A 57,671-nucleotide genomic window follows, 5' to 3' on the forward strand; every position below is an offset into this window, starting at 1 on the left:
GTCGTCATCGTTTTGTAGTTTCGTCACCACAAAAATAGGACATACTGGTTCTTGCCTTTTTTTATGAGAAAGCCCTGTTTACTTATCAGGCAGGTTCAATGATAATTTACAAAATAGTAAACCTTTTATTCAGTTAATAGCTAACCAACTAAAAGTGGCAGGAATTCATTATTCTCTGGATTATCAAGAGGAGAATGAGAATTGTGAACCTACTACTCCTGAATATACTATTTCAAATAAAGATTAAAGGCTTCTATACCTATTAACGTTCACGGAACGCGAGCGTTAATAGGTTTTTTATGTACAGATTTAGTATAACAAGGAGGTACTAATTGTAATTGAAGATTTAATGAAATTTACAAACGGTTATTTAGGATTAGTATGGGAGGTGCCACTAGGATCCGATTTGGGGTATGGGTACGTACGTTTTACGGCTTTAGAACATCATTTTGGCACTTACGCCCGTATTTTGAACCATCGGTCTGCTACTAAAATAAAGCATTTTGATGAATCTATCTTCGCCCAATTTGATGAGTTAGTCGCTCCTTTTTTGGGTTATGGCGGCCCTCCTAAGCGCGGGGACAGTAAATGGAAAGCTATTGGCTATCTTCCCATGAAAGACGAGGATTATCAAGTGCCAGACATGAAAGGTGGTCGTACAAACGGAGATTCTCCTTACTCAGTAGAATGGGGAGTTATTCGGGGGACGTCAACCGGAGACTACTTGAAAAAGAATGAATCTGGAGATCCACTCCTTTTAAATTTTCAACAAGTAAAACATCTAGGTTTTTACGGCCATTTGAATCTAAAATTTGCTACAGTTCGCGTAATACTAGAATGGATGAAAATTTTAGGAATGGATTATATGGACTACCAAAATCAAGACGTACCTGACGATATTTTAAATGATCAGAAATACATTGTTTCAGTATCAACTCCTTATTCCGAAGTCCCTAAGGGACTACGAGGCAGAGTAATAATATAACAGGGCTTTCCAATAGAGATTAAGTAACTGTAGGTCAGGCGTATATTGCCCAAAAAATGTTGTGTTTGCTCCCCCCGTTATAGCGCAGATTCATGAACTGTTTACTAATGTAAAGTAATTTTATCAATGGACTTGTTAAGTAGTAATCAATCTTTACTTTTTGAAGTAATTGAATTTCATAATTCTAAAGTGTCATTAGAGGAGAAAATCATATCATTCAATAATGATAATAAGAAAAAAATCCATATAAAACAGAAGAAAAGGCAACAGTTTTACGATATTTATTTAGTAAATCTTGAAATTAACTCTCGATTCATAATCGATGCTTCCGGAGATGATTTCTCTTTTGATGGCTTATATTTCATATTCAAGTTAGGGTTAGAATATGGAACATCTATCCAGCTTAGAAATAATGATAAACAGACCGATCTCTATAAAGTTGATTATATACTCTCAAAATATATACATGATCAAGAGTGTTTTTTTTGGGCAATGGTCTATACTGAATATTGTGAATCAACTATAAGATTTTATAATTTGAAATTTGGAACAAATTTCAAATTAATTATGCAAGATACGTTTGATGGAACAGAGTTCTCCTTTATTAGTTTTAAGGATTTGAGTTTTTCAGAAGTATTTCGTTTGGGACAATTTTTTGGCTTTCATATTCAGTTTGATGCAAATAAAGAACCGTTTTGGGTTGATTTTCGATCAAACATGAATTTTAATAAAGAATAATTTTTTATCTCGTTTCTGCATACTACGCTCAGCAAGTAACTTCTGCACTACGTTGATGATTCTTCCGGATTAATATAGTCACTCGGCGTCATGCCGTACTGCTTTTTAAACTCTTTGCTGAAGTATTTCCGGTCACTGAAGCCGACGGCATAGGCGACTTCGTAGATCGTAAGCTGCTTTTGCCGGAGCAGCTGGGTCGCTTTCTGTAACCGGATCGATTTCACAAAATCATTGACCGAGAGATCGGTGAGGGCCTTTATTTTCCTGTAGAGCACGGTGCGGCTCATGCCGACCTCATTGGCCAGCATGTCTACGTCGAATACCGGGTTGTCGAGGTTTTGCTCGACTACGTGCATCACTCTCTTCAGGAATTGTTCATCGACCGTGCTGATGGGCAGTTCCTGCGGCAGCAGGGTAACTTCACGGCTGAAGCGTTGCCGCATTTTCTCGCGGGTAGCCAGCAGATTGCGCACATGCAGGCCAAGTACCTGCAAACTGAATGGCTTGGTCAGATACACATCGGCACCCATCGCCAGCCCGTTTACCTGATTGGCTACGGCGCTTTTGGCCGTCAGCAGAATAACCGGAATGTGGCTGGTGCGTTCATCGGCTTTCAGCTTGTTGCAGAGCGTAAACCCGTCCATCTCCGGCATCATCACATCGCTGATAATCAGGTCGGGGATCAGCTCGATGGCGGTTTCCCAGCCCGCCAGCCCGTTTCCGGCTTCAACGACCTGGTAGGCCGGCGCGAGCGCATCGGTAACAAACGCACGGACTGCCTGATTGTCTTCGACGTATAAAATTGTGTAGTGCTTCGGCGTGAGGGCTTCTGTGCCGGTATCGGTCAGCAGTGCGTCGAAGTCCACGGGCTCGGTCGCCTGACCGGTAACATGCTCCTGTACCGGCGACTGATCGGGCCCGTCGGATTGTGGCGCCGGCGGGGTGTCGGGCATAACCGGAAACTGACCCGCGAGATGGGCCATGCCGGTTTTAAGGGTTACCGTAAAACAGGTCCGGTTTTGGTGCGGATCCGGGGCCAGGTAGCTTTCAACGGCAAGCTGCCCCCTGTGGAGGTCAATAATGGTTTTGGATAGGGCCAGCCCGATGCCGTAGCCCGTATTCTGAATACCATGATCGTCGACCTGAAAAAAGTTTTCGAACAGTTTGTCCAGAAATTCAGGCGCAATACCGCGCCCATTGTCGATAACCTGAATCTGCACCTGCTCATGATCCGCCAATACGACCAGTTCAATAGCTCCGTTGTCGGGTGTAAATTTATAGGCGTTCGACAGCAAGTTGAAAAATACCTTTTCCAGCTGTTCGCGGTCGGCGTAGACCTTGACCGACTCCTCGCTGTAGCGGAAGGTGGCAGTGATGTTTTTGGACAGGGAAACCTCTTTGAAAAAGGCATAAATATCCTCTAGAAACGGGACAAGATCGAGCTTCGTGATGTGAAGTTTCAGGTGGTTGGTTTCGGCTTTCCGGAAATCCATCAGCTCGTTGACCAGCTTTAACAGGCGGTCGGCGTCGTGCTGCACATAGCCAAGCTGTTGCTGAACCAGCGGATCCTCTTTCCGGGCCAGCATGATCCGCTCGATAGGCCCGGCAATGAGTGTCAGGTGGGTCCGGATCTCGTGCGAAACATTGGTGAAAAAGTTGAGCTTGATCTGATTCAGCTCATGATCCCGTTTCAGCAGGGCACGGAGGACGAAAAAGCGGATAATCAGGGCAATAATGCCGGCAATCGCCAGGGCATAGATCAGGTAGGCCCACCACGTTTTCCAGAACGGCGGCAGTACCTCAATATGCAGCTGAATCGGGGCACTCCACAGGCCGTCGTTGTTGGCTCCCTTCACCCAAAACGTATACTGCCCGGCCGGCAGATTGGTGTAGGTTGCTGACGGAATGGTGGCCTGCCGCCAGTCATTATCGAAACCATCCAGTTTATACGCATACTTGTTTTTGTTCGGCTTGATGAAATTCAGCAGCGCAAAATCAATCGTGAACACATTCTGGTCATGCCGGAATGTCAGCTGCCTGGTCAGGCTGATATCCTGACCAAGCAGGCTATGCCGGTCGTTGGGCCGCACCGGATCCGTAAACAGGCGCAGACCGGTAAGCACAATCGGCGTGGCGTGCCGGACAACGCTCAGCTGATTCGGGTTAAAGGCAGTAATGCCCTGATAACCGCCGAAAAACAGCTCGCCGGTACTGGTTTTCAGTGAGGCACTGTAGTTAAAGTCGTTGCCTGCCAGGCCGTCGCTGGTCGTATAGTTAATACAGGTTTCGCGGACCGGATCCAGGCGCGACAGCCCGTTGCCGGTACTGATCCAGATAAGTCCCCGGTTATCTTCCTGAATGGCAGCAATGTCATTGTTTGGGAGTCCGTCGCGCATGCTGTACGCTTTAACGGTCTGACGGGCAGGGTCGTACCGGAACACGCCTTCGTGGGACGAGCCGATCCAGATGCGGCCGTAGCGGTCCTCTTTAAGGCTGTTCACGGAAATGTGTTCCAGCGGCGGCTGCGTCAGTTTAACCACCTTTTTGCGGTCAGGGCCAATGATAAATACTCCCCACGACGAACCGATCCAGATGGTCCGGTTGCGGCTCTCAACAATCACCTTAACGCTCGATCTGCCAATGGTTTGCTCCTGATCGGGCACCAGCAGAACCGCTATCAGCGGCGGCACTGCCTGCCGGAACGCCAGCAGACCCTGATTGGTGCCGGCCAGAAATAAGCCCTGGCTATCTTCCAGCAGCGCCAGCACTTCGGCGTTAAGCGTCTGCGGGTCGTTCTGGTTCAGCAGAAAGTGCTCGAATGTTTGTGAGCCGGGAGCGAGCCGGTTCAGGCCTCCGCCGTGGGTGCCCGCCCAGACATAACCCCGCCGGTCCTGATAAACGGTTTTGACCAGGTTAGAGCCCAGCGACGCCGGCCGGGAGGGGTCGTGTTTGTAGACGGTAAACCGGCCGGTTTGCCGGTTGAGGTAGTTTAGCCCGCCACCTTCGGTACCAATCCAGAGGTTAGGAACGGGGCCGGGCGTGTGCCGGTCTTCGATGAGCGAACTCACCACATCATCGCTCAGCGCGCCGGGCTTGCTGGTATTCTGAAGGGTGGTAAAATCGGTATGATGCGCGTACGAAATGTTGACCCCACCATAGTAGGTACCAATCCAGACTGAGCCCTGATTGTCTTCAAAAATGCTGTATACCGAGTTTTTGTTCAGGCTTTTCCGGTTGAGCGCGTCATGCTGGTAATTGTCGAAGCGGTGGGTTACGGGATCAAACAGACTCAGTCCTTCCTGAGTGCCGATCCAGATACGGCCGCGCGCATCGGGTGTCAGCTGCCGGATGTTGTTGTGCACCAGCCCGTCCGGCCGGCCAACCGTATGGGTGAAACGGGTAAAGGTCTGGCTGGCGGGGTTGTAGCGGTTCAGGCCCCCGCTGATGGTGCCGATCCAGAGCGTATGCTGCCTGTCTTCCGTAATTGAGGTGACGTAGTTGTCGGACAGGCTCTCCGGAACGGCATTTTGATGCACAAAGGTACGGAATGCAGGCCGGCCCCGTACGGTGGTCATTTGCGCCAGCCCTTTCGGTGTCCCGACCCAGATGGTGCCGGTATGATCCTGAAAAATTGACCGGATGTTGTTGTCGGGCAGGCCGCTGGCGGTGGTATAGACGCTGAAATGCAGTGTTTCCGGATCGTCCAGTACATGCAGCCCGCTGGCCGTACCTACCCAGAGCCGGCCTTCCCGGTCTTCGGCCAGGCAGCTGATCAGGTTACTGGCCAGGCTGCCCGGCTGGTCACTGGCGACGATACGGGTAAACGAATCCGTCAGCGGGTTGTAGCGGTTCAGGCCATTCTGCGTTCCGACCCAAAGCGTCTTGTGCCGGTCAGACAGCAGGCAGAGGATGTAATTACCGGTAATGGACGTTGTGTCGCCGGGGATGGTGCGGTAGGTTCTGAACGTAAAGCCGTCGTAGCGGTTGAGGCCGAGGCGGGTGCCGAACCACATAAAGCCGCGGTAGTCCTGCGTAACCGACAGAACCGAGTTTTGTGACAGGCCGTTCTCAGCCGTCAGATGCTCAAACGCTGCTTTTTGTGCGTACCCCGCACGGCCGGACAAAATCAACAGACTTACTACAAGCCAAAAACTTGTTGGTCTGATCCAATTACAGAAAACGTTGAGCATAACAGCTGAAAAGCCAGAATTAAGACAAGAAAAGCAGACTAAAGTTAAAGAAAATACAAAAACAACCCTATTCCGGTACGATTTTACCCCCCTGTTTCTGCCGCGTTCAGTCAATTTTGCCCCAAAACCGCCGGACTACCCTGCTTTCGGCCGGCAGACAGAAACCGGCGGTGTCTACGTGACGAAAAACCAAACTGAGACGCATGAAACAAATTGTACGAACCCCATTTTATCAGCGTGGACTGTGGCTGTGGCTGCTGATTCCGGTGGTGGGAACAGGCAGTTGTCAGGAGCTTCTGGCAGCTGCGCCCCCGAAACATAAATCCACGGCGGTGGCTGCTCAGGTAGCTGAAACGGCCGTTACGGGTGTGATTACCGACGAAAACGGGAAAGGTCTCCCGGGCGTGAGCGTTCAGATCAAAGGCACTTCGCGGGGAACAACTTCCGACGCTGACGGGAACTATAAAATCTCGGCCGATAAGGGAACGACGCTGGTATTTTCTTTTATCGGTTATGTCCGGCAGGAGATTGTTCTCGGCGACCAGACCGCACTGAATATCACCATGGCGCCCGATGCACAGTCGCTCAATGAGGTGGTTGTGGTCGGGTATGGCACCCAGAAAAAAGTAAACCTGACGGGTTCGGTAGCTACCGTGACGGCCAAAAATATCGAAGCGCGTCCGGTGACCAACGTATCGTCGTCGCTGGCGGGTCTGGCGCCGGGGGTATTTGTCCGGCAAGGTTCCGGCAAGCCGGGTTCCGACGGGGCAACGATCCGGATCCGGGGTACGGGTACGCTCAACAACAGCGATGCGCTGGTCATCATCGACGGTGTGCAGGGGTCGATGGATGCCGTTAACCCGAACGATATTGAAAGCATTTCCATCCTGAAAGATGCCGCTTCGGCCTCGATCTACGGCTCACTGGCGGCCAACGGCGTTATCCTGATCACGACCAAAAAAGGCTCACCCAAGAAAACGACCGTTACGTATACCGGCCTGCTGTCATCGGCGCGTCCCAGCAACCTGCCCGATTTTGTGTCGGACTATGTGCGGTATATGCGGTTGTTCAACGAAAGCAACCGGAACGTCGGTGTGGCCGAAACCTATTCGGCCAACACGATTTCGCTGTGGGAAGCCGCGCAGAAGGACCCGAACGGCATTGCCGCCAGCGGTTTTCCGAACTACGTAGCCTACCCGAATACCGACTGGGCAAAGTGGGTCTTCCGCAATGAGGTAGTGCAGAACCATAACATTTCGGTTAACGGCGGCAGCGATAAGGCACTGTATAACGTGTCGCTGGGCTACCTCGATAACCGTGGGGTGATGCAGAATACCGGCATCAAACGCTACCAGCTGCGGGCCAATATTGAGTCGAAAATCAATAAGTTTCTGACGCTGGGCACCCAGACCTTTGCCTCGACGCAGTCGGCGGGCAAGGCCAATACCGACAATGCCTTTACCTACCTGTGGCAGACCAACCCCGGCATTTATCCCTACTACCAGGGCAAATACGGGTTCCCGGCGGCAGTTGAGGAGCCGACCACGGTTAACAACATCCTCGGTTATCTCGACGGTACCGGCGGCCTCGACCGTACCTCGCGCTTTAACACAACCTTATACGGCGTTCTGACTCTGGCGAAGGGCCTGACCCTTGAACCAAAGGTCAACTACCAGACGCGGTTCAACGAATCAAACTCATTTGCCTTAACGGGACCGGGCGAGCGCTGGGATTTCTCGACCAATACCCAGAAGGTACAGCTGACACCGACCGATCAGCTGCGGACGAGCTACGGGTTTAACCGCGATTATCTGCTGACGCTGGATAATGTTCTGCGCTATAACACCACATTCGGCCGCGACCACGACTTCGGGGCGCTGGTCGGCTATAACCAGTTTTATTTCCGGTATTACGATTTCAGCGCCTCCAAACTCGGCCTGATCGACTATACGACCACCACGCTGGGGTCGGCGGGGGAAACGTCGAACACCGCCGGCGGACAGGAGTATGACCGGGCAATGCGGTCGTTTTTCGGGCGGGTAAACTATGCCTTCCAGTCGAAATACCTGGTGGAGGCTAACCTGCGGTACGACGGCTCATCGCGGTTTGCGTCGGAAAGCCGGTGGGGGGTATTCCCGTCGTTCTCGGCGGGCTGGCGGATTTCGGAAGAAGCCTTCATGCGCAACCTGACCGATAAGGTACAGAACCTGAAATTGCGGGCGTCGTGGGGTATGCTGGGGAATAATGCGTCCGGCGACTATGACTACCAGGCGACCTACAGCAAGGTGCCGTATTCGTTCAACAGCATTGCCGTGACTGGTCTGGTACAGGCTAAATACGCCAATCCGCTGCTGCGCTGGGAGTCAACGGCGGTGACGGACATTGGTCTGGAAGGGGCGCTGTTTAAAAACCGGATGAACGTTGAAATCGACCTGTATCACAAGCTGACCGACGGTATCCTTACGACGCCACCGATTTACCTGACATCGGGTACCAAAGCTGCACCGACCCAGAACACGGCGGCCGTCCTGAACAAAGGTATTGAACTGACGCTCGGCTGGCGTGACAAAATCGGTCAGGTTGATTTCTCGGTCAGCGGCAACGTGGCGTATAACATCAACCGCGTAAACAACTACCGTGGTGCGCTGACGGAAGGATATACAACCGACGCAAACGGCAATAAGGTTTACAGCTCCAACATCGGCCAGGTGTCGAGTGGCGGCGATACGCGGATCCTGCAAGGCCACATGATCAACGAATATTATCTGCTGGATGTCTACCGCGGCAACGGTACCTATTCAAACTCCGACGGAACCGTGAACATCAACGGCGGACCGAAAGACGGGATGATCCGGACGCCGGAAGACCTGGCCTGGGTGCGGGCGATGCTGGCTGCCGGTTATAAATTCCAGCCGGTAGGTACCGTTGGCAAAGGTCAGCTGTATTACGGCGATTTGATTTATGCCGACCTGAACGGTGACGGAACCTATGGCAATAACTTCGACAAGCGCTTTACCAATGTCAGTTCGACGCCGCGCTATATCGTTGGTCTGAACCTGAGTGCCAACTGGAAAGGCTTTGATTTCTCAATGCTGTGGGCCGGTGCGCTGGGGATGCAGTACCTCTACAATTCGGCCGGGGTGAACAATACCCGCACGACGCTGACGAACTCAATCGGGACGCGCATTGCCGATGATCACTACTATTACAACGAAGGAAACCCGTCTGATCCGGCCAATAATGTCAATGCATCATTCCCCCGCCTGAAAAACGGATCGGATAGCCAGACCAACATTTCAAGTTCATTCTGGCTGTATGATGCGTCGTATATTAAGCTGAAAAACATCCAGATCGGGTATACCATCCCGTCGGCGCTGACCAACCGTATCGGCATGAGCCGGGCACGGGTGTTCTTCTCGGGTGAAAATGTGCTGACGATCACCCGCTTCCCGGGACTTGATCCGGAAGTAGGTGCGGGCTTAGGCTATCCGACCATGAAGCAGTACGCCGCCGGGATCAACGTAACTTTTTAACTGAACAGACGACGAATCATGACGTTACAACAATATATCGCGAAACTGAATACATCAGCAATCCGGAAAACGACCGTTTGCCTGCTGGCGGCTGTCAGTCTGGGAAGCTGCCGGAATGATCTGCTGGATACAACGCCCTATGGCTCAATCAGCTCGGGGAACATGTGGTCCAGCGATAACCTCACCGATCTGGGCGTATCGGGTGTATACAATGCACTGCGGCTGGGTATCCAGAACGGCGGAGCTTCCGACCGGGAACTGTACCAGATGGATGGCCTTGGGTTTACGTCGTATACACGGGGTGGTAATGACCTTATCAACGGCACGTCCAACACATCCGGCGGCCGCTTCAGCAACACGTGGCGGGAGCTGTACGAGGGAGTACACCGCGCCAACGATGCCATTGCCAACATCACAACCAAATCGCCGTCGGCGGCCGACAAGAAAGCCCGGCTTATTGCCGAGTGTAAATTCCTGCGGGCTTATTTTTACCTGCGCCTGAATCAGCTCTATAAAGGTGTTCCGGTTTATCTGGAGCCGGTTACGGTGACGGAAATGAACCGTGCCCGCGAGACCGAAGCGGCGGTATGGGATGTGGTGGTCAAGGATCTGACAGATGCCATCAACGAGCCGAACCTGCCGGCCAAATATGCGGCGAAAGCAACCGGATACGGCCGGATCACCAAGGGAGCAGCCTATGCCCTGCGTGGCAAAGCGTATCTATACCAGAAAAAATACGCTGAAGCGGCTGCCGATTTTGCGAAAGTAAAGGATGCCGGTTTTAAGCTCTTTGCCGATTATAAAAAGCTCTTCAAGGAGGTAAATGAGCAGAGCGATGAGATGATTTTCTCAATCCAGAATACCGGCATTGACACCTACGGGTCAACCACGCAGTGGTATTGCGGAACACGTTCGTCGTTTGGTTCGTGCTGGAATAACTACTACGTATCGAATCAGGTGGTAGACCTCTACGAAAACAAAGACGGCAGCAAGTTCAGCTGGGATGCTGTTATTCCGGGCTACAGCAGCATGCCTGCCGATAAGCGGGAAGTGTTCTTTTACCGCAACAACCTGACGGCAGCCGAGATCAGTACCGGCCGGTCGAAGGGACTGGATATGAACCTGTATCTGCCTACAGGCAACGAAGAGCGGGTGGCCAAAGCCTACCAGAACCGTGATCCGCGCCTGCTGGCCAATGTCATTGTGCCGTATGCGACGTACCTTGGCCGTCCGCAGAACGGAGCCGATCAGGTGTACACCAACCGGTGGCCGTCGCGCAGCGAAACCCCGCCGACGCTCGACTTATTCACCGATTCACGGAGTCAGTTGTTTTACCTGCACCGTAAGTTTGTGTATGAAGGCTCTGCCGAGCTGCTCAACCGCCAGTTCGGGCCGATTGACTTTCCGCTGATCCGCTATGCCGACGTGCTGCTGATGTGGGCCGAAGCGCTCAACGAACAGGGGAAAACAGCCGAGGCGGTGGCGCTGGTCAACGAAGTACGGGCACGGGCCGGCATTGCTCTGCTGAACTCGTCGGCGGCAACAACGGTATCGGGACAGAGCGATCTGCGGGAGCGCATCCGGAACGAACGCCGGGTCGAATTTGTCAACGAAGGCATCAGCTATTTTGACGAACTGCGCTGGGGAACGCTCAAGGAAAAGGTCTTTGCGCAGGGCAGCGGTATCAATCAGATCTGGGGTAGTGTGGTGGTGCCGTATACCTGGAAAGACAATATCACCACCTGGCCGATTCCGCAGACCGAAATTGAAATGAATCCGAAACTGACCCAGAACCCGGGTTGGTAACAACGAAGATTTCCTCATAGGATGTTAAGCGATGGAAAGGCTGGCGGTGCTTACCTGCCGGCCTTTTTTTAAGCGCATCCGCCGCTGGTTTGTCCGTTTATTAACACATAATACCCGAAAAACTCCACATGAAAGCACTCCTAATGAGTTTGCCGCTGATCGTCGGTTGTCTGTTGCCGGCAACGCCACCACCGGTAACTGAACAGACGTTTATTCAGGAAAACACTACCCACGCCGACCTGATGCTGAAAGGCATGTTAAAGGAAGCCCACGGCCTCGCCTTTCCCCGGTCGTCGAAACCGGACGGCTCCCTGCGGTCCACCAATATGTACGACTGGACATCCGGTTTTTTTCCGGGGACGCTGTGGTACACCTACGAAGCCACTAAAGACGAAACCCTGAAAAAGGCGGCCGTTGAGTGGACGGAAAAACTGGAGCCGCTGAAAACCTTCACCGAGCACCACGACCTCGGCTTTATGATGTATTGCAGCTACGGCAATGCGTACCGGCTGACGAATAATCCGGCCTATAAGGATATTCTGGTGCAGGCGGCGAAGTCGCTCAGCACGCGTTTCAGCCCGAAAACGGGTAGTATCAAATCCTGGAACAGGTTTGTGTCGTGGCACGGTGAGCCGACGTATACTTTTCCCGTGATCATCGACAACATGATGAATCTGGAACTCTTGTTTTTTGCCTCAAAAGTCACCGGCGACCCGTCGTTCCGTGAGATAGCGATCAGACACGCCGATACGGCGCTGAAAAACCAGATCCGTGACGATTACAGTTGCTACCATGTAGTTTGTTATGACCCGGAAACCGGCAAGGTGCAGGGCCGCGAAACCGCGCAGGGATATGCCGACAACTCGACCTGGTCGCGGGGGCAGGCGTGGGGTATTTACGGGTATACGGTGATGTACCGCGAAACAAAGGATAAAAAATACCTCGAAACCGCCCGGAAAATGGCGGACTACTACCTGAATAACCAAACTTTGCCGGCCGACAAAATACCGCTCTGGGATTTCAATATAGGTCAGGCGGGATATGAGCCCGGCATCAAATCACACACGAAAGAAGTGAGTGCTCCGCTGCGCGATGCGTCGGCGGCGGCGATTACGGCCTCGGCCCTGTTTGAGCTGAGCGATTACACGGGCAAGGCCGGAGACCGGTACCGGCAGGCGGCCATCACAATGCTGCACTCGCTGGCTGGTCCGGACTATCGGGCGAATCCGGGCGAAAATGCTAATTTCCTGATCAAACACTGTGTGGGCAGCATTCCGCACGGTGTCGAAAAAGACGTTCCGCTGGTGTATGCTGACTACTACTTCGTCGAGGCCCTGAACCGGTACCAGCATTATTTGAAAAAGAGATGATTGATTTTTACCACATAGGCACATAGAGAAACAAAGATTTTTAGCGCTTATGTGCTCTATGTGGCTTATGTGGTAAAATAAAATTCACGGTGCAAACGCCCTGGAGGCTAATCCTTTTGCTTCTTACAAGACATGAAAAAACTTATCTTTTTACTCGCATTCTGCTGGTCGTGTGCCAAAAGCAGCGAGACAAAGCCGGTGTCGTTGCCCGATTCGGACGACAGCCCGCTGGCCCAGACCTTTACCAAAGACGGCTACAAACGGGTCTGGCAGGATGAATTCAACGGCACTGCCCTCGACCTGACCAAATGGGAATACCGGCAGGCCGGTGTTGTCCGGAATCTGGGGCGGGTGGCCAAAGAAACCGTTTCGCTCGACGGCAAGGGTAATCTGGTCATTCAGTTACTGAAGACCGACGGCGAGTATAAAATCGGGCAGATCGGTACCGAAAAAACGTACAAAACCAAATACGGGTACTACGAGTGCCGGGCGCGGATGAATCACGAGCCGGGCCCGCACGTCGCGTTCTGGCTGCAATCGCCGACGCTGGGGAAATACCTCAATGACCCGGTGCGGTCGGGAACGGAGATTGATATTTTTGAATACCATCGCAAAGAACCCACGACCGTACACCACAACCTGCATTGGGACGGCTACGGAACCGATCATAAAACCACGGGGCAGAAAGTGACCACACCGTCTATTGAAACCGGCTTTCATACGTTCGGGTTGCTCTGGACCGAAACCGAATACGTTTTTTACGTAGACGGCAAGGAAACCTGGCGTACGACGACGGCCGTATCGAACGTCGATGAATACATGATTCTGAGCCTTGAGCTGACCGGCTGGGGCGGTGATCCGGCCAAGGCGACACTGCCCGATGAGGTGGTGTATGACTATGTCCGGGTATATCAGAAGCGGTAATGATGGAGGTAGAGAGAACGGGGATTTTCTCCGTTCTCTGCTTCCCGTTTTCCCCCTTTTTTTGTAATTTAGGGGTATGAATGATACCCAAACGGCGGCCGCATTACTGGCCAAACGTTTCCCGTTTACGCCTACCACAGGCCAGTTACAGTTCTTCGAACAGATTGGTCAGTTTATTACTCCCGAGGAATTTGAGAACTACCGCGACTGCTTTCTCCTGCGCGGATATGCCGGTACCGGGAAGACCACATTGATCGGTACACTCATTAAAGTACTGCCTCGTTTCGGGTTGAAATCCATTTTGTTAGCACCAACCGGCCGGGCGGCAAAGGTGATGTCGGGCTATGCCAAAAAGCCGGCCCAGACTATCCACCGGAAAATCTACCGGCAGGTTGCCGACCCGTCGTCGGGTAACCTGAGTTTCCAGCGGCAGAAAAACTACCACGAGAATACGCTGTTTATTGTCGACGAGGCCTCGATGATCTCCGACGAAGCTGAATTCGGCGGCAAAGGGTTGCTGACCGACCTGATTGAGTATGTCTTCGAAAACGACGGTAATAAACTGATGATCGTCGGCGACACGGCCCAGCTGCCGCCGGTCGGCCGGGAGATCAGCCCGGCACTAGATTGCGAATTCCTGCGCCGGACGTTCGATATGGTGGTTACGGAACAGGAACTGACCGAGGTCATGCGGCAGGACGAAGCATCGGGTATCCTGCACAACGCCACTGAATTGCGCCAGTTACTGACACGGGGCAGCGGCGATCCGCTGGCCATTCGGTTGGCAACGAAGCCCTTCCGCGATATTTATAAAATGCCGCTGGCCAAACTTGAAGACGGCATCCGGTATGCCTATGGTAAATACGGGCGCGAAAACACGGCGATTGTGTGCCGATCCAACAAAGTTGCGGGTCAGTTCAACCAGTTTGTGCGGCGGGTAATCAACCAGTGTGAGGATGAGCTGGATGCGGGCGATATGCTGATGATTGCGCGCAACAACTACACGACGCTGGACGAAGATTCACCGGCTGGCTTTCTGGCCAACGGCGAGTTTGTGGAAGTAATGCGTATCCGGAAAACTGAAGAAATTCATGGCCTGCGGTTTGCGAACGTAACGCTCCGGCTGGTCGATTTTGAGGAGCAGAATGATTTCGAAGCTAAAATTATCCTGGATACGCTCCATTCTGCTGCCCCGACCCTGACAAAAGAGGAACAACGCGGGCTGTATGACAGCGTGTCGAAGGACTATTTCTACATAAAATCAAAAAAGGAGCGGGCCGAAGCTATCCGCAAAGACCCGTACCTGAATGCCCTTCAGGTTAAGTTCGCCTATGCGCTGACCTGTCACAAGGCCCAGGGCGGGCAGTGGAATGCGGTGTTTGTCGATCAGGGCTTTTTGCCGGACGGGCAGGTGAATCAGGAGTTTATCCGCTGGCTTTACACCGCCATTACCCGTTCGACCAGTGAATTGTTTCTGATGAACTTCAATCAGCTGTTTTTTGAATAATCAGTAGTTTTGACAGCATATGGCAGGTCAGCATCTTATCCGCTTCGATTGGGCAATCAAACGGCTTCTCCGGCAGAAGTCAAACTACGTCATTCTGGAGGGCTTTCTTTCTGAATTATTGCGGGAGGATATCCGTATTGAACAGATCCTGGAATCAGAATCAAACCAGGAAGCAGAGTCCGACAAGTTTAACCGCGTTGATGTATTAGCGTTAAACGAGAAAAAAGAGCTCATCATCATTGAAATACAGAATAACCGTGAGCAGGACTATTTTCAGCGTATGCTCTACGGTGTCGCCAAAACTACCGCTGAGCACATTCAGCTGGGGCAGAAATACAGCGACATTAAAAAAGTCTATTCGGTCAATATCGTGTATTTTGATCTGGGGCAAGGTGAGGATTATGTGTATCACGGCAAGACGGAATTCAGGGGTATCCATGCCAATGATGTACTGAGTCTGTCAGCCAAACAAAAGGAGTTATTCAGTAAGGAAGCGGTTTTTCAGTTGTTTCCTGAGTATTATGTCCTGAAAGTGAACCGCTTTAACGACGTGGCAAAGGATAAGCTGGATGAGTGGATTTATTACCTGAAAAACAACGAAATCAGAGACGATTTCCGGGCAAAAGGACTGTCTGAGGTGCGCCGTAAACTGATGATCGATTCGCTCAGCGAGCGTGATCGTGCTGTCTATTACCGGCACCTGGATAATAGCCGGCTGGCATTGAGTGTGCTGGAAACGGCACGTATGGAAGGAAAGGACGAGGGCCTGGAGGAAGGCAGACAAAAGGCGCAGGCAGATATGATTCGCCGGATGAAAAATAAGGGACTTGATGAACAGACGATTGGGGAACTGACCGGTCTTAGCCCCGACGAAATCAGGGCATTAACAGGAGATTAGCCGCCGGAAATGCCTTTGTGGTTAAAACCGTGTTACTTTGCAGGCCGGTTTTAATCATTTCCTGATCACTGATACATGAGTGCATTGCCTTTTGGTGCGTTGTTCGATATGGACGGCGTTATTATCCATAATCACCAATACCATACAGACTCCTGGCTGGCGTTTGCCGCCCGGTATGGTCATACCATTACGCACGAGGATTACGCCCGGTACATCAACGGCCGTATAGCTAAAGAATCCCTGCCGTTTGTGTTTAAACGGGCATTGACCCCCGACGAAATCGTCGCCCTGACGGAAGAGAAAGAAGAAATCTATCGCGCGATGTACGGCCCGCATCAGGTTCCGACTACCGGCCTGTTTGCCTTTCTGGACGACCTGAAAGCGAACGGTGTCCGGATGGCCGTGGGAACCTCGGCACCTGTGAGCAACATCAGCTTTACCCTGGATGGTATCGGCGTTCGCCGGTACTACGACGCGGTTGTCGATGCGTCGATGATTCAGAACGGAAAGCCGGATCCTGAGATTTACCTTACCGCTGCCGCCCGGATCGGCGTTTCGCCGGATCGTTGCGTGGTGTTTGAAGATGCCTTTTCGGGCATTGAAGCGGGGTTACGCGCCGGGATGAAGGTCATTGCCCTTGCCACCACGCACACCCGCGATGAACTGGCCCAAACAGGGGCTTCCCTGATCATTGACGATTTCACGCAGCTAACGGCAGAAACGATGACCGCAATCATTACCGGAAGCTGATAGCTGTTATACTTTCTGAGACTTACCGGCATTTCCTTTGACTGCATAATCAGCAGGAATAGCTCCTGGCGTGAGGATAAATCCAAACGAAATACTGAACAATTACCGGTCAGGTCAACTCGGCCGTAAGTCGCTCATTAACTGTACGATTTCATGAAATTAGGTATTGAAATAGGAGGTACGAAACTCCAGATAGTTACCGGTGACAACACCGGCAAAATAGTCCAGCGTCACCGGTTTGTCGTAGATAAAGAAGCGGGGGCTGCGGGTATCCTGACGCACATTGAGCAAACTGTCCGTCAGTTACGGCAGCCGGTCTCAGCCATTGGCGTGGGGTTTGGCGGGCCGGTGAACTGGCAGACGGGTCAGATTGCGACCTCGCACCAGATCGAAGGCTGGTCGGGGTTCAATCTGGGCGAGTGGCTCTATGAACTGACCGGCGCGCCGACAATCCGGATCGAAAATGACGCCAATGCGGCTTCGCTCGGTGAGGCAATACACGGCGGCGGGCGCGGTTTTAAAAACGTGTTCTATGTGACGGTTGGCAGTGGCGTTGGCGGCGGCATGGTGATCGACGGACAGATTTATCACGGTGCCGTGCCGGGTGAGGCCGAGATCGGTCACCTGTGGCTGGTGCCGCCGGGCGACGATTTTCCAGGCCAGACCGTCGAGCAGACGTGTTCGGGCTGGGCCATTGATCAGCAGATCCGGGAACTGTTACCGCAGCTTCCGGCCGATTCGCCGCTGAAACAGCTGGTTGGCGATCAGGTAGGCGGGGAGGCACGGTTTCTGCATCCGGCCTACGAGCAGAACGATCCCGTGGCCAATATGCTGATTACGCAGGTCGGTTCAGTGCTGGCCCTCGGACTGTCGCATGTGGTGCATCTGTTTCACCCTGATGCTATTGTGATTGGCGGTGGGTTGTCTCTGATCGGTGAGCCGTTGCGGGCGTCTGTCCGTACGGCTCTGCCACGATTTGTGATGAAAGCGTTTCAGCCCGCTCCGGTCATTCTGATGGCTAAACTGGGTGAAGATGCGGTACCGGTTGGTGCCCTGAGTATGGTATAACTCAACTTTATATGTCTTATTTTACAGAGTATCTGGCGCAGCAAAAGGCCGCCTATGATTCGATTCCGGCCGAAAAGGTAGCGCACCTTGTCGAATTACTGAAAAAATGCTGGGCCGAAGACCGTCAGTTGTTTGCGTTTGGCAACGGTGGCAGCGGCACCAATACATCGCATTTTATTACCGATCTCGGTAAAAGCTCGTCAGACAAGCTGGGCAAACGCTTCCGGTGCATGTCACTGAATGAAAACGTTGCCTGGATAACCGCCCTTGGTAACGATTACAGCTACGAAGATGTGTTTGCCGGACAGTTGCAGAACTATGGCCGTCCGGGGGATGTGGTCCTGACCATGAGTGTCAGCGGCAGTTCACCGAACCTGGTCAAAGCCATTCAGTGGGCCAAAGACAACGGCCTGACAACCATCGCGCTGGTTGGCGGGAAAAAAGGCAAGCTCGCCGAAATCGCCGACGAAGTCATCGTGATCGATTCGGAGCACTACGGCCGGGTCGAAGATGCGCACATGACGATCTGCCACATGCTTTGCTATTATTTCATCGAAAATACCCCGTAGAGACGCAACATCTTGCGGCTCATTCCGCGTAAGCCCGATACCGCGTAAGCAACCGGACGCTGATTTTTCCGTAGGTTGCTTACGCGGGTTACGCATTCATTTTGCTTACGCATGCTGAGACGCAACATATTGCGTCTCTACCATTAGCTGTAGCGGTCGTTGCGCCACGGGTAAGCGGTATTCGAATAGCCGCGCTCCTCCCAGAATCCAAGGCGGTTGCCGTCCAGAAACTCAATGCGTTTAATCCATTTTGCTCCTTTCCAGGCATACAGCTGTGGGGTAATCATCCGCAGCGGGCCGCCGTGCTCGCGGGTGAGCGGCTGACCGTCGGCGGTATGAACCAGCAGCACATCCGGTTTCAGCGCTTCTTCCAGAGAGATATTGGTACTATAGCCATCGAAACCATAGCACATAACGTGCGTTGCTGTGGCTTTAGGCATGACCAGTGCCGCCAGATCCATGAACCGTACCCCAACCCAGGGAACATCCAGCCGCGACCAGGTCGTTACGCAGTGAAAATCGCTGGTATCTTCGACCTGAGGCAGGGCCATAAAATCTTCCCATTTCAGCCGGACCGGTTCGTCAACCTCTCCGTCTATCGATAACTGCCATTTTTCAAGCGGAATGTGGGGCTGATAGCCCAGATCCAGCACCGGCCATTTGGCAGTAACTGTCTGGCCGACCGGTACCTGTGGCATGCCGTGGCGGTTCGTCGGGCCTTTACCTCGCGGCGCATCATCGGCCAGCGACGGGGTGTTGGCCATTTTTTCCTCAAAACGGCTTTTGAGTTTCATCCGCGCCTCAATGATGCGGTCCAGTTTATCGTTTGCTTCCATGTATTTCCGTATTCGTCCTTATTAACAACGAATGCGGAGTGCAGGTTCTGAAGAGACGTATAAAGGCAAGATAAAAACTATATGCGGGGTGGCTTGTGAGTAGTAAATGAATTTAATCCTGCTTATTAAAGATATAAAACGTTAACCCGCTTTTACCGGCGCACAAAACGTTGAATTATTTGTAGATATATTTGCGATAAATTCAAATCGACTTACAGTTTTGTAATGGAGGCTGCTAATCTTACTGACAAGGTCCTCCTGATGCATTTGAAGGCAGGGGATCAACATGCCTTCCAGGAAATTTATCGCCGCTATTGGTATACACTGTATCAGGTAGCCAAACGAAAAGTACGCGCGGAAGAGGATGCGGAAGAAATTATTCAGGATATTTTTGTTGATCTCTGGGAAAGACGGAATCACATTGTTATTGATGAGCTAAGTAATTATTTATATAAAGCCGTAAAATATCAAACGTTGAAATACATCAGAGCAGCACTGGTTCGTCAATCGCATCAGGATGCTGTTCTCAAAAATGACGTAAAAACAGACTCACAAACGGAAGAAGAACTGGCTTTAAATGATTTGCATGCCGCAATTTCAACAGGTCTGGAAAACTTACCGTCAAAAAGCCGGGAAATATTCCGGTTAAACCGCCTCGAAGGCCGCTCCGTTACTGAAATTTCAAATTTGCTGCAAATACCGGAACGTACTGTTGAATACCACATTACGAAATCGCTCCGTGTCATGCGGATGTATCTGAAAGATTTTATCTGGAGTATTATTCTCCTTATTTCTCTTCGCTTCTGATATTGTGTAAAGCATTTATTGAATTGTAAAATAGCAGGAATAATGGCTGTTTTTTGTCTGTTTCCTATGAATTTTATAATAATTTATCTGCGTGTTTGCGGCTCTTGCGGCATATAGGGTACATAATACTATAGCGCACAGCCAGCTCTATCCGGATCTTATGTATAAACACAGGCGGGGATTTTTAAAAATACTGCAACGCTATATCAACAATACATCTGCTGCGGAAGAAAAAGAGGCGATGGATTTTTGGTATGATGCTATTGGTGAACCTGATCAGGAAGAAAAAACTGAACCGGCGCGGCAAGCCCTTGAAAATAAGCTCTGGAGCCGGATTCTTACTACCATACAGGAGCCGTCTGAACAGCCGGAAATAGTTACCCGAAACTGGTTTGAGCGAAATCTGAGCCGATTGGCACTGGCGGCCTCCGTAGTGCTGATAACGGGGCTTATGTATTGGATGTACGGTTTACGCGAGTCGCCGCCGCAGGTCCTGAGTAACTTGTCGGTTGCAGAACAGTCGGCACTTGCCCGGATCGATAATGAAACCAGCGCAGCCAAACAGGTCCGCCTGCCCGATGGCAGTCAGGTTGTTCTGGAGCCCAATGCCAGGCTTTATTACCCTGCGTCGTTTAACGGGAAAAACAGAGTTGTTTATCTGGTCGGTAACGGTTTTTTCTCCGTTACACACAATGCTCAGAAACCGTTTTTTGTCTATTGCGAACATATCGTGACAAAAGTACTGGGCACCAGCTTTACCATTCAGAAAAATGAACAGTCTCAGGCTATCGAAGTCGCTGTCAGAACGGGGAGCGTGCTGGTCGAAGCAGCAACTGGCAATGGCTATGGGGCAACTAAAAAGTCTGAACGTGTGGTGCTGCGGCCCAATGAAAAGGTAGCTTTTCAGCAAAGTACCGGTTCCTGCCGTACCGGATTGGTTGATAACCCGCAGGTAGTCGATACGACGGATGAATTCCGGAAAACAGATGCCTTTATTTTTGAAAATACGCCTTTACAGGAAGTATTGGAAAAACTGGAAAAAGCGTATGGTGTAGAAATTAAATTAACAAATACAGCAATCGGCGAATGTTCGGTAACGGCAAATCTGGCGGATGCATCATTATTTGCCAAACTGGAAATTATTAACGCATTATTAACAACAAAAACTGAAGTGCAGGGAACCATTATTGTCATGACCGGTGGTGAATGTGCTCCGTATAAATCTGCTGATTAAACCCTGAAAAACGAATGAAGTAACCCGGTACTTACACAAAAAAACCGGATATGTTCGCAGCATATCCGGCCTGTTATGCTTCCCGTTTCCGTTGTGCAGAAAATTCTTCATCAAAAAATGAAGCCGGGGAGCTTTTGTCAAATTTTTAATTATTCAACAAAAGCAAAGCAATGCAAAAACGAATACAATTCCTAATACCCTTACGTGTCTGGATGAAAGTTTCCTTTTTTCAGTTTGTCATGATGGTCATTGTGGCGGGTTATGCGCATGGCCATGTCGTCAATGCACAGGAATTATTGTCGCAGAAAGTAGATATTACCGTCAGGCAGAAAGATATCCGGAATGTACTGACCCAGCTGGAATCAATTGCAAGGGTAAAATTTGTTTTCAGCCCCCGCTCATTACCAGTGAACCGGAAAGTGTCAATGTCTCTTTCGAATAAAACACTTGCCGAAGTGCTGGATGTGATGTTTCAGCCGGAAAACGTTACCTATCAGGTTGTTAACGGCAGGATTGTACTAAAGCTAAGTCAGCCCTCTTCGGCACGGACAGAACCCGGTGAAGAGGATAATCCACTGACCCGTAAGGTGGTAGATCAGACTATCCAGGGTAAGGTTTCGGATGAAAAGGGGGAAGCATTGCCGGGGGTAAGTGTCGTTATTAAAGGGACATCCCGCGGGACAACAACCGATGTGCTGGGCAATTTTAAACTAGATATTGCTGATACCTCAACCGTACTTGTGTTTTCATTTGTCGGGTATCTGAGCCGGGAGCTGACGGTCGGTAACAGAACACAGCTTGATATCGCCTTAAAATCGGACGAAAAAGCACTGGCCGAAGTAGTAGTGATCGGGTATGGTACGCTGAAAAAAAGCGATCTGACCGGTTCCGTTGTCCGCGCCGATATTGATGCTTTCCGGGAGTCGCCGAATGTAAACATTGCGCAGTCACTACAAGGCACGGTGCCGGGCCTGAATATCGGTCAGGTATCTACGGCCGGCCAGAATCCGACCATTTCGATTCGGGGACGTACAACCATCAACGGTAACCAGAACGTACTACTCGTTGTAGACGGCATCATTTATACCGGCAGCCTGAGCGATCTGAACCCTGCGGATATTGAGTCGGTTGATGTCCTGAAAGACCCGAGCAGTATGGCCATTTACGGAGCTCAGGCGGCCAACGGTGTTATTCTGATTACGACCAAAGGGGGGAAAAAAAATTCAAAACCGGTCTTTAATTATACGGGTTCCTATACGACGCAGGTACCCTCCCAAACGCTTCATCTGCTCGACCGGGAAGGCTATATTGCTAAAATAGCCGATCAGGAGTGGCGAAGCGCTTTTCTGGCTCCTGACTACACAAGGCCGAATCCCGCGTATAACGCTCAGAATTCGATTATTGATCCCCCGATCCGTGAAGGGTTGTTAAACGGAACAAACTATGACTGGTGGAAAGGAACCACTAATCCCGCCTACATTACAGCGCATAACCTTAGTGTTACGGGATCAAATCAGGATTTTTCCTACTTTCTGTCAACAGGTTATACCGATGAGAAAGGATTTATCATGAACGATAAATTTAAACGGATTACCACCCGGATCAATATTGAAAATACGATTCTGAAATGGTTTAAAATCGGGGCGCAGACCTTTGGTTCCTTTTCTGACTACTCGGGCGTTTCGCCGGCTCTGGGCGGTATAACCATCATGCCTCCGCTGGTTTCGCCAACAGATGCTGCCGGAAATTATGTACTTAATCCGATGGCGACCAATGTGTCAAACCCGTTTCTGGTGGCGGCTGCCGATGATCTGGATAAGCGGAATAATCTCTTTGGTAATTTTTATACCCAAATTAATGTCCCCTTTGTGGATGGGTTGTCTTACCGGCTGAATTATGGGCATAATTATTCCTGGGACCGGCATTATAACAGCAACCCGTATGGCAACGGGGCAACCGGAGAGGCGTATAAACTCAATACCAACGCCTACGACTGGACACTGGACAATATCCTGAACTATAAAAAAACGTTTAATGGTGTTCACTCGGTCGACGTAACGGCGGTTGTCGGCCGGCGCGCCCGGAATTATGAAGAAAGCAAAGCAACCGGCGCCAACTTTAAAAGCCTTCGGCTGGGCTATAATGATCTGAGTCAGGCAGGTATTCAGACGATTTCGTCGGCTGCCTGGAAAGAGACCTTTGTTTATCAGACGGCGCGGATCAACTACGATTACAAACTCAGGTATTTACTGACGGCAACCGTACGCCGGGACGGCTTTTCGGGCTTTGCTGAAAATAAAAAAACGGGCATTTTCCCGTCCCTGGGATTCGGATGGGTAATCAGTCAGGAGAATTTCCTGAAAGCCCAATGGATTAACCTATTAAAAATCAGAGGATCGTACGGGGCGAACGGGAATCTGGCAAGCCGGTATTCCTCACTGGCCAGAATGGATATTTATCCCGCTTATGTGTTTGGCGATGGCGGGGCAACCGAATTCGGGCAACAGGTGTCAACCCTGGCCAATCCGAACCTGAGCTGGGAAACCACAACCGGTTTTAACCTTGGCGTTGATTTCGGAGTCCTGAATAACCGCATTTCGGGGAGTGTCGATTATTATCATACCACGACTACGGACCTGTTATTCAACGTGAATATTCCGAATGTGACGGGGTTTGATCAGATCACAACAAACATCGGCAAAATTGCCAACCGCGGCATTGAGCTGGTGTTGACCGGTAAGGCAATTAAAGGAGGCAATTTCAAATGGACCATCAACGCCAATTTGTCGGCCAACCGTAACCGGATTATTTCACTGCTGGGGCAGGACAATGATAAGAATGGTATCGAAGATGATCTGACGGCCAGCGGTCTGTTCATCGGCCGCTCTATCGGGGCAATCTATGATTACCAGTCTGGGGGTATCATTCAGCTGGGCGATGAGGTGCCCAAAGGCTTTTTTGTGGGCACACACCGGATTGTTGATCAGAACGGGGATGGCATTGTTGACCCTAAAGACCGGGTGATCATGGGGCGGACGGAAGCTGCCTACAACTTTGGAATCCTGAATGAATTTAATTACAAGAACTTCACCCTCCGCATTTTTATCAATTCCATTCAGGGCGGTAAAGACGGCTACCGGAAACAGAATATGCCTACTGCCCTGGGTATTGGCGATAATATCCGGCGGAATAATTTCTGGCGTGAATTTGATTACTGGACACCGTCAAATCCGGGGGCTCGGTACCGTGCGCTCGATCAGGGCGGGGCTATTGAATACAATTACTATGGTGACCGGAGCTTTATCCGGTTGCAGGATATTACTCTGTCGTACAGCCTGAGTCCGGCCCTGGCCAGCCGCATTGGTATGAAGGATATCAAGGTCTTCGCGAGCGGGAAAAACCTGATGACGCTGACGAAGTGGCAGGGCTGGGACCCTGAAACCGGTGACGGGCTGCTGGTTAACGGCCGCCCCGTTCTGAAAGGATTTTCTGTTGGTCTGGATGTTCGTTTTTAAGCCGTCAATTTTACTGTTATGAAATTAATAATCAGAATCTGCATACTGGCCACGATGCCGCTTTTGTTCTTTCGCTGTAATGAACAGAAAATACTACGCGAAGTGCCCCTGGATTTTGCCAGCCCGGAAAATTCATTTATTACCGCCGGAGATTATAATACGGCCATTAATGCCCTGTATGATCTGACGCGGGGTACATTATCCTCGGGAGAGCACCGTCCGCTGGATTACGTCTATGGAACGGATATTGGCTACAACGCAGCTCAGCAGCTGAATGAGCGTTTTGGTAGTTATCCCGCTACGCTGACGTCTATTTCGGTGCAGGCAAGTTTTCCCTGGCAGCAACACTACAAGATTATTTCCAGTGCCAATATTATCCTTAACCGGATCGGAAAATCAACGCTGACAGAGGCGCAGAAGACAGGCATAGAAGCACAGGCACGCTTATTCAGAGGGATGGCCTACCGTAACCTGGCGCACTTATTCGGCGGAGTACCCATTGAACTCAATGAAGTAACAACACCAAAAACCGATTACACCCGGGCAAGCCGCGAAGAGGTATACCGGCAGGCTGCGGCTGATCTGGAGTTTGCGGCCGCTAATCTCGGGGATATTAATAAGGTGAAAGACGGGCAGGTGTCTGCGCCGGCGGCCAATCATATGCTGGCCGAAGTGTACATCTGTCTGAAACGGTATGATGATGCGGTGAAAGCCGCTTCGGCGGTAATCAGCAACCCGAATCTGACCTTAATGAAACAGCGGTTCGGGTCGCTTGCCAAAGAGCCAGGGGATGTATACTGGGATCTTTTCCGCCGGTACAACCAGAACCGGAGTGCGGGGAATACCGAGGGGATCTGGGTGTTCCAGTATGAGGTTGATATGCTGGGTGGTGTTGTGCGTTCGGCGGCGATTGCCGGTCCGCAGCTTGAGCGTGATCATTCGCCGCGCCCCTACAGCTTTTCCTATAAAGATCCGAACGGGGTCAGCCCGTTTCTGGCGCTGGGCGTGTCTGACTACACGGGCGGGCGGGGAATCGGCCGGTTGCGCGGAACCAACCACCTGAATTATGGCATCTGGAAGGATGACTGGAACGATATGCGGAACTCGGAATATAATTTCGTACGGGATGTTAAGTTTAACAACCCTGCGTCGGTCTGGTATGGCCGGAAACTATCAGAATTCCGGGCGACTTTCCGCAAGACTGTTGATGATACCATCCGGAATTTCTATCCCTACCAGTCGAAGGTAACGACACCGGGGCAGCATCCGGCCGAACTCTATGTTGATCCGGTTCTGAAAACGCTGAATGCCTCGGCGGCCGGTACTACCTATAGCGATCAGTATTTTATCCGTCTGGCAGAGACCTATTTGCTACGGGCAGAAGCGTATATGAACAAGGGAGATCTGGTCAGTGCAGCGGCTGATATCAACGTCGTGCGGGCCCGTGCACACGCAAAACCCGTTGAGCCGGCCCGGGTGACCATCGACTACATTCTGGATGAGCGGATGCGGGAGTTCGGGGTAGAAGAGCGCCGGCGGTTAACGCTGAACCGGTTAGGGCTTCTTTACGAACGAACAAAAAAATACTGTAACGGTCATCCGACTGCTGCCCGATTCGGTGTCGATGTAGAGCCGCACAACAACCTGCTGCCGATTCCGTACAGTGAAATAGAACGAAACACAGGCGCTGTACTTGAGCAAAACCCGGGCTATTCAAAATGAAAAAGAATTTTCTGAATGAGGCACAATGCCGGTTAGGGGCTTTAATCAGCAACACCGCTGCGGTTATGGTGGGTAGTGTGCTCACGGGTGCGCTGTTGTGTAGTGCCGTCTTGCCCGATATAAAGACGGATAAACGGCCTGCTGCTGACAAAAAAACGAATATCCTGTTTGTTATTTCCGATGATCAGTCGTACCCGCATGCATCGGCATACGGCACTACAGGGGTTAAAACGCCGGCATTTGACCGGATTGCCCGGGAAGGGGTTTTGTTCACGAATGCCTTTTCGGCATCGCCCGGATGTAGTCCCTCCCGGGCTGCAATCCTGACGGGGAAAAACTGCTGGCAGCTGGAAGAAGCGGGTACGCACGCCAGTTCGTTCGCCGCTAAATTCAGAACGTATCCGGATCGGCTGGAAGAAGCCGGATACTACATTGGTTTCACCGGCAAGGGGTGGGGGCCCGGCGATTTCAGCGTCTCCGGCCGGTCGCAGAACCCTGCCGGCAAAGGCTTTAATCAGAAGCGGATGAAAGCCCCGGAAGGGATCAGTCCCAATGACTATGCCGCCAATTTTGGCCAGTTTCTGGCCACTAAGCCGGCGGATAAGCCCTTTTGCTTCTGGTTTGGTGCAAATGAGCCCCACCGCCGCTACCCAACCGGGATCGGGCAGCAAAGCGGGATGGATATGGCAAAGGTGAAGGTGCCGGGTTTCCTGCCCGATCACCCCGACGTGAAGGCGGATATGATGGACTACTTTTACGAAATTGAGTGGTTTGACAAACATCTGGGCAGGGTTATTCAGCAGTTGCAGGATGCCGGCGAGCTGGACAATACCTTAATTGTGGTTACCTCAGATAATGGTATGCCGTTCCCGAGGGCCAAAGCCAATGCGTACGAATACGGAATTCATATGCCCTTGGCCATCCGGTGGGGTAATAGGGTTAAAGGCAACCGGACAGTAACCGATCTGGTGAGTCTGATTGATCTGGCACCGACATTTCTGGAAGCTGCCGGTGTTGCCTTCAACAGCAGCGACATTCAGGGACGTAGCCTGGTGAACGTGCTTACCGGCGGAAAACAGGGACTGGTTGATAAAAAACGGGACGCTGTTTACGCGTCACGGGAGCGGCACTCATCATCCCGCTGGAACAACCTTGGCTACCCGCAGCGATGTATCCGCACCCGGCAATACCTGTACATCTGGAATGTGCATCCTGACCGCTGGCCGGCGGGTGACCCGCAACCCTATGATGAAAAAGGGGAGCCCGGGACACCGGACAGTGGTTACTTTGATATTGATGACTTTCAGGATTCTTACGTGTTCCGCGAGCGGGCTAAACCCGAAGTGGCGCGGTATTTCCATCTGGCGGTTGACAAGCGGCCGCAGGATGAGTTATATGATATTGTAAAGGATCCGGCCTGTCTGAAAAACCTGGCATCTGAAAAAGCAGCTGAGCCGGTACTGACAGCCATGCGGACAAAACTGAGAAACTACCTTACTGCGACGCAGGATCCCCGGATGGGCACAAACGGAGAGGTTTTTGAAAGCTATAAACGCTATAGTCCGATCCGGTTGTTTCCGGCGCCATCAGTGGTAACCACTGAAAAAAAATAAGGTTGTAGATTGATTATGAAGGGCTTGATGATAGGCGGCTAAAAAAAACAAACTATTTTCTGCCGCTGATTAAACGTTGGGTTGCCGGTTGTCTCTAACCGATAGAAACAACAAAAAAAGGAAATAATACCATGAAAAAGGCAATCCTGACTATCGCAACCATAGCCCTGTTTACTACCGGAACCGTAATGGCGCAACGCGGTTATGACCCGAACTACGACGCCCGTAACCGTTATCCGAATCAGGGTATGCCTAACCCGCGCGCCGACGATATGCGGGACGAATACCGGATCGACCGGCTGGATGCTATTGTCGGCCTGACCCGTCGGCAGGAACGCGAACTGCGCCGGATTGAGAATCATTATGACCGCCTGGGCCTGATGCCGGGCAGCCGCCTTGACCCGCGCGATTTTCAGCGGCTCAGCTGGCAGAAACAACAGGCGATTATGGATGTACTGACACCGGCTCAACGCGACCGCCTGTACAGTTTCCAGCAAAATAACCGTCGTGGCTATGATCGTGACCGCGGCTATGGGTATCCTGACCGTGGCGGCTATGGTCGTCGGGGGTAATATGCCGGATGTTTGTTGATCCTCCTGATCAATGCAGCGCTGCATTGATCAGGAGGATTTTTTTATGGCCGTATGCGTAAGCAATGCATTAATCAACCGCCTACGGATCATTGTCCGGGGTGTCAGTTTGTCATCGTCCCTTTCGTGATCTGCTTAGGGTAATTGCGAGGCACCGTGGTTTATCCTGCTTGTTTACGGAAGATGATTATTACTTGTTTGTACGTAGCCCGGCAAATTCTTACGTTTAAGGAACTTTATAATTCAGAGACGTTTACGGGTTCAGATTACCAGCCCAATGCCTATGCCTATTTATACACTGACCGGCATTCTGATGGGGCCGGCGGCCGTCCGAAAGCTGGTTGACAGACGTTCAGACGCCCGGCGGTTCTCCGGCTATTCCTTTGCGGCGAAAGCTGCCGGCCTTTTCAATAGCCTGTTAGTAACCGGCGTCCTGCTGTCGGTTCAGGTACTGGCCGGCCCATCGCCGGTCGACAGCCTGAAGGCATTACTCAAAGCGCATCCGCAGACGGATACCGGTCGGGTTAACCGCCTGAATGCACTTAGCCATGCTGTCAGAAACAGCGATCCGGATCTACAGATACAGTACGCAAGGGAAGCCCTCGCACTTGCCGGTAAATTGAGGTTTACCGCAGGACAGGCGCAGGCGTATCTTCATTTGTCGCTGCACGCAATGACAAAAAATCAGTACCGGCAGGCTGCTGACTACGCCCGGCAGGCCCTGTACCATTATCGCCGGTCGGGCGAGCAGACCGGACAAATCAATTGCCTGAACCGGCTGGCGTTTATCGCCACCGAGCAGGGAAACTACCCGCAGTCAATCGCGTATATTCAGCAGGCGTTGGTGCTGACAGAGGCTATTTCGGATAAAAGCTTAAAGGCATACATCAATTTCCTGATGGCCCAGAACTACACGATGCTGAATGATTATGAAAAAGCCCGCACCTACGTATTGGCAGGTTTACCGATGGCGAAGGAGGCCAAGGATCTGAATGAGCAATGCCGCGGCCTGACGATATTGGGAATTATCAGTACAAAACAGCATCAGTTTGCTGCTGCCCGCCGCTACTATGAGCAGGTGCTGCCGTTGTTTGATTTGCTTGACCGGCCTCTCGACCGTGCCTCTGTACAAGGGGACATCGCCGAGGTATGCATAAGGACCGGCCAATATGCGGATGCGTTCCGGTACGGGAGAGAGGTACTGGAGTATGTACGGCGTATTGATGCATCCAGCTACTTACCCTGGATCGAAGAAATTCTGGCTGAAGCACACCTGCTTACCGGACAACTGGACAGTGCCCTCGTGTATGCAAACCGGAGCCTGCGGGCAGCTGACGAGGGCGGTATGCGGGACATAAGTATGAACGCAGCCGAGATACTGGCGGAGGCCTATGCCGGGAAGAAGAATTATGCGGCTGCATTTCGATACCAGCGCCGGTTCATGAACCTGAAAGACAGCTTGCGGGGTGAGGAAACAATCCGGCAGACCGCGGCCTTGCAGTATAAATTTGATCTGGATAAAAAGCAGTCAAGGATTGCACTGCTCACAAAAAACCACGAGATTGACCAGCAGCGGAGCCTTTATCAGCGCCGGTTACTCTATGCTTCGGGCATCGGGGTATTGCTGCTGGCTGCCCTGGCGGTGGTACTGTTCCGCAACGTGCGGGTAAAACAACGGGTGAATCAGTTACTTAGTCAGCAAAAAGAACTGATGGAAAACCAGCTGACCGGCGAAATTTTAATACAGCGGCAACAACTGCTTGAGTCACAGTTAAAAGCCCGGCAGGAAGAGTTACGGTCAGCTCAGGCCAGCCTCCGGCTGCAGCAGGAAAAAGAACGGATTGCCCGCGATCTCCACGACCATGTCGGGGCCCAGCTTTCGATTATTGCATCCAGCCTGGACCATGTCCGCCACGACAGTAACCGGGGTGACTCATCGGCGCACATGGCGGCCATCGGCAGCCACGCCCGGCTGGCGATCGGTAGTTTGCGCGAAACCATCTGGGCCATCAACCGCGAACATATTCTGCTGGGTGAGTTCCGGGTACAATTACACCAGTATATTAACCGCCAGCAGGCCATGCTGCCGGATAAACAGTTGCAATTGGTAACGGACCTAACGGATCAGTCACTGCCATTAACGTCTGAACAGGCCCTGAATTTGTTTCGAATCTGTCAGGAGGGGGTGAGTAATGCTGTCCGGCATGCACAGGCCATTCTGATCAGGGTTCAACTGCAAACCAACGATAAGAAATTGCTACAGCTTCGGATCGAAGATAATGGCACCGGTTTTGATCCGCAAACGGAGAATCCCGGCCATTATGGCTTGCTGAACATGCAGTTACGGGCGGAAGGGCTTGGCGGACAGTGGCAATTAGACACAGCCCCCGGGCAAGGGTGCCGGATCTTTCTGGAGATACCCCTTGAAAATACGCAAGTTTACGTAGACGTAACCGGTTCAGAATCCTGAAATTTGACCCGTATTAATTCCGGTTTCGCTATGGCCATACGTATCGCTGTTATTGAGGATAATCCCGCCCTGCTTCAGACAATATGCCGTAATCTATCCTTGTTTGACGAGGTCTCGGTTGTTTTTACGGCAGGCGATGGCAAGGAGGCTGTCCGGTTGACGGGTCTGCATCTGCCGGACGTGATTCTGATGGATATCGACATGCCCATCATGAATGGCATTGAGGCCACACTCCATATCCGCGGCCAGTACCCGGCTGTCCGGATACTGATGCTGACTGTTTTTGATTATGATGATAAAATATTTGCTGCCATCCGGGCGGGAGCCAGTGGGTATCTGCTGAAAGATGAACGCACTGACCAGATCGTGAATGCTATCGAGGAGGTGATCAGCGGGGGAGCACCGATGTCGCCGCTGATTGCCTATAAAATTCTGGGTTTGCTTCGTCAGGAGTCAGCCAGTCCGTCGCCGCGGCCAGATGAACCCGTTGCGTCGTCCGCCCTCAAGTCGTCTCCCCGCCCTGAAGCGTTCGATCTGACCAAACGGGAAGTTGAGCTTCTGGAACGGCTCACAAACGGCTTAACCCCTGCACAGATCAGCGCCGATTTATTCATCAGCCTGTCAACCGTGCGTAAGCATATTGAGAATATCTACGAGAAACTATACGTGCACAGCAAGTTAGAAGCCATTCGTCTGGCCGAGAAGTACCGCTGGTTTGAAAAAAGCTGAAACCGCAGCCCGGTTCCGGTGTGCTGATGTTACACCAGCACGCCGGCTTCCGCCACTTCCATATGCCCGCCGGCGTTCAGGCCGGTCATCTGCACGCGCATCGTTTCATTGATCAGCAGCGGATCGTATTTCGCAATGACCCGCACGTAGTTTTCGGTGAAGCCAAACATCAGTCCTTCGTTGCGGTCGGCGTTTTCGGCATCTTCCTCGAACAGGACGGTTGCCTCACGACCCACCTGTGTTTCGTAGAACGCCCGGCGTTTCTTGTCCGACAGAATATGCAGCATCTTCGACCGCTCGGCCCGTTTGTTGCCCGGTACAACCGGTTTGATACTCAGGGCGTGGGTGTTCGGCCGTTCCGAATACGTAAAGACGTGCAGATACGACACCGGCAGCTCGTTGAGGAACGTATAGGTCTCCTTGAATAACTCGTCGGTTTCGCCGGGGTGCCCCACAATTACGTCGACACCAATGCAGGCGTCCGGCATCAGCTCCTTGATTTTTGCCACGCGGTTGGCATATAGTTCACGCTTGTAGCGGCGGCGCATATAACCCAGAACCGCATTACTGCCCGATTGCAGCGGTACGTGGAAATGCGGGACAAACCGCTTCGACTGCGCCGCAAAGGCAATAATTTCGTCGGTGAGCAGGTTGGGTTCAATGGACGAAATCCGGAAGCGTTCAATACCATCGATCTCATCGAGCGCTTTAATCAGGTCAAAGAAGGTTTCGGTGCGTTCGCCGTTGTGGAGACCAAAATCGCCGATGTTAACGCCCGTCAGAACAATTTCCTTTACCCCGCGGGCGGCAATATCCTGCGCCGCCTTCACCACGTTCGCGACCGTATCAGACCGGCTGCGGCCCCGTGCCAGCGGAATGGTACAATACGAACAAGGGTAGTCGCAACCATCCTGCACCTTCAGAAACGTACGGGTACGGTCGTTGAGCGAGTACGAAGCGTGGTAGTCAATGACTTCCTCGATAGACGAATTAAAGACACGGGCCTGACCGGTCGGTTCTTTTTCGAATGAATGAATCAGTTCGTGCAGCCGGAATTTTTCAGCGGCTCCCAGCACCACGTCTACGCCCGGAATGGTGGCAATCTCCTGCGGTTTCAGCTGGGCATAACACCCGAGGATGGCCACATAGCCGTCCGGATTGATCTTTTGTGCTTCGCGGACAATCTTCCGGCATTTCTTGTCGGCATTATCAGTCACGGAGCAGGTGTTGATGATGAATATGTCCGGCTGCTGGTTGAATTCGACCCGCTGATACCCTTCGCCTTCGAGAATACGGGCAATGGTAGACGTTTCGGAGAAGTTCAGCTTACAGCCGAGTGTATAGAAAGCAACTTTTTTCATGAAATAGGGCGAACCCGTAAACCGGTTGTTCGTTAACGCTCATGCAAAAGTACAAATTTTTGCCGGTAGGGGTTCCGGTACGGTGAAATAGCCTGAAAAATGAGCAGGACAACGGCCAGATTATCAACGAGTAAAATAGTTAGTCTCTTTTTTGACTGTTTTACTGTGATTTTTGATATAAAATCTATAAATGAGGATTAAAAAAACAGGGAGTAAGGCTACAGAATTGATATATGACTGAAAATTGGTTAAAATTAAAATTGCATGAACCTGAAACAAAATCTTTAATATTATTGTAATAAACGAATTATTATTGTAATTTTTCTAAAAAACAGTCAAAAAATATGGTAAAAATCATAATGAGCATATATTTATTTTGTGAAATGCTTATTACATTTGCGAAACGATGTTCGTTTGATTCTTTTACCAGGTACTTAATCTCCCTCAGTAAACCATGTCAAAAGCTAAACTTGAGTACATTTGGCTCGACGGTTACAAGCCTACACAAAGTCTTCGTTCTAAGACAAAAATTGAGAACAACTTTTCAGGTAAATTAGAAGACTGCGGTATGTGGTCTTTCGATGGATCATCAACTGAGCAGGCTCCGGGCGGTTCGTCTGACTGTTTGTTGAAGCCGGTTTTCATTTGCCCGGATCCACAGCGTAAAAACGGTTACCTTGTTATGTGTGAGGTACTGAACGCTGATGGTACACCGCATGAAACAAACGGTCGTGCTACTATCGAAGACGATGACAACGACTTTTGGTTTGGCTTTGAGCAGGAGTACTTCCTGTGGGATGAAAGCATCGATAAGCCAGTTGGCTTCCCGGCTGAAGGCTTCCCGACGCGTGGCCAGGGTCCTTACTACTGTTCAGTAGGTGCGAAAAACGCCTATGGCCGTTACATCGTTGAAGAACACCTTGACGTATGTCTGGATGCAGGCCTGAACGTAGAAGGTATCAACGCCGAAGTAGCAACAGGTCAGTGGGAATTCCAGATTTTCGCAAAAGGTGCTAAAGAAGCCGGTGACCAGATCTGGGTTGCCCGGTATTTACTGGAGCGCATCGGTGAGAAATACGGCGTTTCAATCAACTGGCACTGCAAGCCGCTGGGCGATACCGACTGGAATGGTTCAGGTATGCACGCGAACTTCTCGAACAGCGTACTGCGTACAGCCGGCAGCAAGGAAACATACGATGTGATCTGCCAGGCATTTGCTCCTGCTGATATCATCAAGGCGCACATGGATGTATACGGTGCTGATAACCACCTGCGTCTGACCGGTAAGCACGAAACACAGTCAATCGACAAGTTCTCGTACGGTGTGTCTGACCGTGGTGCGTCAATCCGTATCCCGATCGCTACGGTAGAACGTGGCTGGAAAGGCTGGCTGGAAGATCGCCGTCCGAACTCAGCTGCTGATCCGTACAAAGTAGCTGCCCGTATCATTACAACGGTAAAATCGGCTGCTGTTTAATCCCGGTAGTCTCTGTAAATTAGAATTACGCAATTCTGCTATATACCAAAAGCTGTTTTTCTCTGAAAAACAGCTTTTTTTGTATCTGTACATTCTATAAATTTCACGTTTTGCATCAACCTTGCGGGTTGATACCCTGACGCCTTAAAACCACTTCTTCTTCAGATGTCAAATCACCGCTTCAAAGCCCTTGAAATTGCCCAGAATCGTCGTGCTGTCCCCGTTGCGCCACCGGCCGACCGTGTCAGCGACTTTTTTGGCATTTATACCTTTAACAAAGAAACCATGCGGGCGCTGCTGTCGCCCGAAGCCTATATCCGGATCACCGAAGCGATTGACACCGGCGGAAAAATCGACCGTGAAATTGCTGATGAGGTGGCCAATGCCATGAAAGCCTGGGCTACCAGCAAAGGCGCTACACACTATACCCACTGGTTTCAGCCGCTGACGGGCGAAACCGCCGAAAAACACGATGCCTTTTTCGACCTTACCGTCGAGGGCAAGGCCATTGAAAAGTTCAAAGGCAGTGCCCTGGTACAGCAGGAGCCGGATGCTTCTTCGTTTCCGAACGGGGGGTTGCGGAATACCTTCGAAGCCCGGGGGTATACCGGCTGGGATCCGTCGTCGCCGGCGTTTCTGATGGATAACGGGGCGGGCGGTAAAACGCTCTGCATTCCGTCGGTATTTATTTCCTACACCGGAGAGGCTCTGGATTATAAAACACCGCTGCTGAAAGCGCTCAATGCCCTGGATAAGGCGGCGACCGGTGTCGGGCAGTTTTTCGACCGGAACATTTCTAAGGTTACCGCCACACTGGGGCCCGAGCAGGAGTACTTTCTGGTCGACAAAGCCTTGTTCTACGCCCGCCCCGATCTGGTGATGGCAGGCCGGACGGTCTTCGGGCATTCACCGGCGCGGGGGCAACAGCTCGAAGATCACTATTTCGGGTCGATTCCGCCACGGGTCAACGCGTTTATGGTTGACTTTGAGTTTGAGGCGATGAAACTGGGCATTCCGGTCAGGACACGGCACAATGAGGTGGCGCCCGGGCAGTTTGAGGTTGCGCCGACCTTTGAGGAGGTGAACCTCTCCATCGACCACAATGCCCTGCTGATGGACCTGATGGAAAAAGTGGCTGAGCGGCACGATTTTAAAGTGCTTTTCCACGAAAAACCGTTTGCCGGTATCAATGGCAGCGGGAAACATAACAACTGGTCAATGAGCACCAACACGGGGGTTAACCTGTTGGCTCCCAGCTCAAAACCAAAAGAGACGCTGCGGTTCATTACCTATCTGGTTAACGTGATTAAAGCCGTACACGACAATGCCGACCTCCTGCGGGCGTCGATTGCGTCGGCGGGGAACGAACACCGGCTGGGGGCCAACGAAGCACCGCCGGCCATTGTGTCGATCTTCCTGGGCGAAACGCTGACCAAAGCGCTGGAGGACCTCGAAACGAAAAACGAGATTTCGCTTCAGAAGGGAGATAATGTTTATTATAAACTGGGTATCAACCGGATACCATCTCTGCTGCGGGACAATACCGACCGTAACCGGACGTCGCCCTTTGCGTTTACCGGCAATAAATTTGAATTCCGTGCGGCCGGTAGTTCAGCGAACTCATCGTCAACGATGATTATCCTGAACACGATTGTTGCCGATCAGCTGAATAAATTCCGCGTTGACCTCAGCGCCCGGCTTGAAAATGGCGAAAAGAAAGAGCTGGCAATCGTTGATATTCTGAAGCAGTATTACGCTGATTCAAAGCGGATTCTGTTCGAAGGAAACGGTTATTCGGACAATTGGGTGGACGAAGCGGCCCGCCGCGGCCTGTCGAATATTGCTTCGACGCCGGATGCCCTGGCGGTATATCTGAAACCGGAATCGCTGACGTTGTTTGAACGGATGGGCGTTATGAACCATTCGGAGATAGAATCGCGCTACGAAATCGAGTTGGAGAAATACATTAAAAAGGTGCAGATTGAATCGCGGGTGATGGGCGATCTGGCCATGAACCATGTCATTTCGACAGCCCTGAAATACCAGAACAATCTGGCGCAGACCGCCAAAGCACTGCTTGATATTGGCCTTGAAGAGGAAGCCGCCCCGATTAAGGAGCTGATCCGCGAAATTTCGAAATACGTAGGCGCCATCAAGACAAATGTTGAGGCTATGCTCGAGGCGCGGAAGGAAGCCAACAACCTGACTGATACCACCGAACGGGCCAAAATGTATGCCACGAAGGTAAAAGACTTTTTCGAGGTGATCCGTTACGACGTGGATAAACTCGAACTGATCATTGACGATGAAGACTGGCCGCTGGTAAAATACCGTGAACTGCTTTTTGTAAAATAATATGGCAACGCTTTCCAAACGCGGATTTCTGAAAACAATGCTGGGAACCACCGGTGCGGCGGCTGCTCTGTCGCTGGATGATGCTCTTGCCCGTGTGGGCAGCATGGATGCCGGTATTTTGGCGTCCGATGAAGCCTTCTGGCAGCAAATCCGGCTGGCCTATCCGGTAACGAAAGACTTCATCCAGCTCGAAAACGGGTATTATTCGCTGGCAGCCCAGGAGGTGCTGGACCGTTATCAGGAACATATCCGCCGGATCAATTCGGTATCGTCCTACTACATGCGGACGCGGCAGTTCGACGACAAGCTGGTTTCCCGGAAGCAGCTGGCGGAGCTGCTGGGCGCTTCGGCCGACGAGGTGATCATTACGCGGAATACCACCGAGTCGCTCGATACGGTGATTGCGGGGTTGACCTGGAAAGCGGGTGATGAGGCCATTATGGCTGAGCAGGACTATGGCGCGATGCTGGACATGTTTAAGCTACAGGCTCGTCGCTACGGCATTGTTAATAAGGTGATTACGGTGTCGAACCATCCGGCTTCGGATGACGAAATTGTGTCGGTCTACGAAAAAGCCATTACGCCCAGAACACGGCTGCTGATGGTTTGCCACCTCATCAATATTACCGGCCATGTGATGCCCATCCGGAAAATTACGGAAATGGCGCACCGGCATGGGGTGGAGGTGATGGTGGACGGCGCCCATGCGTTTGCGCATCTGAATTTCAAAATCGGTGATCTGGGAGGCTGCGATTATTACGGCGCCAGCCTGCACAAGTGGCTGGGTGCACCGCTCGGGGCAGGGCTGCTATATGTCCGGAAAGATAAAATTACCCCGTTATGGCAGCTGTTCGGCGACATGGGATATGCCGATGATGATATCCGCAAGCTGAATCATACGGGGACACATCCGGTCGCTACCGATCTGGCGATTCAGGATGCGATCCGGTTTCATCAGAAAATCGGTAGTGAGCGGAAAGAAGCGCGGTTGCGGTTTTTGCAGCGGTACTGGACCGATCAGGTACGGAACCATCCGAAACTGGTGCTGAACACACCGGCCGAAGAACACCGTTCGTGCGCCATTGCCAACGTCGGCGTCAAAGGTGTAGCACCGGCCGATCTGGCCAAAACGCTGATGAGTAAATACAGCATTTTTACGGTGGCCATCGACAATCCGAAAGCCGGGGTGCAGGGGGTTCGCGTAACGCCTCACCTTTACACCACTACGCAGGAGCTGGATGCATTCGTAAAGGCATTACGCGAAATTGCGGGTTAGAACCGGTATGTTTTCCCGATAATCGTCACATTACTGTTCGGTCCCTGCTCTGGAATCACATGAGCAGGGAGCGGACTTTTCAGCAGTGATTCCGGCAAGTCGATGGAGTGATCGTACAGGCGCACAGTAACCTGTATGGCAGGTACCAGCCTGAGTTCCACCGGTATGGTTTTGTCGGTTGGTAGTCCGGCAACGTACAGATGGAGCCACTTACCATCGGCACCGCCCGACCAGTTTTTCGGCACCGTTGCGCCCTTTATGTTTACCGACAACAAATCACTTTCTTTAGGGACATGTATGACAACTTCCATGTGCGCCGCGCCGCGGACAGATGTTACCTGTAAGGTCAGTGTCCGTACAGAATCGCGGGTTATATCCGATCTAACCGTTGCGGTTGGTGGTGCATCCGTAATGGGCGGCGCAGGGTTCAGCAGATAGGTCTTCTCCGGATTTGGATAAAAGCCGGTTAATTTTCCCATATACCCCTTCGGGAAATAAGTCTTGTTCCAGTCGTTGGTTTGTGCAAAGGCACTGGCCCACATGGCTTTTTTCGTATCGGCATTCAGGATGTAAAGCTGGTGATTGTGCAGTGGCTGCTCACTGGTCGGCCTTTCTTTAAAAACCGCAAAGCCGGTAATGGCCAGGCCGGAGGCTAAAAAAAAGAGCGGCAGGGCAGGAACGCGGCTCCATTGCAGGCTCCGGTCAACGACGATGAGCAAGGGCAGGCACAGGCCCAGCACAAACGCCAGTACGATCATGGGAGCAGAGGGCAACTGCAGGGCAAAGGTGATAAACAGCAGATTGACCATCGGCATCAGCATCAGTATGGTCGGGGCAAGACAGACCAGAAAAACGCCTGCGTATACAATACCCTGTGGTGGCCGGTACTGGTTGGTCAGCAGTACAATAAGCGTACCGGTCAGGGCAAATAACAGCGGTATCTGGAAGATAAAGGTGGCCGCCGGAACAAGCAGGGTCAGGGTAATAATCAGGAGCAGGATAAACGTGTTAACGCCGGTAACAAGCGAAAAAGGCCGTACCCACCGGATGGCCAGCCGGCTCAGCAGCAGAACCAGCGCAACGGCAATACCGGTGTATCCCACAAAAAAGATTCCGGACTGATACACGCCATTGTAAAAATGTGTGAACGGTAATAGTTTTATAATGAGCCAGTTGAAGCCAAAGAAGAACCCGCCGGTGAGTAGCAGGATGAGCAGGAAAATAAAGATACTGCTAACGCTCTGGCCAATGCTGAACAGCTGCTTTTTAAAGCCAAGGAAAATAGTCAGACCAAGCAGTAAACCGGTTATGACCGTAAGTACACCCGAAAGCTCCATCGGATACTGGATCAGCCAGCTGCTCACAGGATTAAAAAAGACCTTATCCGGCGCTTTGGTATCCGTCAGCGAAACCGCTCCGAAGTGTTTTGCGAGGGCAAGCGTATTGCTGCCATGGTGTTGCAGGCTTCGCTGGTCCAGTGCCTCGGGCGTGTCGGTTAGTTTGTGGTAATTGACAAAACCGTCGATAAACGCGGAATTGACACCCGGATACCCAGCTTCGCGGAAGATCGAAAAATCAGTATCGTTGGGCAGGGCGCGGTACACTTCGTACATCAGCGAGCTGGCAAACGGAACGGGTGCCGCTTTGGCAAACTCCTGCACTACCCACCCATTCTGTGGGCTGATTTCAAAGGTCATGCTCGGCCCGCCGTTGCCGCGGGCTTCCAGATTTATCACAAACCCGACTTCCTTCGCCCATGGGTGCAGCATAAACCCCCGTGCTCCTAAAAGGCCGTACTCTTCGCCGTCGGTCAGCAGCACAATAATGTCGTTTTGCAGGGCCGGTGACTTGCGCAGGGCTCTGACCGTTTCGAGAATGGCGGCGACACCGGCCCCGTCGTCGGCCGCGCCGAGGGTATTGGGCTGGGAATCGTAGTGCGCCATCAACAGAACAGCCTTACCGGTGCCTTTTCCTTTTAATCGCCCGATAATGTTATAAACATGACCCACCAGTGTACCAGGCGCAACGGTTGTATCCTGTATAGTCGGAGACAACCCCAGTTCACGGAGCTGATTAACCAGGTACGTCCGGACGCGGGCATGTTCGGCAGTGCCCATGGCGTGTGGTTGCCGCGCAAACCGGCGGATGTGCTGCATGGCCCGTTCGGCCGAAAATTCAGTGTCGGGAGCAGAGGCCGGTACTACGTCGGGTGGTCGCACCAGCCAGATGCTCCACCAGGATAATGCCAGTAAGACAAGCAGCGTACCTGCTGCCAGATAAGGGTTTCGTTGTGTCATGGGTTAGGAGAGAGAATAGACTAGCCCCGGCAAGACACTGGTTTTGCCGGGGCTATGGAATTTATTTTTTGACTTCTCTGAAATCGAGCTGCTGGATCAGCGCCGGATTTTCGGGGGTTAACGTAAAGAACACATCAATATTGGCCTGTTCGCCCTCGATCAGGAAACGGCCCCGCAACTGATTCTCAGGAATCAATTCACCGACGCGGACAATTTTGCCGGCTTTGGCATACAGGTCTTTTACTGCCTGACGGCGGTAAGCAACGGATTTGTCGGGGAAGAAATTTTCGGCGAAAATGCCGCTTTTTTCTGCATTGTTCCACTCAGGCAGCAGCTTCATCAGTTCATTTTTCCGCTGTGTCAGGATCGGCGAAACGGGTAGTTGACGGGGCTTCAGGTCGGCCAGGCGGATCAAGGTATCGAGTACCGCCCAGTTGGCATTACCCATACCCGCATACGTCAGGTTGCCGCAGGCCACTACGCCGATACCGTAGTCGGGCATCACCCACCACTGGCTGCCGAAGCCGGGTAATCCGCCGGTATGCCCGACATACACCCGGCCGTCGCAGTCGCGGCTCCAGCGGAGGCCGTAGGCGTAACTGCTGGTCATGGCGCAGGTCCGGCCGCTTGGGTACTTAAACTGCGGGTTCAGGAAGTTAAACGTCCACGGCTGCTGCATTTCCCGTACCGAGCTGCGCTTAACCGGTCCCGCATCGGCATCGCTGCGCGGCGGCCAGGCGGCCTGGTGGTAAGCCATGTATTTGCTGAAATCTTCGACGGAGGTAATGAGCCCGCCCATAGCCCCGTAGGACCCGTCGTGGAGCAGCGCTTCTTCTTTCCACTGATTGTCTTCCCAGCGGTAGCCGTGCGCCAGCAGGTTGGCAGGGACCTCCGTATATTCCCAGACTGTGTGGGTCATACCCAGCGGCTTCAGAATGTTATCGGTAATGTAGCGCTGGTACTGCGTCCCGGAAACCTTTGTAATAATCGCTCCCAGCATGGCAAAGCCCAGGTTACTGTACTCGTAGCTGACGCCTGGCGCGTTTGAATTGGATAAATCGCCTTTGATGAGTTTCATCAGATCGGCATCCGAATCGTCGAGCTGCCGGTCGCCCCACGGATTGTCTTCCGGAAAACCGGCCGTGTGCGTCATCAGGTGGCGGATCGTAATCAGCGGGGAGTCGGCGGTCAGGTAGGTCATCTTCGCCATATCCGGGATGTATTGCTGCACCGGATCATCCAGCCGGAGTTTACCCTCGTCGCGGAGTTTGAGAATGGCCATGTTGGTCACACTCTTACTCATAGACGCAATCCGGAAGAGAGACGTCGGCGTAGCCGCTGTTTTCTTGCTGACATCGGTAAAACCGGCACCGGCGGCATGGACTAATTTCCCGTCTACGACCAGGCCGAAGACGATGCCCGGGAAATGATTTTTTTCTGCGTATTCGCGATACAGTTTATCGATCACCGGAATGGCCGCTTCTATTTTCTTGTGCCGGTCAGGATCCGTAAAGGCAGGTGGCTGATATGTTTTGGTTACGTGAGCCGGTTTGTTCGGTACAGGTTGTCCAACCGCAACGGTTGCCAGCAGGCAGGCAAGCGGAAGTAGTTTTTTCATGAAGCAGGTAGAAATGAACAGAATCAGTATACTAAGCAACTTAGCAAGAAGTTACCGGTTGCGCAAGATAAGCGCTTTATTTCCGGTACGGTTTTCGCAGGGGTCCAGTCTTTCAGGCGATTATTTCGGAACAGGTTGTTGACAATTTAACCTTTTCGTTTACTTTAGACGTTTAAATAAACGTATGATGTAATCGACAATCTTATCTGCACGTTAGAAAATGAACCACCGGCTACTTTGTCGAATGTGTTGGCTTTGCATGCAGATCGCCGCGCTGTGTTTGATGCACGAAGCGGTCGTGGCATCGACGCCGTTGAAAAATCCGGTTGCCGAAAAAGGCGTGCTGGATGCCCGGGAGGTTGATTTTTCCCGGCAGCGGGTGGCTTTGTCAGGCACCTGGCAGTGGCAGTGGGGCAGGCTGCAAAAAACGCTGACGGCCCCCGCGTATGTCAGCTATCCTGCTACGTGGAATGACTGCACCTGGCAGGGGCGGCCCGTTTCAAATCAGGGCGCTGCTACCTATCAGCTTACCATTCTGCTCCCCGAAACTCACCCGGAGCTGGGTCTGACACTTCCGGATGTTTATACATCGTATGTACTGTATGCCAACGGGCAGGAAATTGCCCGCAACGGCCAGCCCGGACTGACGGCTGAAACGACGACCCCCTACTGGATGACGCAGGTCTGCCGGTTACCTGCCGACAGGGATTCGGTGGTGCTGGTGATGCAGATCGCCAATTTTCACCACATCAAAGGAGGACCTTACGACCACATTATGCTGGGCGATCACGGGCAGTTGTTGTTTGACTGGCACCGGAATCAGGCCCTTGATTTTTTGCTGACAGGCTGCCTGTTTATGGGCGGGTTGTTCTTTTTGGGACTCTATATGCTGGGTCGCCACGAGCGCTCCATCCTGTTTTTTGCCCTCTTCTGTGTGATTTACAGCTACCGGATTATGGGTACCAACCAATATGCCTTTCACGGTCTGTTTCCGGAGCTGAGCTGGACGACTACCTTGCATCTGGAATACCTGTCGCTTTATGTCGGCATCGGCTTTTTTGTGCTGTATACGTGGGAGTTGTATGGCGAAGACATCAGCCGGCCGGCCAAAAACCTTATGACAGGTATCTGTTTCGGCTTTGCCTTTCTGTCTTTACTGCTGCCGCCGCTGCTCATTACTCAGCTAATGGAGTGGTTTTTATACATGATGTTCGGGTTTATTCTGTACGGCATGTGGGTATACATTCAGGCGGCGCGGAACCGGCGTCTTGGGGCTGAGTATGCACTGATGAGCACGGGTGTGCTGCTGGTGATTTTTCTGTTTGTGCTGCTGAATCATTTCGGCATTTTTATCCCGCAAAAATGGGTACTGTTCTTTGGTTATCTGCTGTTCTTTTTCCTGCAATCGCTTATTCTGTCTTATCGGTTTGCGTACCGGCTACAGCTGGCAAAGTACCAGGCCGAGGAAGGGTTACGGGTAAAAAGTGAGTTTCTGAGCACGATGAGCCACGAAATCCGGACGCCGCTGAATGCCGTTGTCGGCATGACACACCTGCTGATTCAGAATAACCCGCGCGAAGACCAGGTACCTCAGCTGGAAGCCATGCAGTTTTCGACCAATAACCTGCTGGAAATCGTCAATGACATTCTGGATTTCAACAAGATCGAAGCCGGAAAGGTAACCTTTGAATCAATACCGACCGATATCGCCAGAATTGTGCAGCAGATTCAGGCCGGTTATCGCATAAATGCCGAGAAAAAAGGGATTGAGCTGCGGATTGACCTCGATCCGGCCATTCCCCGGACCGTACTGGCCGATCCGACTCGAACCACGCAGGTGCTGATGAACCTCGTTCAGAACGGGATTAAGTTTACGGATAAAGGCTGGGTTGATATCCGTGTGAAGCTGAGCAAGCAGGAAGGTGATCGGGTTGACCTGACGTTTTCAGTAAAAGATACCGGTATTGGCGTTGCCCCCGACAAGCAGAAACTGATCTTCAATGATTTTACCCAGGCCGATTCGTCGATGTCGAGGAACTACGGAGGCACAGGGCTTGGTTTGAGTATCTGTAAGCGGATTCTTGATTTACAGGGTGTTGAGCTTAAACTGGCCAGCGAGCCTGACAAAGGATCCATGTTCTATTTTACGCAAACGTTTATGAAAGCTGAAGACGAACCGGCGCCGGTTGAACCACCGAAACCGGTACCGAAAAATGAGAAACCGCTGGAAGGGATTTGTGTGCTTCTTGTCGAAGACAATCCGATGAATGTGTTTCTGGCAGAAAGTATTCTGACCCGGCTGGGTGCCACTGCTGAAGTGGCAGAAAACGGGCAGATCGCACTGGATAAACTGGACACAGCCCGTCATCATATCGTGCTTATGGACTTACAGATGCCGGTGATGGATGGTTATGAAGCAACGAAACAGATCCGTGCGCGGGGTGAGACTCTGCCGATAATTGCATTAACGGCCAGTTTGCCTGAAGAGGTAGAAGAAAAAATCAGGACTACCGGCCTGAATGACATGCTGGTAAAACCGTTTTACCCGGATGATCTCGTACAGGTAGTCCTGAAGTATGTTAAAACGCCTTAAGGCTCGAAAAAGCAGACGCTGCCGCCAACCCAGTCTTTGTTTTTATTGAAGTTAACGCCGATCATTTCGCCGCGGCTGAGGCGGGCCAGATTGGTTACCAGCTTCGGCTGGTCATCATCCTTATGCCAGATAAACAGCATCCGGATTTCGCACTTTACCAGCCCGTCCGGCGATTGTATGACCGGTTCGTAGGATACTTTCCGCTGTAACAGAAAGTTATGCCGCTCATACGGCGGAATCGCGTCGAGGTCATCGGCCGAAATATGGAGCTGAACGCCGCTTCCGGCAAACGAAAACAGCGGTTTCAGTACATAGTTTTCCAGATCCTCCGGATACGCGTCGAGATCGCTCAGAAAATGGCTTTTCGGCACAAACGGACTGTCGAACAAGGGCAGCGTGTACTTACTGATCCGGAAAAACCAGTTCGGGTGGCAAACCCATTCCACATCCACATCGTCGGTTGGCCGGAATTCTGTTTCAATATCGACAAAACGCTGTAAATCATCGAAAATCAGCCGGTTATAGATCCGTTTGACCGGAATTCGACGGCCGTCTTTTTCGTAGAACAAAGCTCTGCCTTCTTTCCGGATTTTGGTCAGACAGACCGGCTCAACTCCCAGAAAGCGGCGCGTCAGTTCAAAGTCGATCCGCGTTTTCTGTTGTTCCGGATAAATTTCCAGCAGAATAACATGCTCCGGATCATGTTCCCCGACAATCAGCTTCTGTAGCTCCTCAAGGTACTCTTCCCGATCGGCCACATTGAAGAGGGAGGTGTATGACTCAGGAACCGGAAAATGATGGCGGAACTGCCCCGGAATATACGCCTGAAACCCGAACAGAGACGGAAAGCCCTGTAATTCAATTAGCTGAGGCTCAAGTTCTCCACTGGCTTCATTCCGGCAAACGGCAAAGTCGATGGCCAGAAAGCCCGCGTGATTGTCTTCGTTGGGCACATAATCGTTTCGTGGAATGGCCTTATCGGTCAGTTCCCTGAAATTATCAGCCGTGATAACATCAACAATGTGATCGCAGGCTGAGATCAGTTTTTCTTTCAGTTCTTTCGGTACGAAAACGGGCGTTTCGGCAATCCGGAAGTCCAGCATCCCGGGCAAATCCTCGTTTATAGCCTGTAGTAAGTCCTGATATCGTTCGTTACTAAATGCTTCATTATAGATCTGACGGACTGTTGAAATCATAATTGCTTGGTTTAGTTTTCAACCGGGGGGCTGAAATGGTTAATGTTGCATGTGTGACGCTACCGGCAGATTTGCCTGGATGGCTTGCCGCAGAAACGACGGAATAATCACCGATTCGGTAAACTGAATCTTGTCCGGATCCTGTAGCGAGGCAACCATCTCGTTATATTTTTCTTCGCCGTGGTTTTCGATAATCTGATTCCGCTTTTCATCGGTTAGAAAATACCGGAGCATACCGGCGCTGTCGGCTTCCGGGTGAAACTGGGTACCAAAGATCTCATTGGAGAACCGGACGGCCATAATAGCACGTTCCAGATTGACGTGCGGCCGGATTTTTTCGAGCGCCAGCACCTTCATACCCAGTTCTTCGATACGGCTCCAGTTCGGGCTCGTCAGCTGGAAATCCCGTGAATCAACGGCAAACAACGGATCGGGCAGCACCTTAAAGAAGGGCTCCGAATGGCCGTCGTCAGTACGGTGAATCGGGAATATGCCGAACGACGTTGACCGTCGCTTGCTGATCATACCGAGCCGGAAGTGCCGTGCTACGAGCTGGAAGGAGTGACAGATCAGAAATACATATTTCTTTTGCCGGTTCGTACGGTTATAGTCAAACAGCCTGTCAATCAGGGAGAAATAATGCCGCTCCCACGTATCGGCGGATGGCATGGGGCTGCCCGGACCACCGGTCGAGATATAGATGTCGTAACTGAGATCGGGCAGTTCGTCGCTGGCCCTTACGTTGAATACATCAACCGCAAGGTCAACCTGTTCTTCTTCTTTTGTTTTCTGAATAAGCTGATGGATACAACGCATCCCTTCGTTGGGGTGGTTGTCATACATATCCAGAATGGCTAATTTTAGTTGTCTCATAATCTGCTGTGTAGTACGGAATCTCATCGCGCGGCGACGGTTCCGTTCTACAGGTTTAACTACCGTATTCCGTGAGAAGTTTCCTCTACGATGTAATCAACCACCCGTTTTAAGTCGCCGGTTTGTTGAAAAACGGCTAATTGACGGTCGGCACCGGTACCCATTTCCAGAATTTTCAGCACGTATTCACACTCGGCACGGCTACCCAGATCATCGACCACATCGTCGATAAAGTCGAGCAGTTCGTGAATCAGGTGATGGGTCGGCACTTCCTCCTGTTTACCGAAATCAATCAGCTTGCCCTCAATTCCGTAGCGGGCAGCGCGCCACTTGTTTTCGTTGATCAGCAGGCGCCGGTATGGCCGGAAGTTGAGGTTCTGCCGGTGCAGTTTGTAGATTTTTGCCACCAGCGCCTGCATAATGGCCGCCAGACAGATAGTTTCGTCGACCCGCATCGGACAGTCGCAGATCCGGAATTCAATCGTGTTGAAGAACGGATGCAGCCGGATATCCCACCAGATTTTCTTGCCGTTGTCGATGCAGTTGGTTTTTACCAGCAGGTTAATGTATTCATCGTATTCGGCAGCCGACGAGAAGAAGTCAGGTATGCCCGTACGCGGAAATTTGTCAAATACCTTTGAGCGGTACGATTTAAAGCCTGTATTCCGGCCGCGCCAGAAAGGCGAATTGGTCGACAGCGCATAGATGTGGGGCAGAAAATACCGCACCGCATTCATGATCTGGATCCCTTCGTTCCGGCTTTCGATGCCTACGTGTACGTGCAGGCCGAAAATCAGGTTCGACCGGGCCACATCGCGCATTTCTTCAATCAGCTGGTCATAACGTTCGTTTGGTGTGATGAGCTGATCCTGCCAGTCCGAAAACGGGTGCGTACCGGCCGACGCAATCCGCAGGTTCTGCTTATCGGCCAGTTCCATGATGTTACGGCGGAGGTAGGTAACTTCTTCGCGGGCCTCATGGATGTTGTTACAGATCTCCGTACCAACCTCCACCACTGCCTGGTGCATTTCGGCTTTTACCCGTTCCTGTAACACAATTTTACCACCATCCACAATTTTGGACATGTGCGACCGGAGCTCCCTGGTTTCGGGGTCAATGGTCTGAAACTCTTCTTCAATTCCGAGGGTAAAAACGGGCATAACAATTAGGCGGTAAAAGGTAAATGGATATTGTGTGCGTATCCGGAGATACGCACACCGGCTACGTTATTTCTTTTTGGTACGCTTTGGTTTCGCGGCTGCTTCAGGTTCGGCAGCGGCCACCGGTTCGGGTGCCGTGGCTGGCGGGGTCATGCCGATACCCTGCGTTGAGTTACGGACAAACGACCCCCAGGTCAGGTTCATCTGGCCGGGCTTATAGCTTTTCGCTTTCTCAATGGCAAAATTGGCGGCGGCTTCAACGACCCAGTCAAAGTTTTCCTGACCTACCGAATACAGGTCGGCATCCGGAGCCGGATTACAGAAATCGATGGCAATCGGGATACCGTCGCGAACCGCAAACTCGAATGTATTGAAGTCGTAGCCGAGGCCGTTGTTCAGGGCCAGTACATACTCCTTAATGGTAGCCAGCAGTTTTTCCAGGGCCGGACCTTTGGTTTGTGGTTCGGCTGCATAGCGCAGGTGATGCGGGTTACGGGGCTCATACGGCATGATCCGGACATCTTTGCCACCGATGCAGTAACAGCGGAAATAGTCCTCAAACTCAATGGCTTCCTGATACAGCATCACCAGCTGACCGGTTTCGTCGTAGGCCTGATAAAACTCCTGCGGGTTATGTACTTTATAAACGCTTTTCCAGCCACCACCGGCGTGCGGTTTCATGAAGGCAGGAAAGCCGATGTAGTTAAAAATACCATCCCAGTCCATCATCCGTAGGTTGCGGAATGAGTTGGCGGTAGTATCGTCCGGACGCTCTTTGGACGGGAGCAGGAACGTTTTCGGAACCGGAACCCCCAGCTGAACGGCGAGGCAGTTGTTGAAAAACTTCTCATCGGCGCTCCACCAGAACGGGTTGTTGATTACGGCGGTGCCGGTCAGGGCGGCGTTTTTCAGGAACGCGCGGTAAAACGGCACATCCTGCGAAATCCGGTCAATGATTACGGCGTAATCGGTGGCGACACCCTGTTCGACCTGATCAATGCTGACAAACTCTGCCTTGAATTCACTTTGCTTTTCGTTTACGCGGTCAATAAAAGCCTGCGGAAACGTATTCTCCTGTCCGAATAAGATACCTATTTTTGCCATCGAGCTGAAAGTCAGTTAATTGTGAGTAATGTTTGTTCTGTTGGTAAAACTATTGGTAAACAAACTGTTGAGTGCTGCGAATGTTCAGGTCCGGTAGTTACCGGATTTGTTACATGACGCTGACGTAGTGCGGAAGCATTTCTTTCCAGACCGGCCAGTCGTGCAGGCCCCAGGGCCGGATATCGAGCCAGTGTTGAATGCCTTTCCGGTTCAGAATCTGCGACATCTGGATATTGGCCGGTTTACAGAAATCGTGTTCCGAGGTGCCGAGCACAATGTTCATCCGGTGAAACTGATCGTTGTGCGCATTAGGCATAAAGTCGACGGGGTTATTAAAATAGACCGTATCGTCGTAATATCCGTCCAGAAACGACCGGATGTCGAAGGCGGCACCCATTGTCCAGAGGTGCGATACCACATCCGGATGCCGGAAGGCAAAGTTCATGGCATGATACCCGCCGAAACTGCATCCGCCCACGGCGATTTTGTGCACACCACCTTCGCGCTGCATCCACGGCAGCAGTTCTTCGTGCAGCATTTTGTCGTACCAGACATGATTCCGGATGCGCACTGAGGGGTGCAGGTGTTTGGCATAGAAGCTGTCGGTGTCGATGCTGTCGATGCAGTAAATTTTAATTTTGCCCTGTTCGACGAACCAGCGGACCGACTCGATAAGGCCCATGTCTTTGTTCTGGTAATAGCGGCCGAATGAGGTCGGAAAAAGGAGAACCGGATACCCCCAATGGCCGAATGTCAGCATTTCGATGTCACGGCCGAGGTGATGCGAATACCATTTAGAGTAGCGTTCCTGCATTTAACGAAGCATAATTTTCACATGAAAAATAGCGAAAATTTAGAAAAAGAAAGCCCGAAGCGCTGGCGACCGTCGAAAAAAAGCCCAAATTTGTTCTTAATGTGTTTTACCTGGCTGTTGTTTATATACATAATGTTACCATTTGCAGGCTCGCCGGCTTCGGCTTTTCAAACTACCCTGGTCACCGATTCAGTCTTATCAGTACCCTTACAGCGGGCTGTCCGGCTGGATATTATCTTGCCCCCCGGATACAGCAGCCAGTCAGGGCCTTACCCTGTTTTGTACCTGAATGACGGGCAGGATTTGCCCCGTCTGCAGATGCAGGATGTCATGGATTCGCTCTATCAGAAAGCGGTTATCCGGCCTGTGGTCTTGGTGGCGATTCATGCCGGTGACCGGATTCAGGAGTATGGGACCGCCGCTCAGGCTGATTATATGAAGCGGGGCAGTAAAGCCGGTTTGTATACGGATTTCGTTCTAACGGAACTTATGCCTCACATACAGAAGCAGTATGCCGTTTCGGCTGATCCCGCGCAGACGGCATTTGCCGGTTTTTCGTTAGGCGGATTATCGGCGTTTGACATTGTCTGGCATCATCCGGAGCGTTTTTCCCGGGCCGGCGTTTTTTCCGGCTCGTTCTGGTGGCGGAGTAAAGCGTTCAGTACGGCGTATAACGACTATCACGACCGCATCATGCACGTGCTTGTCCGGCAGACAACGGCATCTGACCTCACCGGTAAAAAGTCACTTCAGTTCTGGCTCCAGACCGGCACCGATGACGAAACCAGTGACCGTAATAACAACGGCGTCATTGACTCCATCGACGATACACTCGACATCATTCATGAGCTGGAGGCTAAAGGCTACCGTAAGGATCAGCAGGTCCGTTACGTAGAGGTGCAGGGCGGCCAGCACAATCAGGAAACCTGGCGTGCGATCATGCCTGATTTTCTGGTCTGGGCATTCGGGCGGTAAAAAACGGTTGGCTGATCCAACAGGGTCAGCCAATAAGAGTTAACGGGTCCGGATCACATGGAGCCGGCTCAACAAGCTTGCTCTCATTTTTTCGGGTATCGAGATGGCTTTCCGATGATTTTTAAGAAAGACAGCGCTTCCTTCAATACGCTCAACCTCATTCAGGTTGATGATATAGGAGCGGGACAGTTTAAAAAACGGGTGCGCGTCGAAGTACTGCGTCAGATAGCCTAAATTCATAGAGACCAGGTGTGTTTTCTCAGAGTGTACGAGAACCAGTTTCGTATAGGCGCCCTCGGCGCAGAGCACGGAAATATCTTTCCGGAGTACTTTCTGATAGCCTTTGTTTAATGGCAGGAAGATACTGTCAACTGTCGGATCAGTAACAGGTAAAGGCTTTTGCATGGTCTGTTCATAATAGTGATAAGCCATATCAATCTGACGCGGCAGTTCGGCAGGACTGAACGGTTTGGTAATGTAATTGAGCGGAAGGGTTTCCCTGGCTCTGGCAACAGTTTGTTCTTCTGAGCTGGCCGTCAGGTAAATAATGGGCATCGGGTGGAGGCGGATAATCTCTTTGGCGGTAATAATGCCGTCGGCGGGCGAACCTTCCAGCCGTATATCCAGAATGGCCAGATCGGGGATCTGCTGTTTTACGGCGGCAAGTGCTTCCTGATACGATCGGGCTACGGCCGTAACGGTGTGCCCGGCTTTTTCCAGGGTTTCCTGAATATCACAAGCCGTTAACAAATCATCTTCAACGAGTAAGATAGAAAGTGGTTTTACAAGGGTCATTGGGTGTTATACGTTAGGTAATGGTGAAGGTCATTGTGAATAGGGAGCCGTGCGGCGTAGTGTTCGTAAAATGGTATATTCCCCGCAACTGAGCCACCTGTAGCTGGATAAGCCGTAAACCAAAGCTAACCGGATGCATAGGCACAGGTAGCTGCCCCCATCCCGGACCATTATCGGCTACCCGCAGCGTAAGTTGCCTGCCTTGCTGGCTGACTTCCAGCCGGAGCGATGGATCAGGGTTTTCAGGGAAGGCATACTTACAGGTATTCGTTGTCAGCTCGTTAATAATCAATCCAAGAGGTAGTGCCTGGTCTGCCATAAGTTGTATAGCCGGTATCTCCATAAACGGTTCGATCTGGTCATAGCCATAGGAGGTAATAACTCCCCTGGCCAGATCGGGAATGTATTCAGCGAGGTTGACCGTAACCAGGCCATCGCTGTCATACAACCTTCGGTGCAGAATCGCCATGGTATGCACCCGTAGCTGACTTTCTTCGACCGCTTTCTGTGCATTTAAATCGGTCAGCCGGTTTGATTGCAGACTTAACAGGCTGGAAACAACCTGCAGGTTATTTTTCACGCGGTGATTCTGTTCGTTTACCAGTTCGGCATTCCGCTGACTGATGCGCTGATTTTTGCGGTATAGCCGAAAAAAAAGGATACTCATGCCGATGGTGATCATCAGTAACGCCGCCATGGCCATGATAAACCGTTGGTGATTCAGCAGGCTTTCGTTGCGGAGGGAAATTTCCTGCTGTTGCTGTTTCAGGCGAGCTTCCTTTTTTTCGGACTCATATTCAAGACTGAGGCGTGACAGCGCACCGTTACGGTCAAAGGCCAGTTCCTGTCTCTCAATGTCGAAGAGTTGTTGCTGGTAGGCATAGGCCTTTTGCCAGTTACCTGTTTTCAGATAGTAAGTGTGATAATTTGTTGCGAATGAACTCTTTAAATTTGTAAAGTTGCTGGTATTAGAGGGCAGTCCTGACTGAATTTTCTCAGCTTCCTGTAACAGCGTTAATCCCCGCTTGGATTGCCCTAAACGAATGTAGGCGTTACTGAGTTGTAACATCGACTTCACCTTCTCATACGTTTTATTATATTTTTTTTGAATCTGTAAGGCCTTGTAAAAGTAGTAGAGACATTTAGCATCACGGGTTTCCAGTAATCGATTACCTGCCGAACTGTAGTATTCGCTTAACGCGACCGGATCTTTACTTCGTAAGATAAGAGGTTCCTTTTGCCGGAAATAGTAAAGCGCACTATCTCTATTTGGTTTGGGATACTCCGGATTGCCGGAGGACCAATCGATCTGGTATAAATGGTCGAGATCACCAAATACCCGGATTAGTGCCTTGTCAGTTCCCAGTTGCCGGGCTATGCGGTATTGAACGTCAACATAATATCTGGCCTCTTTATACAGCAATTGTCGGAAAGCAAGGTCTGCCAGCCGGTAGTAGAGCCTGGCTAATTCTTCAGAAACGCCCCGCTTTTCCTGAATACGGAGCGATTTCATAAAAAAACGCTTGGCTGTCAGTACATCGCCGGCAGCCTGATAAATCTTACCATATAAATAATATGCTTCTGCCAGCAGGGCTGAGTCTTTTTTCTGTATAGCTTCCCTATAAACCTGATTTGCCCAGGAGACCTTATGCTTTTGTAACGGTAGCCGGCGGAGGGGCTGGCCATAAATGGTTGGTGCGCCCAAAAATATAAAACACACCAGCACTATACGCTTCAAAGTATCTGTATGTGGCATTTTAAGTTACGTGTTGTGGGTGCTTCAAAGCTAATGAAAAAGGTAGTGTATGCGATATATGGAAAAAAATAAATATAAGCCTGTTTGTCTTCATTAAAAAAATACGTGTTTTCCTGAAGAAAAGTCTGGGTTTGGTAAAAAGTAGTGTGGTAGTACACTATAAATGAGGTAATTGGTTGTGGCGTACACGTGCTGATGGCAGTAACAAAAGCGCTGAAAAGAACGAACCCACAAATCCTGAAGTCTATGAAATCTGTTTTACCTGTTCACTATTTCTTTTTCCTTTTTGCTTGCTTAGGCTGTTGGTTTCCGGTAGCTGTAAAAGCCCAGACAATTTCTGTTTATCCAAGTTCAGTTACGCTTGCGTACGCAGAGAATAACGGCCCGGCAGTTTATAACTTTAACGTGACCATGTATGGTTATAGCGGATCAAGTGTTTCGCTCTCTGCTATTTGTGTAGGTAGCGGATATACATTTACCTCTGCTGACTTGTTAACTGAAACCGGAACATCTTTTTCAGAAACTAAAACCAGTATGTACTCTGCTAGTTTTACAGTTAATCTGAAATTAAATGCAGGATTGTCTGTCGGCACCTATCCGGCAAGTGTTACGTTTACCAGCCCTGGTGCAGCCCCGGTAGTGATAACGGTAACAGGACTTGTTACGGGGGATAACAGTACAATTTTAAATCTGTCAGGTTCCCCATCGTCCATTATAGTTTCATCCCCTCCAGCGAGTGCCAGCCTTACTGTAAATGGTATAAATGTAAAGACATATACTGGCTTTAATGTTATACCACCCGATGGTGTTGCCGTATCAACAGATGGCATAAACTTTCAGCGAAGTACAAGTTTTCCGCTTTACCCTGGGCTAATCCAACAGTCTTTGTTCTTTTTGCAGGTTGGTAGTATTGTAAGCCCCGCGTCAGTAAAAGTTATTGGTGGAGGCGCAAATGTCCTTACTGTTCCTGTAACACCAGGTTCGCTAACCACGACGGGTTGTGCAAACGTAGCCAGCGGTATGTATCCGACTCAAATGACTCCAACCAGTACAAGATTAAAGTGGACGGGACTGGTTCAGGGAGGTAATTATGCATTAGAATGGCGGCCTGCTGGTGGTGTATGGACTTCAGTACAAGGATTAACAGGTAATACCTATGATTTATCGAACCTGTCGATTGGTGGTATTTATGAATTCAAGGTTGCTACTGTGTGCCCGAACAGCACCACATCAGCTTTTGGTACACCGGTTTCATTTACATATCTAGGCGGTTGCCCGGTACCGGCATTGTTGGCTGTATCTAACGTATCAAGTAACTCGGTTACGCTTAAATGGGCGAGAGAAGCCTACTGGCCCCCTTACGACTACAATGTGCGATGGCGACGACAGGGGAACAGTACCTGGGAAGGGTCTGCCACTAATGTTACATCGACTGCTTACTCACTGACCGGTCTTCGGAGTAGTACTGCCTACGAATTCCAGGTTGATCAGGTCTGTGCCACTACGCTGACGTCCGGTTACGCTTCTCCTAAAGCATTCACAACTACCTCCTGCCTCAATACGGCCTCCAATGCAAGGAGTTTCGGACTGACAACTAACACAGCCAGTTTATCATGGACCTCGCCCGGCTCAGCGGTTATTCAGTGGAAACCGGTAAACGGGTCAACATGGTCTTCCACAACAGTAACCGGTTATGCGTTGTCATTGAGTGGATTAGTGCCAAACACATTATATGAATGGCAGATTGCCACTGCCTGTTCAACTACCGATATTTCCGGCTTTTCCGCATCGCAGACATTTTCGACGTTACCATCCTCCATTACAGTCCAGGCATCCTCCAGTCAACAAGGGTGTAATCAACTGATCACCATAGCAGCAAGTGGAGGTTTTCAACCCTATAGATACTTGATGGCGGCAAACGGACAGACATTCAACAATAGTACAGGACAATTTACAGGGCTGGCATCCGGAGTGTATTCGGTATCGGCAGTGGACATCAATGGTAGTACGGGAGTAAGTACCTACACAGTGATTTCCAGTGCTCCGGTGATTAGTTTTTCGCCCGCAAGTGCTACTGTCTGTATCGGTCAGGTTGCCTCTCTGACAGCCAGCGGGTGTACTAGTGGTACGGTAGTCTGGGCAACCGGGCAGACCGGGCCAGTTATTTCACTGACAACAAACACTGCCGGGACATTCACCTATTCAATGAGTTGTGTTTCGCCGGAAGGATGCCTTGGTGTAGGGACTACAAATGTTGTGGTAGTAGCCAGTTATCCATTCCCGCAAGTAAACGTTTCCGGACGGTTAGGCGATGGCGTAACCTCAGTAAGTATTTCAGCCCAAACGACCGGAACGCCTACTTACACGTTTGTCACGCCAGCCGGCGAAACGACTACCAACCTCACGGGTCAGTTTAGTGTCAGTCAGGTTGGGTTATATACGATCCTTGCCGTAAACCAGGACGGCTGTCTTATGAAGAGCGGTGTTCCGGTATTACCGGCCGATGAACCGCTTGTGCCGGATACATTTGAAGTGACAGACATGCTGACGTGCCCGGAAGGGGGGCAGACACCAACTACGGCAGGGCTGGCAGCCGTTGCGCACGGTAACGAATTTGTATTTGTGGGGCCTTCCGGCTACGTATACAGTAATGTTTACCGGGTTCCGGATACCTATAACGTCATCGCCAATGGTATATCGCAGGCAGGTAGTTATACATTACTTGTCTATAACCAGGGCGCGCTGACCGGTGCTTACAGCGAAGGTATTTCGACAACCTGTACGTCGGCAACAGCAACCGGCCGTACAAAATCGTCGGTTTCAGGGGCTACACCGATGCGCGTGATTTTAAGTACAAGACCAACACAAACTGAAACGATTTCTGTTTCGGTCGAAGGGGTAGCCGGCAGTAAGCTGATAATCGAGGGCTATAACGCAGCCCGACAATTATTAGATAAACGCGAGGTGAATCAGGCGCGTGCTGTAGAGCAGCAAACGCTGCAGATGAGCGGTCCTAAAGGTTCGTATTATATCAAGGTCACTACACCGGATACCACAAAAACTGTCTGGTTAGTGAGATAACTAGTTGCATTGCATTTTCAGGGGAAGGGCTATCGGGTAACTTATCGCCCGGTAGTCCTTTCCCTTTTCAGAATAGCCTTTCTGCTCATAATAAAAACGATGATAACACGTCAGCCCGGTAAAAAGAACACCGTCACGCAGCACCAGAAGCCGAAGTCCGCGCTCAGTGAAAAGGAGATAAGCAACGAAAAGAAGGTAATACGCCAAGACGGAGCGTTTGCGCGGAAGGGCATACTTTTTTTGTTGCTCTTAACGCTTTTTACGCCGCTTGTGTACAGTGCTTCATCTTTTTTCGGATTTGTGGCGTTGCGGGGGCTTTATTTCCGGATGCTTGTCGAAGGAATGGCATTACTATGGCTGTTTATGCCGGTTCGGTCGAGAGCAAACCTATCATGGCTGCAACTGAGTATAGTGCTGTTTCTGCTGGTCACTGCGCTTGCTGACCTGCTTGGCGTAGATCCGGCACAAAGCTTTTTGTCCGGATTTATGCGGATGGAGGGATTCGCCGGCTACGTACATCTCGGCGTTTACGCACTGATTATATCCACGGCGGGCGTAAAGCAAAAAGAATGGGATTGGCTTTTTATAGCCTCAATAGCAACTTCTCTGCTTGTGGTAGCGGTCGGATACGTAAGCGATACAGGCTGGCTGGGCGACCACTATCGCTTTGTCGCTACTGTCGGACAACCTGCTTTTCTGGCTGCTTATTTAATGATCCATGTTTTCCTGGCCATTTTTATCGCGGTAAAAGCAAACTGGATTTCCGGTAAAATCAGGCTACCCGTAACCCTGTTGATTTGTGTGATTTTGTGTTGGGGGATTGCGTTGTCCGGGGCTCGTTCCGGGGTGATAGGTCTGGCGGGAGGGTTCGTAATCCTGGGTTTATCCTGGCTATGGGGAAAGTTCCGGTCGATACCGGTGCTTGCCGGCATCGCGGGAATCGTCATTTCAGCAGTCGTTGGCAGTTATTGGCTGCTACAGCATAATCCATTATTTCAGCATATTCCCGGAGTCGGCCGATTGGCAAATCTTTCGGGCGGAAACAACACGTTGCCCGCCCGGCAGATCACCAATGCGATGGCATTT

General features: G+C 51.2%; 38 protein-coding genes (1 of these 38 running past the window's edge). 26 read left to right on the plus strand and 12 right to left on the minus strand.

Going from position 1 to position 57,671, the window contains the following annotated elements; translation table 11 throughout:
- The first annotated feature begins 349 nt into the window (after positions 1 to 349).
- Together AC23NW_RS14465 and AC23NW_RS14470 are read left to right on the plus strand one after the other, a co-directional pair.
- Positions 350 to 985 (plus strand): hypothetical protein, encoded by a 636-nt coding sequence (locus AC23NW_RS14465; RefSeq protein ID WP_487450374.1) that lies wholly within the window; start codon positions 350 to 352, stop codon positions 983 to 985.
- Between the two features lie 126 nt (positions 986 to 1,111).
- The gene (locus AC23NW_RS14470; protein WP_487450375.1) at positions 1,112 to 1,723 is read left to right on the plus strand and encodes a hypothetical protein; all 612 of its coding nucleotides are present in this window, start codon (positions 1,112 to 1,114) and stop codon (positions 1,721 to 1,723) included.
- A gap of 47 nt (positions 1,724 to 1,770) precedes the next feature.
- Here the strand turns inward: AC23NW_RS14470 and AC23NW_RS14475 are convergent, their stop codons facing one another.
- Positions 1,771 to 5,847, minus strand: a complete 4,077-nt coding sequence (locus AC23NW_RS14475; RefSeq protein ID WP_487450376.1) for a hybrid sensor histidine kinase/response regulator transcription factor — start codon at positions 5,845 to 5,847, stop codon at positions 1,771 to 1,773.
- A 269-nt stretch (positions 5,848 to 6,116) separates the two neighbouring features.
- Between AC23NW_RS14475 and AC23NW_RS14480 the strand changes: the two genes are divergently transcribed.
- The 9 genes from AC23NW_RS14480 (at position 6,117) to AC23NW_RS14520 (ending at position 18,338) form a co-directional block, all read left to right on the plus strand.
- Positions 6,117 to 9,446 (plus strand): SusC/RagA family TonB-linked outer membrane protein, encoded by a 3,330-nt coding sequence (locus AC23NW_RS14480; RefSeq protein WP_487450377.1) that lies wholly within the window; start codon positions 6,117 to 6,119, stop codon positions 9,444 to 9,446.
- A gap of 18 nt (positions 9,447 to 9,464) precedes the next feature.
- Positions 9,465 to 11,252 (plus strand): RagB/SusD family nutrient uptake outer membrane protein, encoded by a 1,788-nt coding sequence (locus AC23NW_RS14485; RefSeq protein WP_487450378.1) that lies wholly within the window; start codon positions 9,465 to 9,467, stop codon positions 11,250 to 11,252.
- Positions 11,253 to 11,380: 128 nt separating this feature from the next.
- On the plus strand, positions 11,381 to 12,622 hold the full coding sequence (locus AC23NW_RS14490; RefSeq protein WP_487450379.1) for a glycoside hydrolase family 88 protein: 1,242 nt from the start codon (positions 11,381 to 11,383) through the stop codon (positions 12,620 to 12,622).
- Positions 12,623 to 12,754: 132 nt separating this feature from the next.
- Positions 12,755 to 13,546 (plus strand): glycoside hydrolase family 16 protein, encoded by a 792-nt coding sequence (locus AC23NW_RS14495; protein ID WP_487450380.1) that lies wholly within the window; start codon positions 12,755 to 12,757, stop codon positions 13,544 to 13,546.
- Between the two features lie 76 nt (positions 13,547 to 13,622).
- Positions 13,623 to 15,053: an ATP-dependent DNA helicase gene (locus tag AC23NW_RS14500; RefSeq protein ID WP_487450381.1), complete on the plus strand. Its 1,431-nt coding sequence runs from the start codon at positions 13,623 to 13,625 to the stop codon at positions 15,051 to 15,053.
- A gap of 19 nt (positions 15,054 to 15,072) precedes the next feature.
- On the plus strand, positions 15,073 to 15,951 hold the full coding sequence (locus tag AC23NW_RS14505; protein ID WP_487450382.1) for an Rpn family recombination-promoting nuclease/putative transposase: 879 nt from the start codon (positions 15,073 to 15,075) through the stop codon (positions 15,949 to 15,951).
- 75 nt (positions 15,952 to 16,026) lie between these two features.
- Positions 16,027 to 16,701, plus strand: coding sequence for an HAD family hydrolase (locus AC23NW_RS14510; protein ID WP_487450383.1), 675 nt, complete (start codon positions 16,027 to 16,029; stop codon positions 16,699 to 16,701).
- Between the two features lie 153 nt (positions 16,702 to 16,854).
- The gene (locus AC23NW_RS14515) at positions 16,855 to 17,769 is read left to right on the plus strand and encodes an ROK family protein (protein ID WP_293843759.1); all 915 of its coding nucleotides are present in this window, start codon (positions 16,855 to 16,857) and stop codon (positions 17,767 to 17,769) included.
- 11 nt (positions 17,770 to 17,780) lie between these two features.
- The gene (locus tag AC23NW_RS14520) at positions 17,781 to 18,338 is read left to right on the plus strand and encodes a D-sedoheptulose-7-phosphate isomerase (RefSeq protein ID WP_293843756.1); all 558 of its coding nucleotides are present in this window, start codon (positions 17,781 to 17,783) and stop codon (positions 18,336 to 18,338) included.
- A 143-nt stretch (positions 18,339 to 18,481) separates the two neighbouring features.
- Here the strand turns inward: AC23NW_RS14520 and AC23NW_RS14525 are convergent, their stop codons facing one another.
- A complete protein-coding gene (locus tag AC23NW_RS14525) occupies positions 18,482 to 19,174 on the minus strand; it encodes a sulfite oxidase-like oxidoreductase (RefSeq protein WP_293843753.1) in 693 nt (230 codons plus the stop codon).
- A 225-nt stretch (positions 19,175 to 19,399) separates the two neighbouring features.
- On the opposite strand from AC23NW_RS14525, the gene AC23NW_RS14530 reads away from it, so the two are divergent.
- The 8 genes from AC23NW_RS14530 (at position 19,400) to AC23NW_RS14565 (ending at position 31,854) form a co-directional block, all read left to right on the plus strand.
- Positions 19,400 to 19,981: an RNA polymerase sigma-70 factor gene (locus AC23NW_RS14530; RefSeq protein WP_487450384.1), complete on the plus strand. Its 582-nt coding sequence runs from the start codon at positions 19,400 to 19,402 to the stop codon at positions 19,979 to 19,981.
- A gap of 160 nt (positions 19,982 to 20,141) precedes the next feature.
- On the plus strand, positions 20,142 to 21,215 hold the full coding sequence (locus AC23NW_RS14535) for a FecR family protein (protein ID WP_487450385.1): 1,074 nt from the start codon (positions 20,142 to 20,144) through the stop codon (positions 21,213 to 21,215).
- A 212-nt stretch (positions 21,216 to 21,427) separates the two neighbouring features.
- Complete coding sequence (locus AC23NW_RS14540; RefSeq protein ID WP_487450386.1) at positions 21,428 to 24,730, plus strand: TonB-dependent receptor; 3,303 nt, start codon at positions 21,428 to 21,430, stop codon at positions 24,728 to 24,730.
- A gap of 18 nt (positions 24,731 to 24,748) precedes the next feature.
- A complete protein-coding gene (locus AC23NW_RS14545) occupies positions 24,749 to 26,452 on the plus strand; it encodes a RagB/SusD family nutrient uptake outer membrane protein (protein WP_487450387.1) in 1,704 nt (567 codons plus the stop codon).
- On the plus strand, positions 26,449 to 28,065 hold the full coding sequence (locus tag AC23NW_RS14550) for a sulfatase family protein (RefSeq protein WP_487450388.1): 1,617 nt from the start codon (positions 26,449 to 26,451) through the stop codon (positions 28,063 to 28,065). The genes AC23NW_RS14545 and AC23NW_RS14550 overlap by 4 nt, the downstream gene beginning before the upstream one ends.
- A gap of 131 nt (positions 28,066 to 28,196) precedes the next feature.
- On the plus strand, positions 28,197 to 28,637 hold the full coding sequence (locus AC23NW_RS14555; RefSeq protein ID WP_487450389.1) for a hypothetical protein: 441 nt from the start codon (positions 28,197 to 28,199) through the stop codon (positions 28,635 to 28,637).
- Between the two features lie 301 nt (positions 28,638 to 28,938).
- Positions 28,939 to 31,125 (plus strand): tetratricopeptide repeat-containing sensor histidine kinase, encoded by a 2,187-nt coding sequence (locus tag AC23NW_RS14560; RefSeq protein WP_487450390.1) that lies wholly within the window; start codon positions 28,939 to 28,941, stop codon positions 31,123 to 31,125.
- Positions 31,126 to 31,155: 30 nt separating this feature from the next.
- Entirely contained in the window at positions 31,156 to 31,854 is a 699-nt protein-coding gene (locus AC23NW_RS14565) for a response regulator (RefSeq protein WP_487450391.1), read from the plus strand.
- 29 nt (positions 31,855 to 31,883) lie between these two features.
- On the opposite strand, the gene mtaB is transcribed toward AC23NW_RS14565, so the two are convergent.
- Positions 31,884 to 33,215, minus strand: coding sequence for a tRNA (N(6)-L-threonylcarbamoyladenosine(37)-C(2))-methylthiotransferase MtaB (mtaB, locus tag AC23NW_RS14570; RefSeq protein ID WP_487450392.1), 1,332 nt, complete (start codon positions 33,213 to 33,215; stop codon positions 31,884 to 31,886).
- A 454-nt stretch (positions 33,216 to 33,669) separates the two neighbouring features.
- Between mtaB and AC23NW_RS14575 the strand changes: the two genes are divergently transcribed.
- The 3 genes from AC23NW_RS14575 to AC23NW_RS14585 all read left to right on the plus strand — a co-directional run bounded on the left by AC23NW_RS14575 (position 33,670) and on the right by AC23NW_RS14585 (position 38,323).
- A complete protein-coding gene (locus tag AC23NW_RS14575) occupies positions 33,670 to 34,692 on the plus strand; it encodes a glutamine synthetase beta-grasp domain-containing protein (RefSeq protein ID WP_071505075.1) in 1,023 nt (340 codons plus the stop codon).
- A gap of 165 nt (positions 34,693 to 34,857) precedes the next feature.
- Positions 34,858 to 37,047: a glutamine synthetase III family protein gene (locus AC23NW_RS14580; protein ID WP_487450393.1), complete on the plus strand. Its 2,190-nt coding sequence runs from the start codon at positions 34,858 to 34,860 to the stop codon at positions 37,045 to 37,047.
- Between the two features lies 1 nt (position 37,048).
- A complete protein-coding gene (locus tag AC23NW_RS14585) occupies positions 37,049 to 38,323 on the plus strand; it encodes an aminotransferase class V-fold PLP-dependent enzyme (RefSeq protein WP_487450394.1) in 1,275 nt (424 codons plus the stop codon).
- Here AC23NW_RS14585 and AC23NW_RS14590 read toward each other — a convergent pair.
- On the minus strand, positions 38,320 to 40,620 hold the full coding sequence (locus tag AC23NW_RS14590) for a M20/M25/M40 family metallo-hydrolase (RefSeq protein WP_487450395.1): 2,301 nt from the start codon (positions 40,618 to 40,620) through the stop codon (positions 38,320 to 38,322). The genes AC23NW_RS14585 and AC23NW_RS14590 overlap by 4 nt on opposite strands.
- 61 nt (positions 40,621 to 40,681) lie before the next feature.
- Complete coding sequence (locus AC23NW_RS14595; RefSeq protein WP_487450396.1) at positions 40,682 to 42,238, minus strand: serine hydrolase domain-containing protein; 1,557 nt, start codon at positions 42,236 to 42,238, stop codon at positions 40,682 to 40,684.
- Between the two features lie 244 nt (positions 42,239 to 42,482).
- Between AC23NW_RS14595 and AC23NW_RS14600 the strand changes: the two genes are divergently transcribed.
- Complete coding sequence (locus AC23NW_RS14600; protein ID WP_487450397.1) at positions 42,483 to 44,831, plus strand: response regulator; 2,349 nt, start codon at positions 42,483 to 42,485, stop codon at positions 44,829 to 44,831.
- On the opposite strand, the gene AC23NW_RS14605 is transcribed toward AC23NW_RS14600, so the two are convergent.
- The 5 genes from AC23NW_RS14605 to AC23NW_RS14625 form a co-directional block, all read right to left on the minus strand.
- The gene (locus AC23NW_RS14605) at positions 44,828 to 46,027 is read right to left on the minus strand and encodes a hypothetical protein (protein WP_487450398.1); all 1,200 of its coding nucleotides are present in this window, start codon (positions 46,025 to 46,027) and stop codon (positions 44,828 to 44,830) included. The genes AC23NW_RS14600 and AC23NW_RS14605 overlap by 4 nt on opposite strands.
- A 39-nt stretch (positions 46,028 to 46,066) precedes the next feature.
- Entirely contained in the window at positions 46,067 to 46,900 is an 834-nt protein-coding gene (locus AC23NW_RS14610; RefSeq protein WP_487450399.1) for a type 1 glutamine amidotransferase, read from the minus strand.
- Positions 46,901 to 46,959: 59 nt separating this feature from the next.
- A complete protein-coding gene (locus tag AC23NW_RS14615; RefSeq protein WP_293841596.1) occupies positions 46,960 to 48,060 on the minus strand; it encodes a carboxylate-amine ligase in 1,101 nt (366 codons plus the stop codon).
- Between the two features lie 66 nt (positions 48,061 to 48,126).
- A complete protein-coding gene (locus AC23NW_RS14620) occupies positions 48,127 to 49,164 on the minus strand; it encodes an ATP-grasp domain-containing protein (protein ID WP_487450400.1) in 1,038 nt (345 codons plus the stop codon).
- A 109-nt stretch (positions 49,165 to 49,273) separates the two neighbouring features.
- Positions 49,274 to 49,978: an esterase family protein gene (locus tag AC23NW_RS14625; RefSeq protein WP_487450401.1), complete on the minus strand. Its 705-nt coding sequence runs from the start codon at positions 49,976 to 49,978 to the stop codon at positions 49,274 to 49,276.
- A gap of 132 nt (positions 49,979 to 50,110) precedes the next feature.
- On the opposite strand from AC23NW_RS14625, the gene AC23NW_RS14630 reads away from it, so the two are divergent.
- Entirely contained in the window at positions 50,111 to 50,953 is an 843-nt protein-coding gene (locus AC23NW_RS14630; RefSeq protein WP_487450402.1) for an alpha/beta hydrolase, read from the plus strand.
- 39 nt (positions 50,954 to 50,992) lie between these two features.
- Here AC23NW_RS14630 and AC23NW_RS14635 read toward each other — a convergent pair whose 3' ends face one another.
- A complete protein-coding gene (locus AC23NW_RS14635) occupies positions 50,993 to 51,748 on the minus strand; it encodes a response regulator (RefSeq protein ID WP_487450403.1) in 756 nt (251 codons plus the stop codon).
- A 13-nt stretch (positions 51,749 to 51,761) separates the two neighbouring features.
- Complete coding sequence (locus tag AC23NW_RS14640) at positions 51,762 to 53,261, minus strand: sensor histidine kinase (RefSeq protein WP_487450404.1); 1,500 nt, start codon at positions 53,259 to 53,261, stop codon at positions 51,762 to 51,764.
- A 1,263-nt stretch (positions 53,262 to 54,524) separates the two neighbouring features.
- On the opposite strand from AC23NW_RS14640, the gene AC23NW_RS14645 reads away from it, so the two are divergent.
- Together AC23NW_RS14645 and AC23NW_RS14650 are read left to right on the plus strand one after the other, a co-directional pair.
- Positions 54,525 to 56,585 carry a fibronectin type III domain-containing protein gene (locus AC23NW_RS14645; protein ID WP_487450405.1) on the plus strand — a complete coding sequence of 687 codons (2,061 nt, stop codon included), beginning with the start codon at positions 54,525 to 54,527 and terminating at the stop codon, positions 56,583 to 56,585.
- Positions 56,586 to 56,996: 411 nt separating this feature from the next.
- Positions 56,997 to 57,671: the start of an O-antigen ligase family protein gene (locus tag AC23NW_RS14650; protein ID WP_487450406.1), read on the plus strand. Its footprint extends 1,335 nt past the window's final position; 675 of the gene's 2,010 nt are visible here — the first part of the coding sequence; it begins with the start codon at positions 56,997 to 56,999; its stop codon lies beyond the right edge, outside the window.

Source organism: Arsenicibacter sp. R0_47 (assembly GCF_057652235.1).

What these genes read in the sequence shown, in the direction of transcription:
- AC23NW_RS14470 (WP_487450375.1), top strand. Translation starts at nt 1,112, where the DNA reads ATGGACTTGTTAAGTAGTAATCAATCTTTACTTTTTGAAGTAATTGAA.
- AC23NW_RS14565 (WP_487450391.1), top strand. Translation starts at nt 31,156, where the DNA reads ATGGCCATACGTATCGCTGTTATTGAGGATAATCCCGCCCTGCTTCAG.
- AC23NW_RS14510 (WP_487450383.1), top strand. Translation starts at nt 16,027, where the DNA reads ATGAGTGCATTGCCTTTTGGTGCGTTGTTCGATATGGACGGCGTTATT.
- AC23NW_RS14540 (WP_487450386.1), top strand. Translation starts at nt 21,428, where the DNA reads ATGAAAGTTTCCTTTTTTCAGTTTGTCATGATGGTCATTGTGGCGGGT.
- AC23NW_RS14590 (WP_487450395.1), bottom strand. Translation starts at nt 40,620, where the DNA reads ATGACACAACGAAACCCTTATCTGGCAGCAGGTACGCTGCTTGTCTTA.
- AC23NW_RS14620 (WP_487450400.1), bottom strand. Translation starts at nt 49,164, where the DNA reads ATGGCAAAAATAGGTATCTTATTCGGACAGGAGAATACGTTTCCGCAG.
- AC23NW_RS14575 (WP_071505075.1), top strand. Translation starts at nt 33,670, where the DNA reads ATGTCAAAAGCTAAACTTGAGTACATTTGGCTCGACGGTTACAAGCCT.
- AC23NW_RS14515 (WP_293843759.1), top strand. Translation starts at nt 16,855, where the DNA reads ATGAAATTAGGTATTGAAATAGGAGGTACGAAACTCCAGATAGTTACC.
- AC23NW_RS14480 (WP_487450377.1), top strand. Translation starts at nt 6,117, where the DNA reads ATGAAACAAATTGTACGAACCCCATTTTATCAGCGTGGACTGTGGCTG.
- AC23NW_RS14640 (WP_487450404.1), bottom strand. Translation starts at nt 53,261, where the DNA reads ATGAAATCGCTCCGTATTCAGGAAAAGCGGGGCGTTTCTGAAGAATTA.
- AC23NW_RS14635 (WP_487450403.1), bottom strand. Translation starts at nt 51,748, where the DNA reads ATGACCCTTGTAAAACCACTTTCTATCTTACTCGTTGAAGATGATTTG.
- AC23NW_RS14490 (WP_487450379.1), top strand. Translation starts at nt 11,381, where the DNA reads ATGAAAGCACTCCTAATGAGTTTGCCGCTGATCGTCGGTTGTCTGTTG.
- AC23NW_RS14625 (WP_487450401.1), bottom strand. Translation starts at nt 49,978, where the DNA reads ATGCAGGAACGCTACTCTAAATGGTATTCGCATCACCTCGGCCGTGAC.
- AC23NW_RS14645 (WP_487450405.1), top strand. Translation starts at nt 54,525, where the DNA reads ATGTATCCGACTCAAATGACTCCAACCAGTACAAGATTAAAGTGGACG.
- AC23NW_RS14630 (WP_487450402.1), top strand. Translation starts at nt 50,111, where the DNA reads ATGTTACCATTTGCAGGCTCGCCGGCTTCGGCTTTTCAAACTACCCTG.
- AC23NW_RS14595 (WP_487450396.1), bottom strand. Translation starts at nt 42,238, where the DNA reads ATGAAAAAACTACTTCCGCTTGCCTGCCTGCTGGCAACCGTTGCGGTT.
- AC23NW_RS14545 (WP_487450387.1), top strand. Translation starts at nt 24,749, where the DNA reads ATGAAATTAATAATCAGAATCTGCATACTGGCCACGATGCCGCTTTTG.
- AC23NW_RS14555 (WP_487450389.1), top strand. Translation starts at nt 28,197, where the DNA reads ATGAAAAAGGCAATCCTGACTATCGCAACCATAGCCCTGTTTACTACC.
- AC23NW_RS14520 (WP_293843756.1), top strand. Translation starts at nt 17,781, where the DNA reads ATGTCTTATTTTACAGAGTATCTGGCGCAGCAAAAGGCCGCCTATGAT.
- AC23NW_RS14585 (WP_487450394.1), top strand. Translation starts at nt 37,049, where the DNA reads ATGGCAACGCTTTCCAAACGCGGATTTCTGAAAACAATGCTGGGAACC.
- AC23NW_RS14610 (WP_487450399.1), bottom strand. Translation starts at nt 46,900, where the DNA reads ATGAGACAACTAAAATTAGCCATTCTGGATATGTATGACAACCACCCC.
- AC23NW_RS14605 (WP_487450398.1), bottom strand. Translation starts at nt 46,027, where the DNA reads ATGATTTCAACAGTCCGTCAGATCTATAATGAAGCATTTAGTAACGAA.
- AC23NW_RS14615 (WP_293841596.1), bottom strand. Translation starts at nt 48,060, where the DNA reads ATGCCCGTTTTTACCCTCGGAATTGAAGAAGAGTTTCAGACCATTGAC.
- mtaB (WP_487450392.1), bottom strand. Translation starts at nt 33,215, where the DNA reads ATGAAAAAAGTTGCTTTCTATACACTCGGCTGTAAGCTGAACTTCTCC.
- AC23NW_RS14465 (WP_487450374.1), top strand. Translation starts at nt 350, where the DNA reads ATGAAATTTACAAACGGTTATTTAGGATTAGTATGGGAGGTGCCACTA.
- AC23NW_RS14600 (WP_487450397.1), top strand. Translation starts at nt 42,483, where the DNA reads ATGTGTTGGCTTTGCATGCAGATCGCCGCGCTGTGTTTGATGCACGAA.
- AC23NW_RS14560 (WP_487450390.1), top strand. Translation starts at nt 28,939, where the DNA reads ATGCCTATTTATACACTGACCGGCATTCTGATGGGGCCGGCGGCCGTC.
- AC23NW_RS14505 (WP_487450382.1), top strand. Translation starts at nt 15,073, where the DNA reads ATGGCAGGTCAGCATCTTATCCGCTTCGATTGGGCAATCAAACGGCTT.
- AC23NW_RS14530 (WP_487450384.1), top strand. Translation starts at nt 19,400, where the DNA reads ATGGAGGCTGCTAATCTTACTGACAAGGTCCTCCTGATGCATTTGAAG.
- AC23NW_RS14495 (WP_487450380.1), top strand. Translation starts at nt 12,755, where the DNA reads ATGAAAAAACTTATCTTTTTACTCGCATTCTGCTGGTCGTGTGCCAAA.
- AC23NW_RS14550 (WP_487450388.1), top strand. Translation starts at nt 26,449, where the DNA reads ATGAAAAAGAATTTTCTGAATGAGGCACAATGCCGGTTAGGGGCTTTA.
- AC23NW_RS14500 (WP_487450381.1), top strand. Translation starts at nt 13,623, where the DNA reads ATGAATGATACCCAAACGGCGGCCGCATTACTGGCCAAACGTTTCCCG.
- AC23NW_RS14485 (WP_487450378.1), top strand. Translation starts at nt 9,465, where the DNA reads ATGACGTTACAACAATATATCGCGAAACTGAATACATCAGCAATCCGG.
- AC23NW_RS14580 (WP_487450393.1), top strand. Translation starts at nt 34,858, where the DNA reads ATGTCAAATCACCGCTTCAAAGCCCTTGAAATTGCCCAGAATCGTCGT.
- AC23NW_RS14525 (WP_293843753.1), bottom strand. Translation starts at nt 19,174, where the DNA reads ATGGAAGCAAACGATAAACTGGACCGCATCATTGAGGCGCGGATGAAA.
- AC23NW_RS14535 (WP_487450385.1), top strand. Translation starts at nt 20,142, where the DNA reads ATGTATAAACACAGGCGGGGATTTTTAAAAATACTGCAACGCTATATC.